Genomic DNA, 54,531 nt, shown 5'->3' with positions numbered 1-54,531 from the left:
TGTCGCGTTCGACGCCGAGCGGGCCCGTCGGCCGTAGCACGTCGCCCAGGCTGTCGCTGCGGCTTTTCCGGAAGCTGACCGTGCCCTCGGCCATGCGGCCCAGTTCCAGGCGGCCGTCGCCGTTGAAATCCGAACCGAAGCGGCCGTCGTACTGGCTGGAGGGCTCGGTATTGGCCGAGAACTCCGTCACCGTCCCGCCGGACGCGTTCGCCTGCAGCACCACGACGCGGTCGTCATAGGCGCCCTTTCCCCCGTTGACGTTGACGGCGGTGTCGGTGCGCAGGCCCAGGATCACTTGCCGGCCGGCGGCCAGGTCGGCCTTGGCTTCCGCGCTGCCGTAGGCGTTCACGTAGCCGGCGTAGAGTTCGTACGTCTGGCTGGCGCTGAGGCCCGCCGTCGAGGGCAGGACGCCCGTGGGGCGGTTTGCGGCCTGGGTCTGGACGAAGGTGGCGGGAGAGGCGGCCGTCGTCTCCGTCCGCACGGGGGCCGCGCCGCCGCCCGGGACGCGCAGTTCCTGGCCCACATGGATCAGGTTCGGATTGGCCAGGTGGTTGGCCTGGGCGATCGCCTGCCAGGAGACGCCGAGCGTCTCGCCGATCTTCGACAGGGTGTCGCCGTCGGCCACGCGATACGAGCGGGGCTCGCCGCCGCCGGCTGGAAGGGCGAGGACCTGGCCGGGGCGGATCAGGTTGGGATTGACGATCTGCGGGTTGGCGCGGATCAGGGCGTCCAGCGACACGCCGCGCTCCGCCGCGATGCCCGACAGGGTCTCGCCCGGCTTGACCAGGTGCTCGTCCCCCGAGGCTCCGGAGCGCCCGCCGCCGGCCGCTGAGGCCTGGGTGTTCAGGGACACGCTGGTCATGGGGACGCTCCTCGCACGGACAACCGTCCCGAACGCTACGCCCCGCGACCGCGCCGCATAACTAGGGAAGACCCTAGCCTAGGGAAGACCCTAGCTAGGCGTTCGACGTTCCGCCCTTCAGCATCTGACCGTCCCATAGCCCCTGCCGGTCCAAGGAGGCGTCATGCGCATCGAGAGCGGATCAACGACGGCGATCGGCGCGGCGCGAGAGTCGCAGGTCGCCGCGACCTCCGTCGACGCGTCCGTCGCCGCCGACTGGGCGGCGCCGACCGCCCGAGCGCCGGTCAGCGTCGCGCCGGCGGCCCGGGTCCAGGCTGACGCCACGGTGGCGGCGAGCGCCGGTGGCCAGGCCCAGGAGCTGGCCCGGGCCAAGGTCCACCTGGCGCTGGCCGACGACGTCTACAACGACACGCCCAATCCACCGGCCGGCTGGCATGTGGCGGGCGAGGACGACCTGGCGCGGCTGGGCCTGGACGCCACCGACCTGGAGGAGTCCGGCTCCAGCTTCCGGGCCCGGGTCTACGCCAATACGGACGGCGGCTATGTGGTCGCCTTCCGGGGCTCGGCCACCGCCGAGGATTGGCGCAACAATTTCCAGCAGGGGCTGGGCCTGGACTCCGGCCACTACGACAAGGCCCTGGTCATCGGCGAGCGCCTGCGTACGGCCGGCGAAGACGTCACCTTGACCGGCCATTCCCTGGGCGGCGGCCTGGCCTCGGCCGCGGCGGTGGCGTCCGGCCTGGAGGCCGACACCTTCAACGCCGCCGGCCTCAGCGACGACACCCTGGAGGCGGCGCGGGCGAACGGCGCGGCCGCTCCGCACGTCGACGCCTACTATCTGGACGGGGACCCGCTGAGCCGGGTCCAGGACGGCGGCGACCGCTGGATCGGCGCGGGGCTGGGCGGACTGTTCGGCGGCCTGGGCGGCGGGATCCTTGGCGCGCTGCTGGCCGACGCGCCGGCCGCCTACGGCGACCGCCATCAGCTGCGGCCGGTCGGGCCGGAGGGGCAGCCGGGCGACGACGCCTCGCTGGGCGACCTGCATGGCCGCGCCTGGCTGATCTCCAGCCTTGACGCGGCCTATCGCGCGGCGGTCCACTAGGCCGATGAGGCCTTTCTCATGCTCTTGAGGCTCGCCGTCCTGATGGCGACGATGGTGATGGCGGACCAGGCTGGGGCGGCGTGTTTCGTGAGCGGCACGGCTCTGCCCGATCCCCGCCAGGCGCTGGCGGCGGCCGACCACGGCCAGGCCGGGCGCGAGGTGATGTCCGCCGTGCTGGACGGCGATGTCGCCGGCGTCGAACGCCGCCTGGCCGTCGACAAGACACTGGCCGCCACGCGCGGTGGTCCGAACGGCGACCTGCTGAGCCTGGCGATCGCGCGCTGCGACAAGCCGATGGTGGAGCGCCTGCTGGCCTTTGGCGCGTCGCCGGACGGCGCGCCGGGCGCCATCCCGCTCAGCCTGGCCCTGCGGGCGACCGACCCCTGGTTCGCAGACCGTCTGCTGAAGGCCGGGGCCGACCCCGGCCGACGGGTTGACGGCGCCTATTGGCCGCTGAAGGCGGCGGTCGGCCTGAACTCCCTGGGGGCGGTGCGGCTGCTGGTCGCCCACGGCGCGCCGGTCGAGGAGCATGACGCCGGCGGCGCGACGCCGCTGCGTCTCGCGGTCGAGCAGCAGAACTTCCGCATCGCCGAATTCCTGCTGCAGCAGGGCGCCAATCCCTGGAGCGTCGGCGCTAACGGCGAGACGGTCGGAGCGGTGGTCGACGGGCCCATGCGCCCAGGCGAGCCGGAGGAGCAGGCGGCGCGCCAGCGCGTCGTGCCGATCCTGGAGAAGGCCGGTTGGCGCTTCCCGGGCGTCCTGGACGCCCGCGAGATCCGCCGCCTGGTCCTGGCCGGCGCCTGGCCGCCGGCGGCGGCGCGCGCCGCCGGCTGGACCTCGCCGCCGCCGGCGACGGTCAAGGCCCGCATGGCTCGCTACTGGGCGGCTGACGGCGAAAAGCGCCCACGCTAGTTCGCGGCTGGACCCGCCGCCGACCTCCCGTGGAGGTCATCCTTCGAGACCCCGGCGGCCGGCATCCAGGCGAAACTCGCCTGCGACGATCCGCCTGCAACCAAGCCGCAACCTTGGCTTTATAATGGGCGACAGTGGCGCTTGTCTGGAGGCTTTGGCGTCAGGAGTTTTAGGGAAGGTGAAGACCATGCAAGTCACGTCCGTTTCCGAGCCGCATCATGTGGACAGGCACGTCGGGGCCCTTATCCGCGCCAAGCGCAAGGCCATGGGCATGTCGCAGACCGAACTGGCCGAGGCGCTGGGCATCACCTTCCAGCAGATCCAAAAATACGAGCGGGGCGCCAACCGCGTCAGCTCGTCCAAGCTCTACGAGATCGCCCTGAAGCTGAACACGCCGCTGGCCGACTTCTTCGAGGGTCTGGATCATCCTGGAATCAGCGGCGACACGCCCGCCGGCGGCCTGATCGACTTTCTCGGCGAAAGCGGCTCGCAGGATTTGGTCGTCGCGTTCAAGGCGATGAACCCCAACCTGCGCCGTCGCCTGGTGGCGCTGGCCAAGGCCATGGCCAATACCGACGACGAAGCCTGAGCGCCCTGCGCCGCTCCGACCATCCTTGAGGGCGGGACCCAGGGTCCCGCCCGACCGGCGGCCTGTTATCAACCTCGCCGCAGTCGCCGCGTGACGCACACGCTTCGCGACAGTTTGCCGCTCCCCCTGAAGTTGTCCGGTTTACGCTAATTTAAGGCGCGCACCACAAGTTATGATAAGTAGTGGTGCCAGATAACGCTGGTACCTGCGCGCGGCGGGGGCCGACGTTATTGTTGAGTGCAGGTAAAAATACGATTTCGTTCGCCGGAGAGGTGACGATCTCAAATATCGGCGCGGCTCGTGACGATCTTGACGCGGCTCTGCGTGAAGATGGTCCGGTTTTCGTCGATATCGCCGCGGTCGAAGAGACCGACCTGACGTTCATCCAACTCATCGAATCCGCGCGCCGCAAGGCCGCTGCGACTGGCCGTGACTTCAGGTTGCGTTATCCGGCGGGCGGCGCGGTGCTGGAAGTTCTGCGCCGTGGCGGCTTCCTCGACGCCGACGAAACCTCCGAGCGCGCCAAGTTCTGGCTTCAAGGGACCGCCCAATGACCTCGATCCTCACCGTGGACGATTCCGCCAGCATCCGGCAGGCGATCAGGATCGCCCTGAGCGGCGAAGGCTACACCGTCACCGAGGCGGTCAATGGCCAGGATGGGCTGGACAAGGGCTCGGCTGGCGGCTTCGACCTGATCGTCACCGACCTGAACATGCCGGTCATGGACGGCCTGGCGATGATCCGTGCGCTGCGCCAGCGCCCGGCCGGCGCCGGCGTGCCGATCCTGTTCCTGACCACCGAGTCCGACGCCGAGATCAAGGCCCAGGCCAAGGCCGCCGGCGCGACCGGCTGGCTGACCAAACCGTTCGACCCCGAGCAGTTGATCCGCGTGGTCAAGAAGGTCCTGGCCAAGTGAGCGGCCTCGATCCCATCGAGACCTTCCGCCAGGAAGCCCAGGACCTGCTGGAGGAGATCGAGCAGGGCCTGCTCGACCTGGCGCATCGTCCGGGGGATCGCGATCTGGTGGACGCGGTGTTCCGCGGCCTCCACACCCTGAAGGGCTCGGGGGCCATGTTCGGCTTCGACGCCCTGGCCGCCTTCACCCATCACTGCGAAACCGCCTTCGACCGCGTCCGCAAGGGCGAGGTTGCGGCCACGCCCGAACTGGTCGGCGCGGTGCTCGCCGCCCAGGACCACATGCGGGCCCTGGCCGAGGGCCGCCCTGCGTCCGAGGCGGACGGCGACTTGCTGCTGGCCGATCTGCATCGCGTGGTCGAGGCCGCCGGGCGCCCGGCGTCCGCCGAGATCGTTTCGGAACCCGGCCTGAACCGTTGGCGGGTCCGCTTCAGCCTGCCGGCCGATGCGCTGCTCAACGGAACCCGGCCGCTGCCCTTGCTGGACGAGCTGCGTGAGCTGGGCGACTGCACGGTGGTCGCCATCACCGACGCGACGCCCGACTTCGACGTGCTGGTCCCGACCGAATGCCACCTGGCCTGGGACGTGACCCTGGTCACCAAGCACGGCCGCGACGCCATCGAGGACGTCTTCATCTTCGTGATCGACAACATGACCCTGGACATCCAGGACATGAACGCCGCCGCCGCCGAGCCCGAAACCGTCGCGGACGTCGCCGAGGTTCGTGGCGCGCCCCAGGCCGTCGCGACCCAGGCGGAGGTCCTCAACGAAGCCCGGGGGACCAAGGCCGGCGGCGACACCGTGCGCGTCCCCGCCGAACGCCTGGACGAGATGATGGACCGGGTGGGCGAGCTCGTCATCGCCCAGTCCCGTCTCAAGCAACTGGCGGCCTCCAGCAGCGACATCGCCCTGCGCGCCGTGGCCGAGGAGATCGAGCGCCTGGCTTCGGAGATGCGCGACACCATGATGGTCGTGCGCATGGTGCCGATCGCCCAGCTGTTCGGCCGCTTCCGCCGGCTGATCCACGACCTGGCCCGCGACACCGGCAAGGCGATCGAGCTGTCGACCGAGGGCGAGGCCACAGAGCTGGACAAGACGGTGATCGAGCGCCTGGCCGATCCGCTGATCCACCTGATCCGCAACGCCGCCGACCACGGCCTGGAGACCCCCGAACAGCGCCTGGCCGCCGGCAAGCCGGAGTCGGGCCAGGTCGTGCTGGCCGCCCGCCAGTCCGGCGCCGAGGTGGTGATCACCATCACCGACGACGGCCGCGGCGTCGATCGCGCCCGGGTTCGCGCCAAGGCCGAGGAGAACGGCCTGATCCAGCCCGGCCAGGTGCTGAGCGACAACGAGCTGCTGCAACTGATCTTCGCGCCGGGCTTCTCGACCGCGGCGGCGATCACCAACCTGTCGGGGCGCGGCGTCGGCATGGACGTGGTCAAGCGCACGATCGAGGGCCTGCGCGGCTCGATCGACCTGACCAGCACGCCGGGCCAGGGCTCGGTGGTTTCGCTGCGCATCCCGCTGACCCTGGCGATCATCGACGGCCTGCTGGTGCGGGTCGGGACGGGTCGCTACGTCATTCCGCTGGCCTCGGTCGAGGAGTGCGTGGAGCTGTCGGTCGAGCAGGATGTCCGCTCCACCGGCCGCAACCTGATCACCCTGCGCGATCAGCTGGTGCCGTTCATCCGCCTGCGCCAGATGTTCGCCACCGGCCTGGAGCCGGATCCCCACCAGAAGATCGTCGTGGTCTCCACGGGACAGGACCGCGTTGGCCTGGTCGTCGACCAGATCCTCGGCGACCACCAGACCGTCATCAAGGCCCTGTCGGCCTTCCATGCCGAGGTTGGGGCCTTCTCGGGGGCGACCATCCTGGGCGACGGCGGCGTCGCCCTGATCTTCGATATCGCCCACCTGGTGGCCGCCGGCCAGGGCCAGGACGCGCCGCTGCGCGCCGCTAGCTGATGAAGGGCCCGGACATGACCGCCGAACCGTCGACCCAAGCCATCGAGGCCCTGACCTTCGACCTGCGCGGCGAAACCTTCGCCCTCGAGGCCAGCCTGGTCCGGGAAGTCTTGGACCTGTTGCCCGAGACCGGCGTGCCGGGGGCGCCGCCGTTCGTCGGCGCCGTCATCAACTTCCGCGGCCGGGTGATCCCGCTGGTCGACCTGCGCCTGGCCTTCGACATGGACGCGGCCGAACCCACGATCGACAGCCGGATCGTGGTCATCGAACACGAACTGGACGGCGAGCCGGCCCTGATCGGTCTGCGGGCCGACAAGGTTCACGAGGTGACCACGATCGACCGCGCCGTCACCGAAGAGGTTCCGCGCGTCGGCCTTCGTTGGCGATCCGACTTCATCCGCCTGCTGGCGCGGCGCGACGGCGATGTGATCGTCATTCCCGACCTCGAGCAGATTTTCGCCGCGCGTGGCCGATCCGGCGCGTCGGTCACCACCCTTCACACCATTCAGTCTTGAGCGAACAGGGGCTTCCAGTGCGTTTCACCATCAAAGCCAAGCTGATCTCGGCGTTCGGACTGCTGATCGTCCTGATGACGGGCGCGGCCCTGCTCGGGGTCAGCGAGCTGAACAAGCTGAACACCGCCCAGAGCGCCATGATCGCCGGGCCCATGGCCCAGCTGCAGCGCGCCCAGTCGCTGAGCATCGACCTCCTGCAGATCAGCCGCGCCGAGAAGAACATGGCGCTGGCCGACGACGATGAGGAGGTTGAGGGCCAGAACGCCAAGGCCGAGACCCAGCGGCAGGCCGTCCAGGAACTGGTGGCTGCCGGGGTTTCCGCGGCGACCAACCCCGAGGCGAAGGCCAAATGGACGGCGCTCCAGGCCGACTGGGAGGTCTATGCCGCTTCGGACACGGCGATGCGCCGCGAGATCCTCGCCCACCAGCGCGCCGACGCGATCCGCCGGATGCAGACCTCGCATCGGACGATCACCAACAGCGTCACCGAAAAGGTCGACGGCTTGGTCGTGCTCAATCAGGGGCTCTTGAAGACGACCGAGGAAAAGGCCGACGCGGCCTATGTCAACGCTCGCAACCTGATGATCGGCCTGGTGGCCGTCTCGCTGCTGATCGCGGTCGCGGCGGCGGCCTGGATCGCCCTGTCGATCAGCCGGGGCCTGTCGAAGATCGCGGCCCTGGCCGACGCCGTGGCGCTGGGCGACCTGGACCAGAAGGTCCAGGTGACGACCAACGACGAGATCAAGGACTTGGTCGAGACCGTCAACCGGATGACCGAGAACCTGCGGGCCACCGCCGCCATCGCTGACAAGGTGGCCGACGGCGACCTGACGGTCGAGACCAAGCCGCTGTCCGACAAGGACATCCTGGGTGTTGCTTTGCAGCGGATGGTTGAGCGTCTGCGCGGCGTGGTTTCCGACGCCATCTCGGCCTCGGACAATGTCTCCGCGGGCAGCCAGGAGCTGTCGGCGGCCTCGGAGCAGGTGTCGCAAGGCGCCACTGAGCAGGCCTCGTCGGCCGAGGAGGCCTCGGCCTCGATGGAAGAGATGGCCGCCAACATCAAGCAGAACGCCGACAACGCCGCCCAGACCGAGAAGATCGCCCGCCAGTCGGCTCAGGACGCCGAGGTGTCGGGCGAAGCCGTCAATCGCGCCGTCGAGGCCATGCGGACGATCGCCGAGAAGATCGCCATCGTGCAGGAGATCGCCCGCCAGACCGACCTGCTGGCCCTGAATGCGGCGGTGGAAGCCGCCCGGGCCGGCGAGCATGGCCGAGGGTTCGCCGTGGTGGCCTCGGAAGTGCGCAAGCTGGCCGAGCGTTCGCAGACCGCCGCTACCGAGATCGGCGCGGTGTCTTCTGACACGGTGAAAGCCGCCCAGTCGGCGGGCGAGATGCTGACGACCCTGGTGCCCAACATCCGCAAGACCGCCGAACTGGTTTCCGAGATCAGCGCCGCCTGCCGCGAGCAGGACATCGGCGCCTCGCAAATCAACGAGGCCATCCAGCAGCTGGACAAGGTGACCCAGCAGAACGCCAGCGCCTCCGAGCAGATGTCGGCCACCTCCGAGGAGCTGGCGGCTCAGGCCGAGGAGCTGCAGGCCTCGATCGCCTACTTCCGTCTGTCGAACGTCGCCCAGGCACAGCGCAAGCCGGCGCCGGTCGTGCGCCTGCCGGCCCGCGGCGGCAAGACCGCGCCGCGCAAGGCCCCGGCCCGCGCCGTCGCGGTGCAGCAGGCCCGCGCCCACGGCTTCGCCCTCGACCTGAGCCAGGGCGGCCCCGACTCCGACGACCGCGACTTCACCGAATACTGATCCGTCCCAAGGACAAGACCATGCGCTTTACGATCAAATTGCAGCTCGGCCTCGCCTTTGGCCTGATCATCGCCCTGCTGCTGGCCGCGACCCTGTTCGGGATCAACAGCCTGTCGACCACCAATCGCGACATGAACGCGATGGTCGACGGGCCCGCCGTGCGCCTGCAGGCCGCCCAGCAGTTGAACATCCACATGCTCAATGTGGTGCGGGCTGAAAAGAACATGGTCCTGGTCGACAGTCCCGAAGAGGTGAAGACCTTCGAGGCCTCGATTGAGAAAGAGAAGCGCGCCTTCGAGGCCCTGCTGACCAAGGCCGAGGGCCTGGCGACCGCCGAGGGCAGGCCGAAGTGGCAGGCGCTGGGCGACGCCTGGGAGCGACTGATCACCGCCCACGACCGCGTCTACGCCCTGGCCCTCGCCGACAACGACGCGGCGGCCGCCGCCGTTTCGATGGGCGACGGGCGCAAGGCGGTCACCGAAGCCGCGGACCAGGTGCAGGAACTGGTCGAACTCTCCCAAGCCCAGCTGCAGGCGGCCACCGACAAGGCCGACGAGGACTTCGCCTCGGTGCGCAACAGTCTGGTCGCCCTGACGGTGGTCTCGCTGCTGATCGCGGCCGGCGCGGCGCTCTACATTTCGATGGCGGTCGGCAAGGGCCTTAACCGGGCCTCGGAAGCGGTGCGCGCGGTGGCTGACGGCGACCTGACCAAGACCGTCGACATCACCACCAAGGACGAGATCGGCGATCTGCTGGGCCATGTGAACGTCATGATCGAACGCTTGCGCGGCGTGGTCTCCGACGCGATCTCGGCCTCGGAAAACGTCTCGGCCGGCAGCCAGGAGCTGTCAGCGGCTTCGGAGCAGGTGTCGCAAGGCGCCACCGAGCAGGCCTCGTCGGCCGAGGAGGCCTCGGCCTCGATGGAGGAGATGGCGTCCAACATCAAGCAGAACGCCGACAACGCCGCCCAGACCGAGAAGATCGCCCGCCAATCGGCCAAGGATGCGGAAGTCAGCGGCGAGGCGGTCAGCCGGGCCGTCGAGGCCATGCGCACGATCGCCGAAAAGATCACCATCGTGCAGGAGATCGCCCGCCAGACCGACCTGCTGGCCCTGAACGCGGCGGTGGAAGCCGCCCGGGCCGGCGAACATGGCCGCGGCTTCGCCGTGGTGGCTTCGGAAGTGCGAAAGCTGGCCGAGCGTAGCCAGGCGGCGGCGACGGAGATCGGCGCGGTGTCTTCGGACACGGTGAAGGCCGCCCAGTCGGCGGGAGAGATGCTGACGACCCTGGTGCCCAACATCCGCAAGACCGCCGAGCTGGTCGCCGAGATCAGCGCCGCCTGCCGCGAGCAGGACATCGGCGCCTCTCAGATCAACGAGGCCATCCAGCAGCTGGACAAGGTGACCCAGCAGAACGCGAGCGCCTCCGAGCAGATGTCGGCCACGTCCGAGGAACTGGCCGCCCAGGCCGAGGAACTGCAGGCCTCGATCGCCTATTTCCGCACCAGCGCCGGCGGCGCCGCGACGCGTCGTCCGACCGCCCGTTCCGCCGTCAAGCGCCCCGCGGCGTCCGCGGCTCGCAAGCCCGCCGTTTCGACGCCGCGCCAGACGGTCGCCGCCCAGCAGGCGCGGGCCGGCGGCTTCGCCCTCGACCTGACCAGCGGCGGTCCCGACGCCGACGACGCCGACTTCCGGGAATACGCCTGATGGCCGGTCCCGCCGATCGTCAGTTCGTCACGCTGGGCCTGGGCGCCGAAGTCTTCGCGGTGTCGGTGAGCCACGTACGCGAAATCCTGGACTACCAGCCGCCGTTCGCGATCCCTGAGGGGCCCGATTACCTGATGGGCCTGACCGACGTGCGGGGGCGCGGCACTCCAACCCTCGACCTGCGCCTGAAGCTGGGCTTGCCCCGCGTCGAGCCGACCGGCGCCACCCGCATCCTGGTGCTGGACGTGCCGGTCGACGACCGTGTGCTGTCGCTGGGCCTGGTCGCCGACCGGGTGATCGAGGTCGTCGCCTTTTCGGAGAGCCAGATTGAAGGCGCGCCGGATATCGGCGTGCCGTGGCGCTCGGACTATATCCAGGGCGTGGTGCGTCGCGAGACCGGGTCCGGCGGCAGCGGCTTCGTGGTGATCTTCGACCTGGGGCGCCTGCTGACCAGCCAGGACGCGGCCGCCCTCAGCCAGGCCGCCTAGGATTGCGCCCGGTGGCCCAAGCAGCCGCCCGAACACGAGCGGCGCGAGCGCCGCGAACGGAGACGCCCGTGTCGAGACAAGCCGCCGCCGTGCTGCAAGCCCCGGAGATCGAACAGCTGAGCGCCCGCAATTTCCAGCGCCTGGCGACGTTCATCCACGACTACAGCGGCATCAAGATGCCGGCCAACAAGCGCACCATGCTGGAAGGCCGCCTGCGGCGCCGGATGCGCGCCACGCGGATCGACGACGTGAACGCCTACTGCCGCTACCTGTTCGACGAGAATGGAATGGAGGCCGAGGTCATCCACCTGATCGACGCGGTGACCACCAACAAGACCGAGTTCTTCCGGGAGCCCGCCCACTTCGACTTCCTGGTGGCCAAGGGGCTGCCCGCCCTGGCCGCCAAGGGCAAGACGGAGATCAAGATCTGGAGTTCGGCCTGCTCGACCGGCGCCGAGCCCTACACCCTGGCCATGATCCTGGACGAGTTCTGCCAAAAGCAGCGGGGGACGGACTATTCGATCCTTTGCACCGACATCTGCACCGAGGTGCTGGGCCAGGCGATCGCCGGTCGCTTTTCCGAGCAGATGATCGAGCCGGTCTCGATGGCCCGCCGCCAGCGCTACCTGATGCGGGCCCGCGATGCGTCGCGCAACGAGGTGCGGATCAAGCCGCACCTGCGGTCCAAGTTGGCCTTCGGTCGCCTGAACCTGATGGACGAGGCCTATCCGATCGAGACCGGTCTCGACATCATCTTCTGCCGCAACATCCTGATCTATTTCGACAAGGCCACCCAGGCCAAGGTGCTGAGCCGGCTGTGCAACCATCTGGCGCCTGGCGGGTATCTGTTCCTGGGCCACTCGGAGTCGATCGTCGGCATCGACCTGCCCGTTGTCCAGATCGCCAATACGGTCTTCCAGAAGCGATAGCTCATGTCCGTGGTCCGCAAGATCCGTGTCCTGATCATCGACGACTCGGCCACGGTGCGTCAGACCCTGACCTCGATCCTGGAATCCGATCCGCAGATCGAGGTGCTGGGCGTCGCGTCCGATCCCTTCGTGGCCGCCAAGCGCATCGCCGAGGAGATCCCCGACGTCATCACCCTGGACGTCGAGATGCCGCGCATGGACGGCATCACCTTCCTGCGCAAGCTGATGGCCCAGAAGCCGATCCCGGTGGTGATGTGCTCGTCCCTGACCGAGGCGGGCTCGGAGACCCTGCTGCAGGCGCTGGAAGCGGGGGCGGTCGACATCATCCTGAAGCCCAAGGTCGGGGTCGCCGACCATCTGCTGGAATCGAAGATCCGCGTCTGCGACGCGGTCAAGGCCGCGGCCGGCGCCAGGCTGGCCGGCGTCAAGCGCCTGGTTCCGCAGTTCACCCGGCCGGGCCACGAGCCGGAGAAGAAGCTGACGGCCGACGCCATGCTGCCGCCGCCGACCGGGGTGCGGGCCATGGCCCGCACGACGGAGAGCGTGGTCTGCGTCGGGGCCTCGACCGGCGGCACCGAGGCGCTGCGCGTCCTGCTGGAAGGCCTGCCGCCGGACTCGCCCGGCATGGTCATCGTCCAGCACATGCCCGAGAAGTTCACCGCCTCGTTCGCCCGGCGGCTGGACAGCCTGTGCGCCGTCGAGGTCAAGGAGGCCGAGGACGGCGACACCGTGCGGCGCGGCCGGGTGCTGATCGCGCCGGGCAACAGGCACACCCTGCTGGAGCGCAGCGGCGCCCGTTACTACGTCTCGGTCAAGGACGGTCCGCTGGTGTCGCGCCATCGGCCGTCCGTGGACGTCCTGTTCCGCTCGGCGACGCGCGCGGCCGGGTCGAACGCTGTGGGCGTGATCATGACCGGCATGGGCGACGACGGCGCGCGCGGCCTGGCCGAGATGAAGCAGGCCGGGGCCTTCACCCTGGCCCAGGACGAGGCCACCTCGGTGGTGTTCGGCATGCCCAAGGAAGCCATCGCCCTGGGCTGCGTCGACCGCGTTGTTCCGCTGCGGGGCCTGGCGGGCGAGGTGCTGCGCGCGGCCAGCCGGTAGGCGTGCACCTGGGATCGATAGGCGAGGGACCTCACCCGCGTGAAGCGCCTTGGTCCAGTTGGCGCGCCTTGCGGATTGCACCTGTACGTTGTGAGGATTTATCCTGCGGTTTTTGCGGCAGGCCTTTGCGCGCCCGCCTCCATCCTCCTGTGAACGTGTGGCCATGCGAAACACGACCCTCCGCCTGATGATCGTCTTGGCCTCCGCCTCATGCGGCTCCGCGGGCGCCGCGGGCGTGAAGCCAGGACCGGTCGTGTCGTGGGGGAAGCCCGACGTCTCGTTCGACGACTACCGAAAGGACTCGATCGCGTGCGGCGAGCGGGGCGCGACAACCTCGATGAAGGGCCGTGGCGAGTTCGACGCGGTGGTGTTGGGGCTGGACCGCCAGGATACCGATATCGACATCGGACGATCCCTGCCGCCGTCCCTGACCCGGGAAGACCCGACGCAAAAACTGGCGCGCGACTATGCGCTCAACGGCCTGAAGAGCCGGCCCGAGCCGAAGGTGAAGGCTCTGCAGCGGTTCCTCGTCGACCATGTCGAGGCTTGCCTGTCGGAAAAGGGCTATGTCAGGTTCACGCTGACCCCCGCCCAGGCGGCGGAGCTGGGCGGATACAGGAAGGGCTCGCAGGCGCGTTTCAGATATCTGCATGCCCTGGCCAGCCGCGAAGCGGTCATTCAGCAGCAGCGCTACGAGCCCTAGCTCGGCCGACCGGGCGCGCGGCCGCGGTCCGCGCCCCTGGCCTAGAACAGCACGTCGTCCTCATCCTCGACCACCGGGGCGGCCGGTGCGGACGCCTCGACCGTCGCCAGCCCCCCGGTGAGCGACCGATGGACCTCGCGCTCCTGCGCCATGGTGTACTGCCGGGCCAGGCGATCCAGCAGCGGGCGCAGGGCGTGGGCGATGTCGTCGGTGGGGATCTCGTCCTCGCCCGCCATGTCCAGAAGCTGGTTGGCGGCGTCGTCGAGCACCGAGCCGATTTGCTTGTGGAAGTCGAAACGCTCGGCGGCCCGCCGCAGCATGTCGACCACGTCGGCGCCCTGGCGGGCCGCGGCGGTCAGCGCGCTGTCGACGCCGTCGCCGGCCTTGCCGATCCGGGCGACCGCGCCGCTCAGCACCGCCGCGGCGGCCGCCGCCCTGCCGAGGCCCTGGGTCTCGCCCTGACCCAGGGCCTCGGCGGCGTCGAACAGACCTTCCAGCGAACTGGTGGTCTGGGCCGCGGACTTCTCCAGGTGGATGGCGTGCTGGCGCAGTTCGACGGCGATGACGCCCAGCGGCTTGCCGGTCTCGCCGATGCGGCTGCATTTGAGGGTGGTGTTCAGCGCCATCATCTGCACGTCGGCGCGGATGTTCTGGATGCCGGCGATGCGTTCGGTCAGTTCGCGGGCCGAAACGGCCGCCGAACGGCTGAGCGTTTCCGCGGCCCGCTCACCGGCGGTCATGTCGCCGACCAGATCCAGGGCCTGGCCGACATGGCCTTCCAGATCGCGCAGGAAGTTGGTCTCGGACTGGCCGGTCTGGCCCGGGGCCTGGCCCGAAGCCAGGTCGCGCAGGCGCAGCAATTCGGTGGCGTCGGCGGCCATGCCGACCACGTTGTGCCCGATGCGCGCGACCTCGCGATGGAAGTCCTCGGCCATGGCGGCCAACTGGGCGCCGAGCAGGCGGTGAACGAAGGCCTGGGCGCGCTGGCGCGGTTCCGGAGCGAGGGTGGCGATCTCGCCCGCCCCGTTCAGGAAGCCCAGACCGGCTTGGACGTGTTCGATCCGCTGGCGGGTGATGTCGCCGATCTGCAGGGCGGCCAGGCCGCCGCCGACCTTCTTCTGGACGTCGCGGGCCAGGACGGCGACGCTGACGGCGACGCTGGCGATCCGCCCGTGATGGCCGGCGATGGCGGTGGCGCTGGCCGTCAGGGCGTCGGGCACCGCGGGCAGCAGGTTGGCGCAGCTCCTGGCCAGGTTCTGCTCGTGAGCCAGGGCGCCGCGCAGGGTCTGGTCCAGGCCGGTCAGGTCGTTGTTGAGGGCGTCCAACTGGGCGCCGCCCATCTCGATGCAGTCGTAGATCTCCTGGGCGAAGATCGCGAACTCGGGACCCGCCGCGGCGATGCCGCCGGACGTGATCTTGATGTTGATCGCGAAGACCCGGAGATAGGCCAGGTGCTGGCGCATCTCGGCGATGCGGCCGGCCAGGCCGTCGCTGAACTTGACCAGCTCGCCGACGCGCTGGCGGCGGGCGTCCAGGCTGTCGGGCAGCGACTTCAGCGTCGCGGCGGCCTGGGCCAGTTCGCCGGTGGTCGCCGTCACGGTCTCGGCGTCGAGATTGGTGCGGATCGCGTCCAGGCCGGCGATCAGCGCGCCGACCCCGTCGACGGCCCGCGACAAGACGTCGCCGGCTTCGAGGAAGCGGGCCTCCACCACCTGGCGGGCCGATTCCAGGCGCGCGCCGATCCGAGCGCCTCCATCGGCCTCGGCCGAGGCCTGGAAAGTCGTTGCGAAAACCGCCGAGGAAGACGCCAAGCCCATGAAATCGCCGGATGATTACTGTTGCCGCATCATGCCGGAAGATGTGCGAAGGGCGGGTAAAGATCGCACGCCTTGGCGTTGATCAGGCTTGCGCGACCAGCGCCTCCGGTGCGCCGTGGGCCGCCTCGAAGGCCCGGTCGATCGCCGAGAACAGCATGGCGCTGGTGATCGGTTTCTCCAGGTGCAGGTCGGCCCCCGCCTGGCGGCTGGCGTGGACGTGCTCGGGGCGGGCGTTGGCGGTCAGCATGATGATCGGCGTCCGCGTCGCGCCGGCCGCCGCCTCGCGCGCCCGGATCTCGCGAACGGCGTCCAGGCCGTCCATCACCGGCATCTGCATGTCCATCAGGATCAGGCTGGGCGCGACGGCGGCGCACAGGTCGACCGCGTCGCGTCCGTTCTCGGCGCTGAAGATCTCGGCCACCTCGGCCAGCATCAGCTCGACGATCTTGCGGTTGGTCGGGTGGTCGTCGGCCACGAGGACCCGCGGCATGGCGGGCGGTTCCAGCACGGGGTCGGCCATTTCCTCGTCAAGCGCCCGCTGATGGACGGGAAGGGGCAGGCTGAACCAGAAGGTCGATCCCTCGCCCGGAGCGCTGTCGCAGCAGAGGACGCCGCCCATCAGCTGGACCAGCTCGCGCGAGATGGCCAGGCCCAGGCCCGTGCCGCCGAAGCGGCGGGTGAACGAGGCGTCGGCCTGCTGGAAGCGCTCGAAGATGCGGCTCTTCTCGGCGGCGTCGAAGCCGATGCCGGTGTCGCGGACGGAGAAGCGCGCACGCTCGTCCGCCTCCACGGCGACGTCCAGCGTCACCCGGCCACGATCGGTGAACTTGACCGCGTTGCTCACCAGGTTGGTCAGCACCTGACGCAGCCGGGCGTCGTCGCCGATCACCGTCCGCTGGGCGGCCGGATCGACGCGGATCTCCAGCAGCACGCCCTTCTCCTCGGCGCGAAGGGCGCACAGGGCGCCGACCGATCGGGTCAGCTCGCCCAGGTCGAAGGGTTGGTTCTCGACCGTCACCTGCCGCGCCTCGATACGCACCAGGTCGAGGATGTCGGACAGCAGGCGTTCCAGGCTGCGGCCTGAATGGCCGATGATCTCGACCAGTTCCCGCGCCCTGGGCGACAGCTCGCCCCGGGCCAGCAGGTCGGCGCCGGCGACGATGCCGTTCAGCGGCGTGCGGATCTCGTGGCTCATATTGGCCAGGAACGCGGTCTTGGCCTGGCTGGCCTGTTCGGCCTGGTCCAGGGCGGCGCGCAACGAGGCCTTGGCCAGCTTGCTGGCGGTGATGTCGTCGCCCAGGGTGATCAGGTGGGGTGCGCCGATGTCGTCATAGGTGGCCAGGGTCTTGGTCAGCAGGTAGCGGGGCGCGGCGCCGGGCTCGCCGCCGACCTGTTCCTCGCAGATCCGCATCTCGCCGGTCTCGAGCACCCGGCTTTCGATCTGGGTCAGGGTCCGGGCGAGGGCGGTGGGCAGCACGTCCTCGGCCGTCCTGCCCACCGCCTCCTCGGCGACCAGGCCGAAGGCGTCCTCGGCGGCCCGGTTGATCAGCACATAGCGGCCGTCCTCGGCGTTCTTGACCGTCAGGGGCGAGGGGAGAAGCTGGATGACCGTCTTCAGGAAGCCCAGGGTTTCGACCTCCTCGGTGACGTCGCGGGCGCAGGCCAGCAGGCGGATCACCGCGCCGCTCCGGTCGCACATCGGCGAGATCGTCGTGTCGCAATAGGCCCGGCGCCGGGCGTCGCCCAGGAACGCGCGGAAGTGGGCGACCTGGCCGCCGCGGGCGATGTCGAGGGCGCGATCCAGCGAGAAACGACTTTCCTCCGGCCAGATCGAGCGCCAGGCGGCTGAGTTGTCCTGCCTGGCCGCGAACAGCGCCTGGGCGCGGCGGTTGGCATGCTCGACCACGCCGTCCAGCCGCAGGATCCAGGCGCATTCCTGGCTGGCGTCCAGGACGTCGAGCGCGCCATAGCCCCCGTCCTGGTCGCTGGAAGCCTGGTCCTGCACGCGGATACCCTTACGAGGTTACGAGCGACGCCCTGGGAAACAGCTTCGCTGTCGCCATATGCGCAGCTCGTATTGAAAGGACCGTTAAATCCGGGTCTTTCGGCGGAAAGGAGCGCCTCGGCATGGGATATCGACCCCTCGTCCGCTCGGAGCTGCCGGTCGACACGGTCGCCCTGGCGCGCTTCCTGATCGGCAAGGTGGTGGTGCGCGAGACGCCGGAAGGCGTTCTCAGCGGCGCCATCGTCGAAACCGAGGCCTATGGGGTGGGCGACGCCGCCGGCCATGCCTATCGCGGCATGACGCCGCGCACCCGCTCGCTGTTTCTCGAGTCCGGCCATGCCTACATCTATCTCAGCTACGGCAGCGCCTACATGCTGAACGTCTCCAGCGAGGCGGCCGGGGTCGGGGCCGGGGTCCTGATCCGGGCCCTGGAACCGCGGGATGGGGTGGCGATCATGCAGCGCAACCGGCGGACAGAGCGACTGCGGGACCTGACGCGAGGGCCTGGACGCCTGGCCCAGGCGCTGGAGATCGGTCCCTGGGCCGACGGACTGGATCTTTGCCAGGAAGGCCCTCTATGGTTGGCCCAGGACGACCCCGAGAGCGATGGCGATTTCGGCGAAATCGGGCGGGGCGTGAGGATCGGCCTTTCGCGCGAGGCGGACCGTCCGCTGCGCTTCTATGTTCGAGGCAATCGGTTCGTCAGCGGCCCCAGGCCGCTCAACCTGTAGGCCCGCACCCATGGAAAAACCGCTCCCCGACATCGTCGCGCCGGGCCTGGGTCTCACCTTCCGCGGGCTGAACCCCGGACTTTCCGCGGCTGCGGCGGGCCATCACTTCGTGGGCCGCGGCAAGCGGTTCTGGCGGGTCCTGCACCTGGCGGGATCACGCCGCGGTCGCAGAGCCGATCGTGCGCTGGAAGGCTGCCGAGCGAGGCGAGGCTCGGATCCAGCCGTCGATCGGTCGGTGATGTTAGTTACGGGCGCTCGGTCAGTCCTGGACCTCGGCGGTGAACACCTTCTGAACGATCTGCCAGCCAGCGCCGAAGTTGAAGCAGGATAGCAGGTCTGTGACGTTACGCGACGGCATCCGCAAACGGAGCTTGAGCAACGCCATGTCGTGCGTGGTCACGATGGCGAGGATCTCGTCAGCGCGCGCGACGCCGGCGTCCCGGGGCGAGGTCAGGCTCCTGACCGCATCGAGCCAGGCGGGCAGGGGGGTGACCAGCACGCTATCGTCGTCGCCCCGCCGGGTTATGGACGCGGCCGGACTGAAGAGGGGCGCGAACTTGCCGGCGTCCATTTCGTAGGCGGCGTCGAAGTAGGTTTGCGCCAGGGCGATCAGCCCGGCTAGATTTTGCTTCGGTGGTGTGTTCAACGGCGTCATGGCGGCATTCCTTCAAATCCAGCGGCTCGCTTGGTTTAAAGAAGGGCTTGTCGATGTTTAGCCTGCGCGCGCTAACCAGCCTTGTAAGCTGACCTAACCAATTACGGGCGACCATGAATACGCCTCTTCCGTCTGCCGGTGACTTCAACCAGCTCCGCGCCTTCGTGGCGGTCGCCGGTTCGCTGAGCTTCAGTCGCGCGGCCGAGAGCCTTGGCGTGTCCTCCTCGGCGCTGAGCCAGATGGTCCGCGCGCTCGAGGAGCAGGTCGGGGTCAGCCTGTTCAACCGGACGACCCGTAGCGTCTCCCTCACGGACGCGGGCGCCCAACTGTTCGATCGGGTTCGGCCCAACGTCGAGGCGTTGGCGCAGGCGCTGGGCGAAACCCGAGAGCGCCGAGCCGAGCCGGCCGGCGTCGTGCGCCTGCACTGCTTCCGGGCGGCGGCGGGACTCTATCTGACGCCGATCCTGCGCGCCTTCAGCGACGCTTTTCCGCACGTAATCCTGGATGTCACCCTCGACGACGCCGTGGTGGACATCGTCGCCAACGGCTATGACGTCGCTATTCGGCTCGGCGAGGTCATCGACAAGGACCTCGTCGCGGTGAAACTCGGCCCGGATCTGCGCCAGACGGCCGTGGCTTCTCCCGACTATCTCGCCCGTCACGGCACGCCGGCGCATCCACGCGACCTGCTGGCCCATCGCTGCATCGGTTGGCGCTGGCCCGGACACAAGTCGCCCTACAAGTGGGAGTTCATGGAGAACGGCAAGTGGTTCGAGGTCGCCGTCGACGGTCCCTTGATCTCCAACCTCAAGGACTTTGGGGTGCAAGCTGCGCTCGAAGGGGTCGGCGTCGCCTTCGCCAGCCAACAGCTGATCGCGCCCCATGTCCTTCAGGGGACGCTCGTTCCGCTGCTCGAAGCCTGGTCCGCGCCCTTTCCGGGTTATTGCCTCTGCTATCCGGCGCAACGGAGAATGGCGCCGCCGCTCCGCGCCCTGATCGACACCATCCGGAGCGGTCCTCCCGTCATGAAGGCGGCGCGCCGCGTCGGCAGCACGCCGGCGGTGGCCGAGTAGGCGCCGAAAGACCGAGAGAGGGGCAGGTGCCGACTCGCTCGCACGCGCCATCGGATCGACGTCCTTACAGGCGCTGATAGACCGTCCTGGTAATCCCGCTTTCGAACGGTTCGACGTCCACGCACCCAGGACTGGTGCGCAGGCCTTCTTCTTCGAACAGCCGCGTACCGTCGCCGGGTATCACCGGATGAACGAGAAGGTGGTGTTCGTCGATCAAGCTAAGCGTGGGGCTGGCATTGAGCATCGAAAAACCAAGGCCGGCCCCAGCGTCGGGGTCACCTTGACACCACGTTAAGCGGAGGAATATACTCCGTTTAATGTCTGCATCAACTCGATCGTCAGGAATGGGACGGGAGGCGGCGATGCGGGCCGATGCGCGAAAGAACCGGGAACGGCTTATCGAGGTCGCCGTCGAGCTCGTTCTTGAAGTCGGCGGCGAGCCCGCCCGAGACGCCGTCGCCGCACGGGCCGGCGTCGGGATTGGAACCCTCTACAGGCACTTCCCGGACCGGCAGTCCCTTCTTCACGCCGCCGTCCGTCACGTGCTGGAAAGGAGCATCAGTGCTGGAGAGGACCTGGTCGAGACGGTTCCAGACGGCGTCGATGCGCTCCGCCGATACATGCACGTGGCGCTCGATAACGGGATCGGGGCGGTGAACATCATTCATCCGCTTTTGGAGAGGCGAGACTGGCCCGATCTTCACGCCCGCGCCGTGAAGCTCATGCAGACCCTCGTCAGCGGGGCCGTCCGGGACGGTCCGCTCCGTTCCGATTTCTCCGAGCGCGACATCGTCTTCGCCTTGATCCGCTTCGCGCGGCCCCTGGCGGTGGGATTGCCGCCGGGCGAGGAGCGCGCGCTCGCCCATAGGCACCTCGATTTCTACATCGACGGGCTCTGCGTCCGCCAACCCCGCGCCACCGCCTAACCTCCCCGGACAGACCAGGAGCCGACAAGCCCATGTACGCCAAGGATGTCCCCGCCGGAACGGTCTTCTACCATGGAACGAAAGCGAGCTTGCGCGTCGGAGATCTGCTCAGCCCCGGGTTCCAGAGCAATTTCGTCGAGCGCGAGCTGAAGCACATCTACTTCAGCGCGACGCTTGAGGCCGCGACCTGGGGCGCCGAGCTTGCGAAAGGCGAGGGGCGAGGCCGGATCTATACGGTCGAGCCGACCGGTCCCTTCGAGGACGACCCCAATCTCACCGACAAGCGATTTCCCGGTAATGTCACGGCGTCCTACAGATCAGCGCATCCGCTGCGCGTGACCGGCGAGATCAAGGACTGGGCGGGCCATTCTCCCGAACAGCTGGCTCAGATGAAAGACAATCTTGAGCGACTGAACCAGGAAGGCTCCGCCACGATCATCGAGGACTGAAATCTCAACAGTCGATCAACTCGGGGACGGCTCGGCGACCCGGCTGTTCCGGGGCGGAGGCGATCTCAAACCGAACCAGGAGAACGTCGTGTCAAGGTTCGCCGGAAAACGCATTGTCATCACGGGCGCCACGAGCGGGATCGGCCGAGCCGGCGCCGTCAGGATCGCCGCCGAGGGCGGCATGGTCATCGCGACGGGACGGGACGCGTCGCGGCTCGCGGCGTTGCGGGAGGCGCTTCCATCGCACTGTCTGGTGCTGGCCAACGACGCGGCGCGGCCCGAGGACGCGGCCGAACTGCGCCGCGTCGTGGCTGACGACGGTCCGATCCACGGCCTGTGGCTGAACGCTGGCTATGCCGAGGTCGGTCCGATCGATGATATCGACGCCGCCTTCTTCGATCGGATGATGGCCGCGAATGTACGGGGACCTGTGCTCGAGATGGCGCAGCTCTCGGATCTGCTCGCCGACAGCGCGGCGGTCGTCGTAACCGCGTCGACGGCTGTCTACGAAGGCTCGGCCATGGCAAGCGTCTACGCCGCGACAAAGGGGGCGCTGCTCGCCCTGGTTCGATGCTGGGCGTCCGCGCTGGGCGGGCGCGGCGTTCGCGTCAACAGCCTCGTGCCGGGTCCGATCGACACGGAATTTCGCGCGTTCATGGCCGACGAATTCCGTCACCGGTTCGAGGCCGACGTGATTGCCCGGCTGGCCTTGCCGCGCATTGGAACCGCCGACGAGGCGGCCGCCGTGGCCCTGTTCCTTCTTTCCGACGACGCCACGTTCGTCACCGGAGCGCAGTACGCCGTCGATGGCGGCCTGGTGATGCAATAGCCGTCGCATGCGGGCGTCCAGGCGCCAGCGCTGACCGGCGAAGGGTTCTCCGTTTCCCGTTTCACGACCAAGGGCGATGCGATGGATAGGCGCAGCTTTCTGACCGCGGCGATCGCCGCAGCCTCCGGTGACGGTTTCGGCCCGTTGCCGTCGGCGGCGTCTCGGGACGTGCTCAGGTTCAGGGCCAAGCTCAGGCGCCTGAACTTGCCGCAAGGCCGGATCGCCTATGCGGACCGGGGCGTGGGGCCCGTGGCGCTCTTCATCCACGGCTTCCCGCTCAATGGGTATCAGTGGCGAGGCGCGCTGGATCGGCTCTCGGATCAACGCCGATGCCTGGCGCCCGACCTCATGGGGCTGGGCTACACCGAGGTCTCGAACACGCAGGACCTGTCGCCGCAAGCCCAGAGCGACATGCTGGTCGCCTTGCTCGACGGGCTTTCCGTTGGCGCCGTCGATCTGATCGCCAACGACAGCGGAGGCACGATCGCGCAGCTTTTCGCCACGCAGCATCCCGCGCGAGTGCGAACCCTGCTTCTCACCAACTGCGATGTGCACGAGAACAGTCCTCCGCCGCAGATGGCCGGCTCGATCGCCAAGGCCAGGGCCGGGGTCTACGACCAGAAGATCGCGCTGCATCTGGACGATCGGGTCTACGCCCGGTCCGCCAACGGCATCGGCGGCGGCGCCTATGTCGATCCCGCGAGTTTCTCCGACGATGCGCTGGAGTACTACTTCAGGCCGCTCGTGGCGTCGCCCGAGCGCCGATCCCAGCTCAACCGCTACCTGGCGGCGTTCGAGCCCAACCCGTTGCTCGCCATCGAACCGGCGCTGCGTCGGTCCGCCATTCCCGCCCGTATGGTCTGGGGAACCGCAGACCCTCTTTTCCCGGTTCAGTGGGCGGAGTGGCTGGACCGGACCCTGCCCAAGTCCCGCGGTATCCGCCTCGTCGAGGGCGGCAAGCTGTTCTGGCCGGAAGAGCGTCCCGACATCCTGGCCAGCGAGGCGAAGACGCTCTGGGCGGGCCAGCTTGGATGACGCCGTCCGGCACCAGTGGTCCGGCATGGCGCCAGGGCTCAATCGGCTCCGGATTGCTCCAAGACAAGCCGCTTCGTCATCAGCGCGCGGGCCACACGCTGCGAGTTCTTCGCCACAGCGCCCAGTTCGGGGTCGGCGGCGCGATAGCGGTTCCCCCGATCACACTGGAACGCTGGGCCGAAGACATCTTCGGCGCGTCATGGCGCGCCCCCTGAACGGGCGACCGATTATAGACCTGGAGGATTCGGAAAATGAGAAAGCTCGTTCTTCAGATGCAGATGTCGGTCGACGGCTTCGTCGGCGCCGACGGTGACCGCGATTGGCTGGTTTGGAACTGGGGTGACGACAACCGTTGGGACGAGGCGTTGAAACGAGATTTCAACGCCCACTTCCAGTCCGTCGACACCATATTGCTGAGCCGCAAGATGGCGGAGGAGGGCTATCTGTCCCATTGGGGCAATGCGGCGAACAGATACCCGCAGGACCCGTTCTATGCGTTCGCCCAGCGCATCGTCGACGTGCGGAAGGTCGTACCGAGCGACAGGCTGGCGACGTCCCGATGGGAGCGTACGGAGGTCAGAAGCGGAAACCTGCCGAAGGAGGTCGGCGCGTTGAAGGCCCAGGACGGCGGCGACATCGCCGTCTTCGGCGGCGCCGGTTTCGCCTCGGCGTTGATCGCGGACGGACTGGTGGACGAGTTCCAACTCTACATCAATCCGGCTGTCCTTGGCGGTGGAACCCGCATCTTCGACCAGGCTGGCTTCGGCGGGCTCCGCCTGCTCGGCTCAAGGGCCTATGAATGCGGCGTCGTGGTGAGCCGTTACGCTCCGGCTGCTTAAGCGGGTTCAAAATCGCCTGCTGAAGGGACCAGCCGTCCGCGATGCCCTCCTTGTCAGGCGGACGGCGCGTCGCCCTGGATTTCGCGCTTTTTTCCGAAGACGGGGAAGGCGCCGGCCGCCCCATAGTCCGTGTCGCCCTTGGCGTTCTTCAGGGCCTCGAGGTCGGCGTCGGAAATTTCGAAGTCCACGGCCGCGTTGCTGCGCATGTGCGCTGCGTTGGCGGTCTTGGGGAGCGGCAAAAGACCGAGCTGGAGGCAATAGCGAATGCAAAGTTGCGGGACGCTGACGCCGTATTTCCCGGCGAGGGCGCCAAGTTCGGCGTTGTCGACCAGGGCGCCATGGGCGACGGGCGAGTAGGCTTCGACCAGGACGCCTTTGGAGCGCGCATAGTCGATCAGATCGAACGGCGTGGCGCCGACATGGGCCAGAACCTGATTGACCATCGGCTTGACGCCGCCGTTGTCGAGCAGGTTGTCGAGGTCCGCGCGCTCGAAGTTGGATACGCCGATCGCGCGGAGCTTGCCCGCGCTGTAGGCCTCTTCCAGCGCACGCCAGGCTTCCAGATTGCCTTCGAAGAAGTGCTCGCCCTCCCTGAACTCCGCCCACGGCTGAGGGCTGTGGATCAGCATCAGGTCGATGTGGTCCAGATCCAGAGTCGCCAGCGAACGGTCGATGCGGTCCTTGGCCTCCGAATAGCGCTTGCACTCGGCGACCAGCTTGGTGGTCACGAAGACCTCGTCGCGGGGAACACCGCTGGCGCGAAGCCCTTCTCCGACGCCGCGCTCATTGGCGTAGGCCTGGGCGGTGTCGATGTGGCGATAGCCGATGTCGATGGCCTCGCGCACGACGCGTGCGACCTCGTCGTCGGCGATCCGCCAGGTGCCGAGGCCAAGCTTTGGAATCCTCACCCCGTTGGCGAGGCCGAACGTTTCTTGCAGGATCATCGTGTCATCCTCTGGAGCGGATCGGTGGTCATATCGCGCGAGCCTCCGCGGACGTGAACTCGCCGCGTGGGCTGCGGTAGATGAGGGCGGCTGAAGGACAGGGACGCCGCGCCGAGGACGGTGAGGCTGGCTCCGGGGAACTGCAGCAGAGTACGGCGGCCGAATTGCGGCTCGTCAGGTCGCATGGGCGCCTCGTGGCGTAGGGGGAGACCGGGGCGCGCTGAAGGCTCCGGCGATGGTGGCGGCGGCCAGCAGGATCGCGCTGGCCGCGAAGGTGGCGCGATAGCCGCCGGCGTCGAACAGCAGGCCGCCGCCGGCCGCGCCCAGGGTGATGGCCAGTTGGATCACCGCCACCATCAGGCCGCCGCCGGCGTCCGTGTCTTCAGGCAGCGTGCGGGCCAGCCAGGTCCACCAGGCGACCGGCACGGCGGTCCCTACCAAGCCCCAGCCCATCAGCAGGATCGCTGTCGCCGGAGGCGAGGCGCCGGCGACGAGCAGGGCCAGGGCCGTGGCCGCCATCAGCAGCGGCGCGGCGATCAGCACGCGGCGCAGGCCCTTGCCGATCACGCGGCCGATCAGCGCCGTGCCGGCCAGGCCCGCCACGCCCATCGCCAGCAGGACGAACGACAGGGCCGAGGCGTTCAGGTGGACGACCTGTTCGAGGAACGGCCGCAGATAGGTGAACAGCGAGAACTGGNAGGCCCGCCACGCCCATCGCCAGCAGGACGAACGACAGGGCCGAGGCGTTCAGGTGGACGACCTGTTCGAGGAACGGCCGCAGATAGGTGAACAGCGAGAACTGGCCGGCGAACAGCAGSGCCATGCCCAGCAGGCCGGCCTTGGCGCGCGGCCGCYTCAKCACGCCCAGCACGCTGGACGACGCACCGGCCGGGACGCGCATCGTCGGCATCGACAGCCACTGCCAGGCGAAGGTSGCCAGGGCCAGCGGRACGACCAGGAAGAAGGCCCCGCGCCAGCCGATGAACTGGCCAAGATAGCTGCCCAGCGGCGCGGCGATCATCGTCGCCAGGGCGTTGCCGCCGTTCAGCACCGCCAGGGCGCGCGGGACATCCTTGCCGGGAACCAGCCGCATGACGGTCGCCGCCGACAGCGACCAGAAGCCGCCGATGACCACGCCGATCAGCGCGCGCCCGACCATGAACAGCGGCGCGTTGGGAGCCAGCGCCACCAGCAGGCCGGAGACGCCCATCAGCCCGGTCAGGCCCAGCAGCAGGGCGCGGCGGTCGACGTGCGCGACCCGGCCGACGGCCAGGCTGGTGATGACGGCGAAAAGGCCGGAGATCGAGATCGCCTGGCCGGCCAGGCCCTCGCTGAGGCGCAGGTCCGCGGCGATCGGCGTCAGCAGGCTGACCGGCATGAATTCCGACGCGATCAAGGTCGCGACGCACAGCGTCAGGGCGAAGACGGCGCTCCAGCCGCCTCCGGCTTGGGCGTCCTCGTCGGGCAGCGGAGCGGTGGCGGCGTGTGTCGTCATGGTGCGGAAAATAGGTCTTTGGCCTGGAGGGTCGATCCGCCGCGACCTAATCGGGGCGGTGAGTTCTGCTCATCATGGCTGGGACGGTGGCGTCGTGGCCAAGTCGCGANGGCGTGTGTCGTCATGGTGCGGAAAATAGGTCTTTGGCCTGGAGGGTCGATCCGCCGCGACCTAATCGGGGCGGTGAGTTCTGCTCATCATGGCTGGGACGGTGGCGTCGTGGCCAAGTCGCGAGCCTCTGGCTTCCAAGCCTTGTCGAAGCGGCGTTCGGGCCGGCCCGACAAGGCTTGGGAGGGGCGCCAACCCTGCTTGTCGGCGGTGATTAGGTGCGCTGGCGTTTACGACCTGATGAAGCAAATTCGCCGCCGCCGACGCCGTCGCGCGATGTTCGCGCGTGATCACCGTCGCACCTGTTGAGCGCCAGCCCCGGCTCTGAAGGCCCGTACCAGCCTAAAGCCCAAGGGGGCGCATTTCGCGGATCAGCTCGATCAGCAGCCGCAGGCCCACGGGAACATGTCGGCGACTCGAATAATAGATATGGAAGCCGGGTCCGGGTGTCGTCCAATCCTTGAGCACAAGCCTGGCCTTGCCTTGCTCCACCAACGGCGCGACCACGGCTTGCGGCGCGTACATGAGGCCGGCCCCGCCCGCCATCAGCGACAGGATGAAGCCCGTCTCATCAAGGACGAGGCTTCCTGGTGAAGTGATCAGGATCTCCTCGCCATCGCGTTCGAATTCCCAGCGATACATGCGATCGTCGCCCAGCCGAAACCGCAGGCAACGATGCTGATGGAGGTCATCGGGATGCTCGGGCGCGCCGAACCGATCAAGATAGCTCGGCGAGCCTGCCACGACCCAACGCAGGTCGGCCGAAAGGCGCTGGGCGATCATGTCCTCCGGCACGGTGCCGCCATAGCGAATGCCCGCGTCGAAGCCGCTGTCGATCACGTCGATCATGTGGTTGCTAACGGCGATGTCGACCTCGATATCGGGATAAAGATCAACGAAGGCGGGCAGGACGGGGGCAAGCAACAACGTGGCCGCGTCAGTCGGCACGTTCAGCCTGATGCGACCGGAGGGGCCGTCCCGGAACCGGTTGAGGTCCTCCACGGCCTGTCCGATCTCATCGAACGGCGAACTGATCGCCGACTGCAATTGCTCGCCGGCGGCGGTCAAGGTCACGCTGCGGTTGGTGCGATTGAGCAAGCGCACGCCTAGGCGGGACTCCAGACCCTTGATGGCGTGGCTGAGCGCCGATGCGCTGATCCCCAGCTCCAGCGCCGCGCGGCGAAAGCTCCGGTGCTTGGCGGTCACCAGAAAATACGAAAAGTCCGCCAGGTCCGAACGGCCAAACAGCATGGGGTTTTTTGACCTTTGTGTGAGGGCCTGAAGATCGGTCCGATGGCGGACGATCCAATTCCGGGGGCGGTTGCCGTCCTATCGGTGCTTCGAAGACGGGCGAATGCGAAAGCCTCATTGCTGTATCGCGCCCTGTCAATATTACCCACTTCCACGGCCTTAGGCCTTTTCGATCAGGCGGATTGGTGATCAGGGCATGGTGGGATCGGTCAAGGAGGCTCGGTTGAGCGCTTATCTCGCTTGGCCGTCGGTTTGGCCCCAATAGGACCACGGGGCGCCGGCCGTCAGCGCCATCTCGAACCAGACCTCTCCGCCGTCGAACTCGCGGACGTGTCAGGCGAGACGAAGGTCACCCGGCTGCACGAGGCGTTCTCATCGACCAACGGGGGGCAATCGAGCGGAACGCGAAACGGGGACCGGTCCTGGCGCACCTGTGGCTGGCCGGGGAAACGGCTCTGGTGCTATGCGGGCGAGATGGAGGAGCCGGTTCTGGATCTGGAAGCGATGGCCGCGGCGCTGAGGGCGAGCGGCGAGTACCGGGTGCTGCGTCGGCTCGTTCCTCGGCCGGCGGTGGCGATCCCCGACGGCGTCGTCGTCCGCACGGGCTTGTTCGTCGATGTCGAGACCACGGGCCTGGACTGGCGTCAGGACGAGATCATCGAGCTGGCCATGGTCCCGTTCCGCTATGGGGCCGACGGTCGGATTTATGAGGTGGGCGAGGCTTTCCACGGCTTTCGCCAGCCGGCGAGGCCGATTCCGCCGGAGATCACCGCCCTGACCGGCATCGACGACGCCATGGTTGCGGGCCAGACCCTCGACCTGGACGACGTAACGGCGGCCGCGGCGCCGGCCGCTCTGGTCATCGCCCACAACGCCGCCTTCGACCGTCGCTTCCTCGAGCGGTTCTGCGAAGTGTTCCGCACCAAACCCTGGGCCTGTTCGATGAGCCAGGTCGATTGGGCCGCCGAGGGGCACGAGGGCGTCAAGCTGGCCTGGCTCGCCGCCGGGGCGGGGTTCTTCTACGACCGTCACCGGGCGGTCAACGATTGCGCCGCGGCCATCGAACTGCTGGCGACCGACTTGCCCAGGAGCGGGGTTCCGGCCTTGGCCGCCCTGCTGGAGCGGGCGCGGGCGCCCACCTGGCGGATCTGGGCCGAGAACTCGCCGTTCGCCATGAAGGACAGGCTCAAGGCGCGCGGTTATCGCTGGAACGGCGACGACGTCGTGCCCGCGCGCTGCTGGTATGTCGACGTCGGCGAGGCCGACAAGGACGCCGAGCTCCTGTTCCTGCGCCAGGAGATCTATGGCGGCGAGATCGACCTGCTGGCCCGGCGCATCGACGCCTATGACCGGTTCTCCGAGCGTGGCTAGGGGCATGGCATGAGAGTTTCCAGGCGCTCGACCTTGGCTGCGGGCTTGGCGCTGGCGGCGGTCGGCGGGGCAGGCGAGGCCGCGCCGTCGTCACGCCGTCTGAGCAATCCTCGCGCGTCGGACGAAGCGCGGGCCCTCTACGGTTTCCTCTGGAGCCTCTATGGCCGCAAGACCCTGACCGGACAGCAGGAGCTGGGCGTGGCCCGCGCCGGTCCCCGCGTCGAGCTGGACTACCTGGCGCGAGTGACCGGCCGCCAGCCGGCCATCCTCGGTCTCGACTATATTGACCCGCGCGACAACGCCGCGGTCAACGAACGGGCCACGGCTTGGCATCGTTCGGGCGGGATCGTCACCTTGTGCTGGCACTGGGGCGCGCCGGACGTCGGGACCGGCTACGAGAATTCCAAGAAGGACTTCGACCTGGTCGCGGCCCTGAAGCCGGGCACGCCGCAGAATCGGGCTTTGCATCGCGACATGGACGCGATCGCCGACCTGCTCACCGTGCTGCGCGACCGGCGCGTGCCGGTGCTGTGGCGACCGCTGCACGAGTTCAGCGGCGACTGGTTCTGGTGGGGCAAGCATGGCCCGGCGGCCTTCAAGGCGTTGTGGGCGCTGATGCATGACGCGTTCACCCGCCGCCGGGGCCTGGACAACCTGATCTGGGTGCTGGGCTGGGCCGGGCAGAACGTCGATCCGGCTTGGTATCCGGGGCGCGAGCGCGTCGATATCGCCGGCGCCGACATCTATGTCGAGGACCATGGCGCGCTCGAGCCGATGTTCGGAGCGGTCAAGGCGATCGTCGGCGACAGCGTGCCGATCTGCCTGCACGAGAACGGGCCCATCCCCGATCCGGCCCTGCTCGGACCGAGCGCCGACTGGCTGTGGTTCATGACCTGGCACACGCGCTGGCTGATGGATCCCGGTCAGAACGATCCGGCCCGCCTGAAGGCCTATTATGGTTCGGGGCGGTACGTGACCAAGGACGAACTGCTGGCCGCGGGTCTGCCCAAGCCCGGTTGACGCGTCGCTCGGGGCGGCCTGTCTATGGCCTGGCCGGGACCGCGCCGTCGGCCCATTGCCCGCGACCGGCCGCCTTGGCCTCAGCTTCGGCCCTGGCGTAGGCGCCCTTGCTGTAGCGACGATATTCGGTGGTGAGCCCCGAGCGGATGAGCGCGGCGTTGACGTCCGGACTGGCGCTGGACCAGCACTTGCCGACGAACCGGCCATAGCGGTCGCGCGCGACGAACCGGCAGGCCACGCGGCCTCGGGTCAGGCGGAGCAGCTCATCCCGGGCCTCATAGGCGAAGGGCTCGGCTGGCGTCTGGCCGCGTCGCACCTCGGGCGCGTCGACGCCGAAGAGCCGCACGCGTTCCGAACCGCAGCGCAGGGTGTCGCCGTCGTGAACGGTCGGGGCGGTGCAGGCGATGAGGGCGGCGGCCAAGGGGGCGGGGAGGGGCATGGAGCGGCTCTAATCCGCTTCGGCCCCCAGAGGTAGGCGTCGAAACGCATTCTAGAGCCGGTCGAACATGGAGGTTTTCGTACCGCCTCGGCGCAGGCCTGACGGCGCGGCGATGACGGCCCCGTCGGACGCAAGCTTCAGAAGAATAGCAGCCGCTGTCGCGAAACCCCGCCCAACAAGGCCGTGCGCCCGCAGGGGCGGCGCGATGGGTCCGAAGTGCGTGATTTCGATTGTCGTGTGATCGTTATTGATCAATTATGAGCGTAATGAATCGACAATAGATCGAAATTGATTGTGCCTGGAAAAGCGAACGCTCCTGTCCCGTGCCGCCCTTGGGGGAAAATGACCAAGAGGCCTGTCAGAATGGCGCGTTCGTCATGAAGGCGGCGGTTTTCCGCGGCCTTGGCCAGGGCCTGGGTATCGAGAGCGTGGCCGATCCGACACCGGGGTTTGGCGAGGTCGTGATCAAGGTTGGCCGCTGCGGTATCTGCGGTTCGGACCTGCACATGACCGAGGACCCGATGTTCGAGGTCCCGCCGGGCATGATCCTGGGCCACGAATTCGCCGGCGAGATCGCCTCAGTAGGAAAGGGCGTGGTCGGGCTGAGCGTCGGCGATCGCGTCGCCGTCCCGCCGGTCAGGGGCTGCGGGACCTGCCCGAGCTGCCTGGCCGGGGAGCCGGCCTGGTGCGACCAGATGCAGCTCATCGGCGGCGGCTACGGCGAATATGCGCTGGCGTCGCAGCGCCAGATCGTGCGCCTGCCCAGCTCGGCGACCATCGCCGATGGCGCGCTTGTCGAGCCTCTGGCCGTGGCCTTGCATGGGGTCGTGCGCTCCGGACTGCGGCCCGGCGACAAGGCCGTGGTCCTCGGCGCCGGGCCGATCGGCTTGGCGACGGCGTACTGGGCGCGGCGCATGGGCGCCGCCGCGGTCGTGGTGACCGACCTCCATCGTTTTCAGGAGGAGCGCGCGATGACCATGGGCGCGACGGCCTTCGTGGCGGGCGAGGAAGACCCTGTGGCCCAAGCCGACCGCATCCTCGGCGGCAAGGCCGACGTGGTGTTCGAATGCGTCGGGGCTCCGGGCCTGATCGCCCAGGCCGTGGAGCACGTCGGCGCAAAGGGCGTGATCCTGGTGCAAGGCCTCTGCACGCGGCCCGACAGCTTCATTCCGTTCAAGGCGCTGTCGAAGGAGTGCCGCATCCAGTTCGCCAACTTCTTCAAGACGCAGGAATACGAGGCCGCGCTCGATGCGCTGAGCGCCGGCGCCGTCGAGCCGCGCGCCCTGATCACGGAGACCATCTCCCTCGAGCAACTGCCCGACACCTTCGAGGCGCTCCGCCGGCGAACCCACCAATGCAAGGTGCAAGTCGCGCCCTGACCCAAGATCAAAAGAGGCGGCTCAAGACCGTCGTTCCGGGAGGAAGTGAAGCCATGCAGAAAACGAGCGCCCGCTACCAAGTCATGCTGGTGGCGCTTCTCAGCATCAACTTCGGTGTGCTGTTCTTCGACCGCAACGCGCTCAACTTCCTGATGCCGTTCATCCAACCCGACCTGAAGCTCAGCTTCACCCAGGTGGGGTTGCTGTCCTCGGCCCTGTCGCTGACTTGGGCGATCTCCGGCATCCTCGTGGGCGCCTGGTCGGATCGGGCCGGCCGAAAGAAGGTGTTCGTCGTCGGCGCGGGGATCGCCTTTTCCCTGTGCTCCTTCATCTCGGGAGCGGCGACGAGCTTTCTGATGCTGCTGGGCGCGCGGCTTTTGATGGGGGCGGCCGAAGGCGTGGTCATGCCGGTCTCCCATGCCCTGGTCGTCGCGGAGGTCTCGCCGGAGCGGCGCGGCCTGGCCATGGGCGTGAGCCAGAACTTCGGCTCGAACTTTCTCGGCTCCTTCGTGGCGGCGGTGGTGCTGCCGCTGTTCGCCGCCGCCCTGGGTTGGCGCCACGCGTTCTACCTCGCCGCGGCGCCTGGCCTGCTGTTCGCCGTGCTGATCTGGTTCCTGGTCCGGGAGCCGGAGGCGAGCGCCTACAAGGCCGACGATCGCCTGACCATGACCGAGGCGTTCAAGCACAAGAACATGGTCCTGTGCGTGCTGATCGCGATCCTGCTGGTGTCCTACATGGTCATCACCCTGACCTTCATGCCGCTGTATCTCACCGCCATGAGGGGGATGTCGGCCCAGGCCGCGGGGTGGTTGATCGGGGTCCTGGGCCTGTCGGCCAGTGTCGGAAGCTTCATCGTACCGGCGATCTCCGACCGGATCGGGCGGCGGCCGGTGATGATCCTCACACCTTTCCTGGGATTGCTGATCCCGTTCGGGGCGCTGCTCCTGCCCGGCCCCGCGTGGCTGTTCGCGCTGCTGTTTTTCTTCGGCTGGGCGCTGATCGGGCTTTTTCCCTTGTTCATGGCCACTGTGCCTTCGGAGACCCTGCCGGCCCGCTACGCGGCCACGGCGATCGGCATCTCCATGGGTCTGGGGGAGGTGATCGGCGGGGTCGCCAGCCCCTTCGTCGCCGGCTGGGCTTCGGATGTGGCCGGGCTGGACGCGGTGATGTGGATGCTCGCCGCTCTGGCGGTGGCGGCCGGTCTCGTGGCGCTCGGTCTCGAGGAGACCGCGCCGCGCAAACGACGCCAACCCCTGGCCGACGTGGCCGAGGCGCAGCCCGCGATCGCTTGAGCGCGGCCCCAAACACCTTCCAAGGAGCAAGACATGCCCGAAACGGCCACCACCGAATTTTGGCGCGACCTCAAGCCGATCGAGAACTGCTTCAAGCCGGGCGTCCCCCCCGAAATCTACATGAAAGACCCGGCCAATAGCGACGAGCGCTACTTCATCCCGTTGAGCGAAACGGTTCTGTCGCGGCCGATGTGGATTTCGCCCCAGCGCAACATGTGGGCCGACATCCTGTGGGCCAAGAAGGCGGGCCTAGTGAACCGGCACTACCATCCCCACCAGATCTTCGCCTACACGATCCAGGGCAAGTGGGGCTATCTCGAGCACGACTGGACCGCGTCCAAAGGCGACTTCGTCTATGAGACCCCCGGGGAAGGCCACACGCTCGTGGCCTACGAATCCGACGAGCCGATGAAGGCCTTCTTCGTCGTCTCCGGTCCGCTGATCTGGCTCGACGAGACGGGCGCCAGCGTCGGTCATTTCGACGTCCACGACTACATCGCGCTGGCGCGCGGCCATTACGCCGCCAACGGTGTCGGAGCCGACTATGTCGACACCCTCTTGCGCTGAGCGCCCGGCCGCGGGGCCATCGGCGGCTTTCGCGCCCGACCTGTTCGCCGGCTCGACGGTCTTCGTCACGGGGGGCACTTCGGGGATCGGCGCGGCGACGGCCCAGCTCTTTCACCGGCTCGGGGCCAACGTCGTCGCCGCCGGCCTTGAGGCCGACCACGCGCCGCTGGCGGCCCAGGCGGGCCTGTCGATTGTCCAACTCGATGTCACCGACGAGGCGCGATTGGGCCAAGCGATCACCGCGCTTCCGCGGTTGGATCACTTGGTGCTCTGCGCCGGCATCTCATTGAACGCCCAGGAACTTGACTTGGAGGGCTTCCGGCGGGTCCTGGAGGTGAACCTCGTCGCCGGAATGGCCGCGGCCATGGCGGCGGCGCCCCTGATCGAGCGGCAGGGCGGGACGATCACCACGGTCGCGTCGATGTACGCCTATTTCGGCGCGGCCGCGCGGCCTGGCTATGCGGCCAGCAAAGGCGCGATCGTACAGCTCACCAAATCGCTCGCCCAACTCCTGGCGGGGCGAGGCGTACGGGTCAATTCCGTCGCCCCTGGCTGGATCGAGACCCCGCTGGCGCGCAATCTCGACCCCCGTGACAAGGCGCGCATTCTCGAACGCATCCCCGCCGAACGCTGGGGAGCGGCCGAGGAGGTGGCCGCCGCCATCGCCTTTCTGAGTTCGCCAGCGGCCTCCTACGTCACTGGAGCCGTGATCCCGGTGGACGGCGGATATCTCATCGCCTGAGGCGCAGCGGTCCCAAGCGTGATCACTGGTCGGGTGTCGCCACAAGGATGGTCCGCCGGCAGGTTCTCTCCTGTAGCCGTTGTTTTCTCGGCCGATTTGCCTGTTGAGACTGGCGCCAACGCGGTCTTCTTACTCGTCCCCGTAAACAACGGGGACCCGCCGTGGAGCCTTCCGACCCTGATCTGGAGATATCGCGCAGCCATCGCATGCTGCGCACGGCCCTGGGTCCCTTGCTGCTGGCCCAACTGGAAGATCCCGGCGTCGCCGAGGTCATGCTCAATCCCGACGGCGCGGTGTGGATCGACCGGTTAGATATCGGGCTAAGGTCCGCGGGCCTGTCGCTGAGCGCGGCCGACGGCGAGCGGATCATCCGCCTGGCCGCCCATCACGTCGGGGTCGAGGTCCACGCGGGCCGGCCGCGCCTGGCCGCCGAGTTGCCGGGCGGCGGCGAACGGTTCGAGGGCCTGCTGCCGCCCCTGGTCTCGGGGCCGACCTTCTCTCTGCGCAAGCCCGCCAGCATGGTCTTTCCGCTCGGCGCCTATGTCGGGCAGGGCGTGATGAGCGCGCAGGAGGCCAGGACGCTTGCCGACGCCGTGCTTGAGCGTCGCAACATCCTGGTCGCCGGCCCGACGTCCAGCGGCAAGACAACCCTGGTCAACGCCTTGTTGGACGAGGTCGCCGCCTTGGACGAGCGCGTCATCCTGATCGAGGATGTTCGCGAGTTGCAGTGCCCGGCCCGCAACCTGGTGGCGCTGCGAACCCGGGACGGCGTGGCGAGCCTCGCCGATCTGGTCCGCTCGTCCCTGCGCCTGCGTCCCGATCGGATCATCATCGGCGAGGTCCGCGGGGCCGAGGCGCTCGACCTGATCAAGGCCTGGGGCACCGGCCATCCAGGCGGGGTGGCCACCCTGCACGCCGGCTCGGCCGTAGGCGCGCTGCTGCGCCTGGAGCAACTGATCCAGGAGGCGGTGGTCACCGTGCCACGCGCCCTGATCGCCGAAACCATCGACCTTGTCGCCGTCATCGCCGGCCGCGGCGCTCAGCGCCGCCTGATCGACCTAGCCCGCCTCGGCGGCCTTGGCCCGGACGGCGCCTACCAGCTCACCCCCGCCTGCCCACCGAACAAGGAGACTGCCTGATGCCCGCCAATCCCGAGCGCTCCCTGCGCACGCGCCTGCTGTCCGGATCGATGCTCGATCCGCTGGGCCATGTCGCCCGGTTGGCGCCGCTCACCCTCGCGGCGTTGCTGACCAGTCGCTCGGCCCAGGCCGCCGGCTCGTCCATGCCGTGGGAAGAGCCGCTGCAGCGGATCCTGGAGTCGATCGAGGGCCCGGTCGCCAAGATCATCGCGGTGATCATCATCATCGTGACCGGCCTGACCCTGGCCTTTGGCGACACCTCCGGCGGCTCGCGCAAGATGATCCAGATCGTCTTTGGCCTGTCGATCGCGTTCGCCGCCTCCAGCTTCTTCCTGTCGTTCTTCTCGTTCGGCGGCGGAGCGCTGGTCTGATGACGGGCGATCGCGACCACGGCTTCGCCGCGCCTGTTCATCGGGCCCTGACCCAACCGATGCTTCTGGCGGGCGCGCCCCGCGCGATCGCCCTGGTCAACGGCACCCTGGCCGCCGCCCTGGGTCTGGGATTGCGGCTGTGGCTGGTCGGCCTGGGTGTCTGGTTGGTCGGTCACGGCCTGGCCGTCTGGGCCGCGCGCCACGACCCGCTGGTCTTCGAGGTCGGCCGCCGCCACGTGCGGATCCCGGCTCGACTGGAGGTCTGACCGATGCTGGACCTTCGCGAATACGCCCGCCGGCCAAGGCTCTTGTGCGACTATCTCCCGTGGGCGGCCCTGGTCGCCTCCGGCGTGGTGCTCAACAAGGATGGAGCGTTCCAGCGCACCGCCAGCTTTCGGGGACCGGACCTGGACTCGGTGGGCGAGGCCGAGGTCGCCGCCGTCGCCGCGCGGCTGAACAACGCCCTGCGTCGGCTGGGTTCGGGCTGGGCGATCTTCATCGAGGCCCGCCGCGATCCGGCCATGGCCTATCCGGACAGCGTCTTTCCCGATCCGGTCTCGGCCCTGGTCGACATCGAGCGGCGCCAGGCCTTCCTCAAGGAAGGGGCGCACTTCGAGAGCCGCTATTTCCTGACCCTGATCTTCTTGCCGCCGACCGAACGGACCGGGCGGCTGGAGGGTCTGTTCGTCGAGGGACGCGAGCGGGGCGGGATCGATTGGCGCGCCCAGTTGGCCGATTTCATGGACCGCTCCGACCGCCTGCTGGCCCTGATCCAAGGCCTGACCCGCGAGGCCGACTGGCTGGACGATGCGCAGACCTTGGGTTTCCTGCACGGGGCGGTGACCACGAGCCGCCAGGGCGTCCGCGTCCCAGAAACCCCGATGCAGTTGGATGCGCTGCTGGCCACCCAGCCCTTGGACGGGGGGCTGGAGCCAAGGTTGGGCGAGGCCCACCTACGGATCCTGACCATCGTCGGCTTTCCGAGCCACACCCTGCCGGGGCTGCTGGATGAGCTCAATCGCCTGGGGTTCGCCTACCGGTGGTCAACCCGGGCCCTATGCCTGGATAAGGCCGACGCCAGCCGCCTGATCGGCAAGATCCGGCGCCAGTGGTTCGCCAAGCGCAAGTCGATCGGCGTCCTCTTGCAAGAGGCCCTGACCCAGCAGCCCTCGGCCCTGGTCGACAACGACGCGGCCAACAAGTCCGGCGAGGCCGACCTGGCTCTGCAGGACCTCGGCGCCGACGCGGTCGCCTATGCCTTCGTCACCGCCAGCCTGGTGGTCTGGGACATTGACCCCGACCGGGCCGACGCCAAGCTGGCCCTGGCCGAGAAGGTCATCACCGGCCGAGACTTTTCGATCATCAAGGAACGGATCAACGCGGTCGAGGCCTGGCTGGGGACCTTGCCGGGCCAGACCTACGCCAATGTCCGCCAGCCGCCGCTGTCGACCCTGAACCTGGCGCACATCGCCCCGCTGTCGGCGGTGTGGGCCGGACCTCGGTCCAATCCGCATCTGGGCGGCCCGCCGTTGTTGATGGCCAGAACCGAGGGCTCCACGCCTTTTCGGCTGTCGCTGCATGTCGGCGATGTCGGTCACACCCTGGTGGTCGGGCCCACGGGCGCGGGCAAGAGCGTGCTTCTGGCGATGTTGGCCTTGCAGTTTCGGCGCTACGCCGGCGCGCGGATCGTCGCCTTCGATTTTGGCGGCTCGATCCGAGCCGCGACGCTTGGCATGGGCGGCGTCTTCCACGACCTGGGCGGGGTGTTGCTCGACGCCGAGCGGCCCGCCGTGGCGTTGCAGCCCCTGGCCAGTGTCGATGATCCCGCCGAGCGAGTCTGGGCCATCGATTGGGTCGCCGCCCTGCTGTCGGGGCAAGGCGTGGTCGTGACCCCGACCGTGCGTGACCACCTCTGGTCGGCCCTGGCAAGCCTGGCTTCGGCCCCGCGTGAGGAACGGACCCTGACGGGTCTGGCCGCGTTGCTGCCGACCCTGGAGCTGAAGAACGCCCTGACCCCCTATACCCTGGCCGGTCCGTGGGGACGGTTGCTCGACGCCGACCACGAGGCCTTGGCCGCCGCCGCGATCCAGGCCTTCGAGACCGAGGGGCTGCTGGGCACGCCCGCCGCGCCTGCTGTGTTGGCCTATCTCTTCCACCGTCTGGCCCGGGATCTCGACGGCCGACCGACCCTGATCCTGGTGGACGAAGCCTGGCTTGCTCTGGTGGACCCCATTTTTGGGCCACAGCTCGAGGCCTGGCTGGCTCTGATCCGCAAGAAGAATGGATCCGTCGTCCTCACGACCCTGTCGTTGTCACAGATCGAGAAAAGCCCGATCGCCTCGGCCGTCGCCGAACTGTGCCTGACGCGGATCTTCCTGCCGAACGGGTGGGCGCGCGACCCGCAGGGCGCGGCGGCCTACCGCCGGTTCGGCTTCAACGACCGGCAGATCGACATCGTGGCCAGCGCCACGCCCAAGCGGGACTATTACGTCCAGTCCCGGGCCGGCGAGCGATTGTTCGACCTTGGCCTTGGCCCCATCGCCCAGGCGTTTTGCGCGGCCTCTTCCAAGACCGACCAGGCCGACATCGCCCAGGTCCTCGCCGCTCACGGAGCCGACGGCTTCGCCGCCGCCTGGCTTCGCCATCGTCGCCTGCCGTGGGCCGCCGATCTCCTGACCTCCATCCGCCTACCGGAGTCCTCCCGATGAGCCTTTCCCGACGCCATCTGGCCGCGCTGCTCTGTGGCGCGGCGGCGATTCCCATGACGGTCGCCTTGCCGTCGCCCGCCAGGGCCCAGGTCGCGGTCTATGACCCCAGCAACTATGCTCAGAACGTGCTGCAGGCCGCCCGAGCCCTGCAGCAGATCAACAACCAGATCACCAGCCTGCAGAACCAGACCCAGATGCTGATCGGCCAGGCCAGGAACCTGGCCAGCCTGCCGTACTCGTCCCTGTCGGCCCTTCAGGCGCAAGTCGCCGCGACCCAAGCCTTGCTCGGGCAGGCTCGCGCCCTGGCCTATAATGTCCAGGATATCCAGGAGGCCTTTCATCAGCGCTATAGCGTGGCGGACCTGCTGGCCAGCGACGCGGATCTCACCGCCCGCGCCGAGGCGCGCTGGACGACCTCGGTGGCGGGCTTCCAGGACGCGCTGACGGTGCAGGCCGGCGTGGTCGAAGGCCTGGAGACCAGTCGCGGGCAGATGCAGAGCCTGGTGTCGGCCAGCCAGGACGCCAGCGGCGCGCTCCAGGCCGCCCAGGCCGGCAATCAGCTTCTGGCCTTGCAGGCGCAGCAACTGTCCGCCCTCACCGCGGTGGTGGTCGCCAACGGCCGGGCCCAGGCGCTGGAGGCGGCCGACCGGGCGGCGGCGCGAGCCGACGCCAAGGCGCGCTTCGCCCGCTTCATGGGGGCAACGCCGCAGCCATGAACCGGTCCCTCGTCTGGGGGATCGCACTGATCATCTTGCTTGGCGGCGCTGCCTTGGCGGGCAGAGCGTCCCAGGCCCCACAGCCGGCGAGGGGCGCCAGCGTCGCCGCGGTCGACGCCGAGCTGGCGCGGTGCAGGACGGCCGACCAGGGTGACCTGGCCTGCCGGGCCGCCTGGGCCGCGGCGCGAGACCGGTTCTTCGGACGGCCCGCGTCATGAGCGACACCGGCGTCATCGACCGGATGCTGGACGTCTACACCCAGCATATCGACAGCGGGTTTGGTCTGCTGGGCGGCGAGGTTGGTTACCTCTCGACCACCCTGGTGGCCATCGACATGACCCTGGCGGCGCTGTTCTGGGCCTGGGCCCAGGACGATGTGACCGCCCGCCTGGTCAAGAAGACCCTCTATGTCGGGTTCTTCGCCTTTTTGATCGGCAACTTCCACGCCCTGACCCTTATTGTCCTCAAGAGCTTTTCGGGTCTGGGCCTGAAGGCGTCAGGGGCGGGGGTATCGAGCGAGGACTTCCTGCGGCCGGGCAAGCTGGCGGCGCTGGGCGTGTCGTCCTGCAAGCCGATCCTTGAAGCGGCCAGCGAACTGGGCGGCTTTCCTGGCTTCTTCGAGAACATCGTCCAGATCGTCATCCTGCTGGCTGTGGCCCTGCTGGTGATCGTCGCCTTCTTCGTGATCGCCGTGCAGATCTTCGTGGTGCTGATCGAGTTCAAGCTGACCACCCTGGCCGGCTTCGTGCTCGTGCCCTTCGCTCTGTTTGGCCGCACCGCCTTCCTGGCCGAGCGCGTGCTGGGCAATGTCATCGCCTCGGGCGTCAAGGTCATGGTCCTGGCGGTGATCGTCGGGATCGGCTCGAGCCTGTTTTCGGAGTTCACCAGCGCGGCCTCCGGTCAACCGACCTTGGAAGAGGTCCTGGCCATGGCCCTGGCCGCCCTGACCCTGCTGGGCCTGTCGATCTTTGGTCCTGGCATCGCCTCGGGCCTGGTGTCGGGCGCGCCGCAACTGGGCCTGGGCGCGGCGGTCGGGACCGGCCTGACCGTCGCTGGCATGGCGATGGTTGGAGCCGGCGCGGCCCAGATGGCGGCCGGCGGCGGCGCGAGCCTGGCTTCGGCCGCCGCGGGCGCGGGCGGTCCCGGCGGCCCTCGGCCCAGCCCTGGTGGCGCGACGCCCGAGGGACCGAGCGGCGGCCCTTCCGGACCTAGGTCCGGCGGGGGAGCGGTCCCAGGCGGCATGCAGGCCAAGTCCGCGCCCGGTGCGGGCGGCGGCGAGCCCGGTTCGGGAACGCCATCGGACGGACCAGGCGAGGCCGCCGAGGCGCCGTCCTGGGCGCGCGAGCTCAGGCAACAACAGGCTCTGGCCCATGGCGCGAGCCTGGCCGCCCACGGCCTGGCCAGCGGCGACGACCATAGCGGCGGCGCCAGTCCCTCACTCTCGGAGCAAAGCTGATGAACCCGTTCAAGGGGGCCTCGCGCCTGGGCGCGACCCCCGTCCCCGAAACCCCGTACCAGCGGGCCGGCCAGGCTTGGGACGAGCGCATCGGCAGCGCCCGTGTCCAGGCCGCCAACTGGCGGCTGATCGCCCTGGGCCTGCTGGCCAGCAACATCGTCCAGTCGGGCGGCATGATCTGGCAGGCCGCCCGCGGGTCGGTCACCCCCTGGGTGGTGGAGGTCGATCGCCTGGGCCAGACCCTGGCGGTCGGTCCAGCCCAGCGTGGCTACCGGCCGCCCGATGCGGTGATCGCCTGGACGCTGTCGCGCTTCATCGAAAACACTCGCGCCGTGCCGGCCGACGCGGTGGTGCTGGGGCAAAACTGGCGGCGCGCCTACGACTTTACCGACGCCGCCGGCGCGGCGGCGCTGTCGGAGTACGCGCGGGTCGCCGATCCCTTCGCCCAGGTCGGTAGGGCGCAAATCTCGGTCGAGGTCACCAACGTCGTGCGCGCTTCGCCCGAGAGCTTTCGCCTGGCCTGGATCGAGCGGCGCTATGTCGACGGGCAGTTGGTCTCAACCCAGCGCTGGAGCGCGATCCTGACCCTGGTCATCGTCACGCCGACCTCGCCCGAGGCTTTCGTCAAGAACCCGTTCGGGATCTTCGTGCGGGCGGTGTCCTGGTCACGGGAGTACGGCGCATGATCCGGTTGCTGTCGATCGCGGCGCTGGCGAGTGTCCTCGGCGCGGCCCAGGCCTTGGCGGCGGCCACCGCCGAGACGCCCCAAGGCGTGGTCTTCACGGAATTCCAATTCGCCGAGCGCGGCGTCGATGACCTGGTGGCCGCGCCGGGGCGGATCACCGACATCGTGCTGGAGCCCGGCGAGACCCTGGTCCAATCCCACCCGATCGCGGCCGGCGACACCGTGCGCTGGGTGATCGGCGACACCACGAGCGGGGAGGGCGCCAACCGGCGCGTCCACGTCCTGGTCAAGCCTGTCCAAGCCGACCTGGCGACCAACCTGATCATCAACACCAACCGCCGCACCTACCATCTGCAACTTCGGGCCTCCAGCCGCGCCTTCCTGTCCCAGATCGCTTGGCGGTACCCGGCGGCGGCCACACCGCCGACGGCCGTCTTTCCTCCGCCTGGGCCAGCGCCGGTCATCGTCGTCCCGCCGCCGGCCCCCGATCCGGCGCGTCTGAACTTCGGCTATCGGCTGAAAGGGGCGGCTCCCTGGCGGCCCGAGCGGGTCTTCGATGACGGGGCGCGGACCTATGTCGAGTTCGGGCCGACTGTCGCTCTCAACGACCTGCCGCCGTTGTTCATCGCCGGGCCGGACGGCAGGACCTCCGAACTGGTCAACTACCGCGTGGTCGGTCGCCGGCTGGTCGTCGATCGCCTGTTCGACCACGCCCAGTTGCGGTTCGGGCTCAAGCGATGGGAGCGCCGCATTCGGATCGACCGGCAGCAGAGCGATCGGGAGGTCGGCCAGTGAGTGAGACGATCGAACAGGAGCAGAAGGCCATCGCCAAGGACCTGCGACTGCGAGGGACCGCCAAGCCGGTAGCCCGGGTCTCTCGCAAGGCGCTGATCCTGACCGGCGGGGTACTGGCGATCGGCGTTTCGGCCGCCCTGGCTTGGTCGCTTAGAGAGCGTGACCGCGCCGCGTCCCAACCCGTCTTCCAGCCTGCCGCGCCGCCACCTGAACAGATCTCGGGCTTGCCCAGGGACTATCTGGATCGTGGTCCGGCGCCGGTCCTCGGGCCGCCGCTGCCCGGAGACCTCGGGCGGCCGATCCTCAGCGCCGAGCGGTCGCGCGCCGCCAACCCGTCCGCGGGCACCTTGCCGCCGGCAGAGACCATGTCGTCGCCGTCAGAGTCGCTTCCAGCTGGGTCCGATCCTCGTATCCAGGCCGGGCAGGCGGCGCGCGCCAGCGGCCTGTTCACGCTGGACGAGCCTAGCCGTCCGGATGGGGAAGCGGTCGTGGCCAGCGGTCCGCGGACGTCCGGCCCCGATCAGCGAACCACCAGTCCAGAGCGCTTGCAGGCTCCGGCCTCGCCCTACGTCCTGCAGGCTGGATCGATCATTCCCGCCGCCTTGGTCACGGGCTTACGGTCCGACGCAGCGGGCCTGGCCGTCGCCCAGGTCTCCCAGGATGTCTATGACAGCCTGGGCGGACATCATCGCCTGATCCCGGCCGGGGCGCGGCTGATTGGGGACTACGAGACCACCACCCGTGCTGGCCAGAGCCGGCTGTCGGTGGCTTGGACCCGGCTGATCCTGCCTTCGGGGCGTTCGATCGTTCTGGACAAACTGCCGGCCGCGGATGCGCAAGGCATGGCGGGACTGCAGGACAGCGTGGACCGACACGGCAAGGCGGTGCTGGCCGCCGCGGCCTTGAGCACGGTTCTGGCGATCGGCGCCGAAGCCGGGCAATCGAGCCAGGGAAGCGATCTGGAGCGGGCGATCCGCCGAGGCGCCAGTCAGTCGGTCAGTGACGTAGGCCAGCAGGCGGTGGGCCGCGGCCTTTCGTTGACGCCGACCCTGACCATCCGGCCCGGCGCGCCTCTGCGGGTGCTGTTGACGCGCGATCTTGTCCTGGAGCCCTACGGCGTGGAGACCGGCCAATGAACAGGTTGAAGCTGGGTCCCATCGAGGACGACACCCCGGTGAAGATCACGGTCGAGCTGCCTGCGGCCATGCACCGCGACCTGCTCGAATACGGCAAGCAACTGGCGGCCGAGACCAATTCCAAGGTCGCGGACCCCGGAAAGCTGATCGTGCCCATGGTCGGGCGATTCATGGACTCCGATCGCGGCTTCACCCGTGGCCGCAAGTCGCGCAAAGCCTGACGAGCGGGTCGCCCTGGTCTGCAATGGACGGCGAGCGGACATGCGGAGCTTGAAGAACGTCAGTGGCGCGGCTTTGGTCGTTGCCGCCTAAGATTTTGGTTCCAGCTCCATGTACGGCTCGCCGGCTCCGCCGTCCTCGGCCCGGTTCAGAACCTTGTCTTCGCGCCGGCTGCTGATCAGCACCTGGACGCCGCGATAGCGGATCCCGATCGTCGTGTTGACGCATGTGGTCGGCAGATCAGCCGACGATCTCTTCACCCAAGTGCTGGAGTTGAAGGTAATGGCCCCAGGCCGGAGAGATTCGTCGCCTTTCTCGGCCGCCTCGACGGCCATGATGTCGAGGAGGTGGTCGATGTCTTCACGCTTCATGGGCGCGGCCTAGCCGATTCCCAATCCGCTCAAACGGAACGCCTTGAAAGCGTCACAGGAACCGCACGATCATCCCCAGGGATTTTTCCTGGAGGGAACCATGCGCAAGATCGTCACGCTCGCCGCCACCCTGGCGTTCGCCCTGTCGGCCGCCGGCGCCAGCCTTGCCGCCGCGCCTTGCCGCGATGCCAAGGGCAAGTTCATCAAGTGCCCGGCCTCCGCGCCGGCCAAGCCCGTGAAGTGCAAAGACGCCAAGGGCAAATTCGCCAAGTGCAGCGCGCCAGGCGCCAAGCCCGTTTAACGCCGAGCCTTTATCGCGCCTGGGCCTCTGCCGCCCAGGCGCCGCGCGGGTCTGCCGCTCGGTCCTGACGTTTCGGCTCCGTGCGACTCGTGGTTTCGTCGCGCCCGGTCGCGACGAAGCGGGAAACCTTGGCATGACCCCAGACGCCTTCATCGCTATGGCCTCAGGTTTGGCCATGGTCAAAGCCAAGACGGTGATGGGGGCGGTTCGCCTCGCCGTCCATGGCAGGACCTTCGCGACGGTGGGGTGGCCCGAAGCAGGCTGGGCCATCGTCAAGCTGCCGCCGGACGAGCAGGCTGATTTCATCGCGCTCAGCAACGCTATAGCGCCAGAACCCGGGCGGCGTGGGCGCAGGGGCGTCACCTTGGTGCGACTGAGAGCCGTCAGCGAGGCTGTGGCGATGCGGCTCTTGATCGCCGCTTGGCAAGCGGCATCCGCCTCGACGACATCTCTGGCCAAGACGGGTTGAACTGGAGGCCGTGAAACGGCCCCTGCGCGCCAACAATAGACTTGGAAAGTTGGCGGCGTCCGCGCGTGAGCGCCGGGCCGTCGACGGCGGTTTTGTCTCCGAAAAACGGTCGTTTCTGGGGAATATCTGGGGAGCAAGCGCTGCCTTAGGCAGTCATGCGGCGCGCCGATTTCTGTAACGCAATGATTTTGCTTGGGAAATTCTGGTGGATGCGACAGGGATTGAACCTGTGACCCCCTCGGTGTGAACGAGGTGCTCTCCCGCTGAGCTAAGCATCCGCCGTGTCGGTGAAGTCCGAAGACCCCGCCGCGAGAGGGACGGGCCTATAGCCCGGCGTTTCGGCGACCGCAAGAGGCCAAAAGCGTGATGCAGGCCGATGGCGCGTCGGAGAAGGCATCTATCAACAGATCTCCGCCCAGGGTCTCGACCGGCGCCTCGGTGTAGCCGAACGTGACCAGCAGGGTCGGCACGTTGGCGGCCTTGGCGGCCAGGGCGTCGTTGATGCTGTCGCCGACCATCACCGCGCGGGTCGGGTCGCCGCCCACGGCCGCGATCGTGGCCAGCAGGTGCCGCGGATCCGGCTTGGCCGCGGGGGCGCTGTCGGCCCCGACCACGGCGTCGAAATACTGGGTCAGGTCCAGGGCGTCGAGCAGGGCGACCGACAGGTGGGTCAGCTTGTTGGTGCAGACCGCCAGCTTGGCGCCGGCCGCGCGAAGGGAGACCAGGGCGTCGACCACGCCGGGGAACGGGGCGCTCTCGTGGGCGATGCGGCCCAGGTACAGGGCGACGAAACGCTCGACCAGGACCGGAGCTTGGTCGGCGTCCAGCGGGGCGCCGGCGGCGGCGAAGCCGCGCTCCAGCAGGGCCTTGGCGCCACGGCCGACCATCTTGCGCACGTCGTCGAACGGCAGCGGCGGCAAGCCTTCCTCGGCCAGGATGAGGTTCAGCGAAGCCACCAGGTCCGGGGCGGTGTCGACCAGGGTGCCGTCGAGATCGAAGGCGATCGTCGCGCCCTTCAGAATCTCGGCCTTGGGAATGTCGTTCTGGGCATGCATGGCTCTGGCCTTTCGGCTAAACGCGCGGCTAATGCAACTTTGGTCCGCGCTTCGGGAGTCGCTTCGCCCATGACCAACGCCGTCTCTTCGCCGGCCCGCGCCAACTCGACCCGGCCAAGGGCCGCCGTCATCCTGGCCGCCGGCCAGGGCACGCGGATGAAGTCGCCGACGCCCAAGGTGCTGCACCGGATCGGCGGCCGGACCCTGCTGGACCACGCCATCGACACCGCCCAGGCCCTGGACTGCGAACGCATCGTGGTGGTGGTCGGGGCCCACAGCCCGCAGGTCGGCGAGCATGCCAGGAAGCGCCTGGGCGAAGGCGCGACGGTGCTGCAGGATCCGCCCCAGGGCACCGGCCACGCCGTGCTGGCCGCCCGCGAGGCCTTGGCCGACTTCGACGGCGACGTGGTGGTGACCTTCGCCGACTGCCCCCTGCTGAGCGCCCCGGTGATCGAGCCGTTGTTCGACCTGCGGGCCGGTTCTTCGCGTGGGGGGGGCGCCGACGTGGCGGTGCTGGGCTTCGAGGCGGCCAATCCCGGCGCTTATGGCCGGTTGATCCTGGCCCCAGGCCACGTGCTGCTGCGCATCGTCGAGGCCAAGGACGCCGACGACACGGTCAAGCAGGTCAAGCACTGCAATTCGGGCGTGCTGGCCGCCGACCGCGCCCTGCTGTTCGACCTGCTGGCCAATGTCGGCAACGACAACGCCAACAAGGAATATTACCTGACCGACGTGGTCGGCCTGGCCCACGACCGGTCGCTGTCGACTCGCGCGGCCTTCGCGCCGGAAGCCTCGGTGCAGGGCGTCAATTCCCAGGCCGAGCTGGCCGCCGCCGAGGCGGTCTGGCAGGCCGCGCGCCGCTCCGCCTTCCTGGTCGAGGGCGTGACCATGCCGGCGCCGGACACCGTGCACCTGAGCTGGGACACCCGGCTGGCCGCTGGGGTCACGGTCGAACCGTTCGTGGTGTTCGGCCCCGGCGTCAGCGTCGCCACGGGGGCGGTGATCAAGGCCTTCAGCCATCTGGAGGGCGCGGCGGTCGACGAGGGCGCCCTGATCGGCCCCTACGCCCGCCTGCGGCCGGGGGCCGAGATCGGGCCGGACGCCCACATCGGCAACTTCGTCGAGGTCAAGAAGGTCAAGGTCGGAGCCGGCGCCAAGGCCAATCACCTGTCCTACCTGGGCGACGGCTCGGTCGGCCCGAAGGCCAATATCGGGGCCGGGACGATCTTCTGTAACTATGACGGCTTCGACAAGTTCGAGACCCATGTCGGCGCGGGCGCCTTCATCGGCTCCAACACCGCCCTGGTGGCCCCGGTGCGGGTGGGGGACGGGGCGATGACCGGCTCGGGGTCGGTGATCACCCGCGACGTCGCGGACGGCGCGCTGGCGCTGGGGCGTGGCGTGCAGAGCGACAAGCCAGGCTGGGCGACCAGGTTCCGGGCCATGAAGGCGGCCAAGACGGCCAGGAAGGATACGAAATGAGCGCCGACGATCAGAAGCGGATTTCGGGCGAGGCGGCCGCCGAGCTGGTGGAGGCCGGCATGGTCGTGGGCCTGGGCACCGGCTCGACCGCGGCCTGGTTCGTCAAGGCCCTGGCGGCGCGCAAGCTGGACATCCGCGGAGTGCCGACCTCGGAGGCGACCGCCAACCTCGCCCGCGAGCTGGGCATCCCGCTGGCGACCCTGGACGACGTCAAGTCGATCGACCTGACCGTCGACGGCGCCGACGAGGTCGGTCCGGGCCTGTCCCTGATCAAGGGCGGCGGCGCGGCCCTGTTGCGCGAGAAGCTGGTCTGGGAGGCCTCCAAGCGCTGCGTGGTGATCGCCGACGCCGCCAAGAAGGTCGATCACCTGGGCAAGTTCCCGCTGCCGATCGAGGTGGTGCGCTTCGGCCACGTCCACACCGGCCATCGCCTGGCCGACATCGCCGCCGAATTCGAGCTACTGCCGCCGCGCCTGCGCATGGCCGAGCGGGGCGTCGTGGTCACCGACGGCGGCAACGTGATCTACGACCTGCCGTCCGGCGTGATCGCCGAGCCGGCCGCCCTGGGCTCCGCGCTCAAGACCGTCACCGGCGTGGTCGACCACGGCCTGTTCCTCGACCTGGCGGACGAAGCCTTGCTGGGAACCGACCAGGGGGTGGTCAAGCTGGTCCCCTAGGCCCATATCCGCACTCTTTCGGGTTCATGGCCAAGCCGGACCCGACCCAATCCCAGTGAGCCTGGAGCGTCCGCGATGGCTGAGTACGACTTCGACCTCTTCGTGATCGGCGCCGGTTCGGGCGGGGTGCGCGCCGCGCGTGTGGCCGCCATGAGCGGCGCCAGGGTCGCCGTGGCGGAGGAGTACCGCGTGGGCGGCACCTGCGTGATCCGCGGCTGCGTGCCCAAGAAGTTCATGGTCTACGCCAGCGAGGTGAAGGCGCAGCTGAAGACCGCCAAGGGCTATGGCTGGACGATCGGCGAGGCCAGCTTCGACTGGAAGAGCTTTCTGCACGACAAGGACGTCGAGATCGCCCGCCTGTCGGGGATCTACGTCACCAACCTGCAGAAGGCCGGCGCCCACCTGCTGCATGGCCGGGCCGAGATCGTCGACGCCCATACCGTCGAGGTGCTGCCCAAGGCCGGGAGCAAGGACGCGGGCCGCTACACGGCGCGCAAGATCCTGATCGCCGCCGGCGGCCGGCCCTGGCGTCCGGACTTTCCGGGCGCGGAACTGGGCATCACCTCGGACGAGGCCTTCCACCTGCCGGAGCTGCCCAAGCGGGTGATGGTGGTCGGCGGCGGCTATATCGCCGTCGAGTTCGCCAGCATCTTCAACGGCTTGGGCGTGCAGACCACGCTTTGTTACCGCGGCGCCAACATCCTGCGCGGCTTCGACGACGACGTGCGCGCGCACCTGGCCGACGAACTGGAAAAGCGTGGGATCAAGGTGGTGCTGGGCTGTTCGCACGAGAAACTGGAAAAGACCGAGACCGGCCTGCTCAGCACCTTCAACAACGACCTGACCTTCGAGACCGACGCGGTGATGTTCGCCACCGGCCGCGACCCCTACGTGGCGGGCCTGGGCCTGGAGAAGGTGGGCGTGAAGCTGAACGATCGCGGCGCGATCATGGTCGACGATTATTCCCGGACCACCGCCGACAACATCTGGGCGGTGGGCGACGTCACCGACCGCATCAACCTGACGCCCGTGGCGATCCGCGAGGGCGCGGCCTTCGCCCAGACCGAGTTCCACGACAATCCCACCACCTTCGACCACGACATGGTCGCCTCGGCCGTGTTCTCCCAACCGCCGGTCGGCGCGGTGGGCATGAGCGAGGCGCAGGCCCGGCAGGCGTTCGGCAAGGTCGACATCTATCGGGCGGTCTTCCGGCCCATGAAGAGCACCTTCTACGGCGGCCAGGATCGCTGCCTGATGAAGCTGGTGGTCAAGCCGGACGACCAGCGGGTGGTCGGCGTGCACGTGGTCGGACCCGACTCGCCGGAAATCATCCAGATGGCGGCCATTGCGGTGAAAATGGGCGTGACCAAGCCGCAGTGGGATTCCACCTGCGCGGTCCACCCGACCCTGGCCGAGGAACTGGTGACGATGCGTGAGAAGTACATGCCGTCGGAGATGGGGACCGTATGACCGCGGCGTCCTTGTCCGAGTCGAGCGAAGGGGCGACGCGCCGCACGCCCTGGCTGAGCGGCGTGGCGATCTTCGTCGCGGTGATGACGCCGCTGCTGGCCTATCTGGCGCCGTTGGGCTTCGCGCCGCTGCTGGCCTTGGCCGGACTGCTGGCCTTGCCGGGCCTGAGGCTGACGCGCGCCGCCGCGCCGCCCCTGCTGATCCTGGTGGCCATCGCCCTGTGGGCGGCGGCCAGCATGAGCTGGAGCCCCTTGGCGATCGACGTTTCGAAGCTCAAGGGCTACGGCGACATCGAGAGCCTGACGGCCCTGAAGCTGTTCTTGCAGCTGGCGACCTACGGCGCGGCGGTGGTGGCCTTGCGCGGCGTGTCCGACGCCGGCGCCCGGCGGGCGGCGACGGTGCTGGCCTATGGCGCGGTGGCGCTGGCCGGCGTCGCCGCGCTGGACTCGCTGACCGGCGCGGCGATCTACCAGACCCTCCATCAGGTGACTGGCGAGGCGATCCGGCCGGACCTGGCGATGGTCAAGGTCTCGCTGTCGACCTACGCCTTGGCGCTGCTGTTCTGGCCGGCCGCGCTGATCCTATCGCGACTGTGGCGTCGTGGACTGATCTGGTTGATGGCCGTGGGGACGATCGTGACCTCGGTGATCTGCAGCTCGGACGCCTGCCTGGGCGCCCTGGCGGCGGGCGGGGTGGTCTGGCTGCTCGTGTACTTCGCCAGGCAGACCGGGGCCAAGGTATTGGTCGGGCTGGTGGCCGCGCCGTTCGTGCTGGCGCCCCTGGTCGTGCTGGTGGCCGTCCAGACCGGGACCATCGCCTGGCTGCACCGGATGGTTCCAGCCTCATGGGACGCCAGGCTCAACATCTGGACCTTCGCCGCGGACCATATCCAGCGCCACCCGTTCCGGGGCTGGGGATTGGACGCCAGCCGCACCTTCGGCCCGGCCATCCCGCTGCACACCCACAACGCCCAACTTCAGCTGTGGCTGGAGCTGGGCGCGATCGGCGCGGCCTTGGCCGGCGTATTCTTCTGCTGGCTGGCCTATGGCGTCGTGCGCTTGAGCCAGCGGTCTCGGGCCGAGGCGGCGATGGCCGCCGCCGCCCTGGTCAGCTATCTGGTGATCGGTGGGCTGAGTTTCGGGGTCTGGCAGGAATGGTGGCTGGGCCTGGGCGCCATGACGCTGATCGCCTGCGGCCTGGCCCGCGCGGTCGCCCAACCGCAATGGACCGGCTTGGATGAACTTACCCCATTGGCGTGATTTCTCTGTTTTTGTCGCAACGATTTTGCCTTTGGATCGCGGTTGGGATAAAAGCCGCTCCCTTTTGAGAAGTTCGAGACCGTCATGACCAGCCGCTGGACCCCGTCGTCGTGGAGAGCCCTGCCCGCGAAACACGTCCCGACCGACTATCCGGACATGGGGGCGGTCGAACGGGTCGAGCAGACTCTTCGCCAGATGCCGCCGCTGGTTTTCGCGGGCGAAGCGCGCCGCCTGAAGTCGGCCCTGGGCGAGGTGGCGGAGGGCCGGGCCTTCCTGCTGCAAGGGGGCGACTGCGCCGAGAGCTTCAAGGAATTCCACGCGGACAACATCCGCGACACGTTCCGCCTGATCCTGCAGATGGCCGTGGTGCTGACCTTCGCCGGCGGCAAGCCCGTGGTGAAGGTGGGCCGCATCGCCGGCCAGTTCGCCAAGCCGCGCTCCGAACCGATCGAGACGATCGGCGACGTGACCTTGCCGTCCTACCGGGGCGACAACATCAACGGCATGGAGTTCACGCCCGAGGATCGCATCCCCGATCCGGACCGGCTGCTGCGCGCCTATGGCCAGTCGGCCGCGACCCTGAACCTGCTGCGCGCCTTCGCCAGCGGCGGCTATGCCGACCTCTACAACATCCATCGCTGGACGCTGGGCTTCGTCGGCGACAGCCCGCAGGGCGCGCGCTATCGCGAACTGTCGGAGAAGATCAGCGAGGCCCTGACCTTCATGGCGGCGGTCGGCGTCACGCCCGAAACCCAGCCCGACCTGCGCCGGGTCGAGTTCTTCACCAGCCACGAGGCCCTGCTGCTGGGCTTCGAGGAAGCCATGACCCGCGTCGACAGCACCTCGGGCGATTGGTACGACACCAGCGCCCACCTGCTATGGATCGGCGAGCGCACCCGTCAGCTGGACGGCGCCCACATCGAGTTCATGCGCGGCGTCAAGAACCCGATCGGCCTGAAGTGCGGCCCGACCATGGAAGGCGACGACCTGCTGCGCCTGATCGACGTCTTGAACCCGAACAACGAGCCCGGCCGCCTGACTCTGTACGGCCGCTTCGGCTCGGACAAGATCGCCGACCGTCTGCCGCGCCTGATGAAGGCGACCAAGGCGGCCGGCCGCTCGGTGGTCTGGGCCACCGACCCGATGCACGGCAATACGCTGAAGGCCTCGACCGGCTACAAGACCCGGCCGTTCGACCGCATCCTCTCGGAGGTGAAGACCTTCGTCGAGGTGGCCCACGCCGAAGGCGTCCACCCCGGCGGCGTCCACCTGGAGATGACCGGCCAGAACGTCACCGAGTGCCTGGGCGGCGCGCGGGCGGTGTCGGAAGGTGATCTGGCCGATCGCTACCACACCCATTGCGACCCGCGCCTGAACGGCGAACAGGCCTTGGAGCTGGCGTTCCTGGTGGCCGAAAAGCTGAAGTCGGCGCGCGACGACCAGCGTCGCCTTGCGACCGGATAACGCAGGTCTCCGATTTTCTGGCGAGCGCTTCGCCACGGGTGTAGCCTTCTTCCTGGAAGGAGGCTGCTCCCGTGGACAGTCCCATACTTCGCCGGCGGACCTTGGCCGGCATGCTCGCCCTGGTCGCCTCGCCGGCTTTGTCGCGTTCGCTTCCCGAGTCGCGTTCGCTTCCCGATCGTCCGCAAACGGAAAAGACGACACCCCTGGGCTATGTCCGTCGTATGACGGTGCAGGTCAGGATCAATGATCACGGACCCTATGCCTTCCTGGTCGACACCGGCGCCAACGCGTCGGTGATCTCCAGCGAGTTGGCGGCTCTGCTCGGCTTGCCCGCCGGCCGGCCCGTCAATCTGCATGGCATAGCCGGGCCCGAGATGGTCAACACCGTCACCGCCGCCTCGGTCGCGGTGGGACGGCGCGCCCGTAAGGATCTGGTGCTTTCGGTGCTACCGGGCCGCTACATCCAGGCGCCAGGCATCCTGGGGCTGGATTGGCTGGGCGCTCAGGGCCTGGTGCTCGACTTTTCCCGCGACGAGATGAGGCTGGGCTCGATCGCGCCGCGAACGGACGATCAGACGGTGTCGGTGCCGGTCAAGGCGACGCGCAGCGGCCTGCACCTGATCGAGGCCTCGGTGTCGGGCGCGGCGACCCTGGCCTTCCTCGATACGGGCTCCACCACCACGGTGGGCAACATGGCCCTGATGCAGCGGGCGATCCATCAGAAGGCGGTCAGCACCGACTGGGCCGACATCGAGCTGCAGAGTCTGACCGGCCAATCGATGACGGGCCGCCTGGCCGCCCTCAAGAGCGTCAGCCTGGGCAAGGTCAATCTGCGCAACCTGCCGGTTGTGTTCGGGCCGGTGCATACGTTCGACTATTGGGGGCTGTCCGACCGACCGGCGATCCTGATCGGAATCGACGTGCTCAACGCCTTCGAATCAGTGGCTCTGGATTTCACCCGCGGCCAGGTGCATTTCCGATTGTCGTCGACTGCGGCAAATGGAGCCGCGGCCATGTCTTGACCGGTCGCTCGCCGCTCTCCAATGGTTGTTTGAACGGAGTGCGTCGATGAGTTTGCCGGCCAGGTTGAAACGCGAGTTGAAGTTCCTGAAGGGGCTCTCGCGCACGCTCAAGCGCGTGAAGTCCATCGCGCCCGACAGCTCCAACCTGATTTGCGACGATCTGGAAGCCGCCGTCGACCGGTGGCGCGACAGCCAGGCCATCGTGTTCGAAGGCAAGTCGGTGACCTATGGCGAGCTGGACGCCATCGCCAACCGCTACGCCCACTGGGCCAAGGGGCAGGGGCTAACCCGCGGCCAGACCGTAGCGCTGTTCATGCCCAATCGCCTGGAATACCTGGCGATCTGGTACGGCCTGTCGAAGGTGGGCGTGGCCACCGCCCTGATCAACAACCAGCTGACCGGGCCGGCCCTGGCCCACTGCCTGAATATCTCCCAGGCCCTGCACTGCATCGTCGACCCCGAGACCTCGCCCTGCTTCGAGCAGGTGAAGGGCGGGCTGGAGCGCCATGTCCAGCAGTGGGTGCTGGGCCCGGCGCACGGCGAGCAGCGCGACCTGGCCAATGCGCTCAAGAGCTGCAGCCAACTGCGTCCGGATCGCCTGACGGCCCGCAACGGCCTGGTGGCCAAGGACACCGCGCTCTACATCTTCACCAGCGGCACCACCGGCCTGCCGAAGGCCGCGCGCATCACCCACATGCGGGCCCAGCTCTACATGCGCGGCTTCGCCGGCTCGACCGACGCCAAGGCGACGGACCGCATCTACGTGACCCTGCCGCTCTACCACGCCACCGGCGGTCTGTGCGCCATGGGCGCGGCCCTGCTGAACGGCGGGGCGGTGGTGCTGCGCAAGAAGTTCTCGGCCAGCGCCTTCTGGGACGACGTGGTCGCCGAGAACTGCACGATGTTCGTCTATATCGGCGAGCTGTGCCGCTATCTGGCCAACCATCCCGAAACGCCGAACGAGCGCGCCCACAAGATCCGGTTGATCTTCGGCAACGGCCTGCGCCCGGATGTGTGGGACGTGATGCTTGACCGCTTCAAGGTCGGCGGGGTGCTGGAGTTCTATGGCGCCACCGAGGGCAACGTCTCTCTGTTCAACTTCGACGGCCGGCGCGGGGCCATCGGCCGGGTGCCGCGCTATCTGCGCAAGAAGTTCAACATCCGGATC

58 protein-coding genes and 1 tRNA gene (2 of these 59 running past the window's edge) are annotated in these 54,531 nt (G+C 68.5%); 47 read left to right on the top strand and 12 right to left on the bottom strand.

Annotation, left to right across the window (positions count from 1 at the left end):
* Positions 1-862: the beginning of a LysM domain-containing protein gene (locus ASD47_RS12375; RefSeq protein WP_056756622.1), read on the bottom strand. Its footprint begins 884 nt before the window's first position; only the first 862 of its 1,746 coding nucleotides appear in the window; the start codon lies at positions 860-862; its stop codon lies beyond the left edge, outside the window.
* 163 nt (positions 863-1,025) lie between these two features.
* Here ASD47_RS12375 and ASD47_RS12370 point away from each other — a divergent pair, with 163 nt between their 5' ends.
* The 13 genes from ASD47_RS12370 (at position 1,026) to ASD47_RS12310 (ending at position 13,601) form a co-directional block, all read left to right on the top strand.
* A complete protein-coding gene (locus tag ASD47_RS12370; RefSeq protein WP_056756618.1) occupies positions 1,026-1,964 on the top strand; it encodes an Mbeg1-like protein in 939 nt (312 codons plus the stop codon).
* A gap of 18 nt (positions 1,965-1,982) precedes the next feature.
* The gene (locus tag ASD47_RS12365; protein ID WP_056756615.1) at positions 1,983-2,876 is read left to right on the top strand and encodes an ankyrin repeat domain-containing protein; all 894 of its coding nucleotides are present in this window, start codon (positions 1,983-1,985) and stop codon (positions 2,874-2,876) included.
* Between the two features lie 187 nt (positions 2,877-3,063).
* Complete coding sequence (locus tag ASD47_RS12360; protein WP_056756779.1) at positions 3,064-3,465, top strand: helix-turn-helix domain-containing protein; 402 nt, start codon at positions 3,064-3,066, stop codon at positions 3,463-3,465.
* 185 nt (positions 3,466-3,650) lie between these two features.
* A complete protein-coding gene (locus ASD47_RS12355; protein WP_162251638.1) occupies positions 3,651-4,019 on the top strand; it encodes a lipid asymmetry maintenance protein MlaB in 369 nt (122 codons plus the stop codon).
* Positions 4,016-4,381 (top strand): response regulator, encoded by a 366-nt coding sequence (locus ASD47_RS12350; RefSeq protein ID WP_056756608.1) that lies wholly within the window; start codon positions 4,016-4,018, stop codon positions 4,379-4,381. Before ASD47_RS12355 ends, ASD47_RS12350 begins: the two co-directional genes overlap by 4 nt.
* Complete coding sequence (locus ASD47_RS12345; RefSeq protein ID WP_056756605.1) at positions 4,378-6,345, top strand: chemotaxis protein CheA; 1,968 nt, start codon at positions 4,378-4,380, stop codon at positions 6,343-6,345. The genes ASD47_RS12350 and ASD47_RS12345 overlap by 4 nt, the downstream gene beginning before the upstream one ends.
* Before the next feature lie 14 nt (positions 6,346-6,359).
* Positions 6,360-6,860 carry a chemotaxis protein CheW gene (locus ASD47_RS12340; RefSeq protein WP_082564599.1) on the top strand — a complete coding sequence of 167 codons (501 nt, stop codon included), beginning with the start codon at positions 6,360-6,362 and terminating at the stop codon, positions 6,858-6,860.
* Between the two features lie 17 nt (positions 6,861-6,877).
* Complete coding sequence (locus ASD47_RS12335) at positions 6,878-8,671, top strand: methyl-accepting chemotaxis protein (protein WP_056756597.1); 1,794 nt, start codon at positions 6,878-6,880, stop codon at positions 8,669-8,671.
* A gap of 20 nt (positions 8,672-8,691) precedes the next feature.
* Complete coding sequence (locus ASD47_RS12330) at positions 8,692-10,377, top strand: methyl-accepting chemotaxis protein (protein WP_056756592.1); 1,686 nt, start codon at positions 8,692-8,694, stop codon at positions 10,375-10,377.
* The gene (locus tag ASD47_RS12325) at positions 10,377-10,865 is read left to right on the top strand and encodes a chemotaxis protein CheW (RefSeq protein ID WP_056756590.1); all 489 of its coding nucleotides are present in this window, start codon (positions 10,377-10,379) and stop codon (positions 10,863-10,865) included. The genes ASD47_RS12330 and ASD47_RS12325 overlap by 1 nt, the downstream gene beginning before the upstream one ends.
* A gap of 68 nt (positions 10,866-10,933) precedes the next feature.
* The gene (locus ASD47_RS12320) at positions 10,934-11,794 is read left to right on the top strand and encodes a protein-glutamate O-methyltransferase CheR (protein WP_056756585.1); all 861 of its coding nucleotides are present in this window, start codon (positions 10,934-10,936) and stop codon (positions 11,792-11,794) included.
* A gap of 3 nt (positions 11,795-11,797) precedes the next feature.
* Positions 11,798-12,898 (top strand): chemotaxis response regulator protein-glutamate methylesterase, encoded by a 1,101-nt coding sequence (locus ASD47_RS12315; RefSeq protein WP_200945257.1) that lies wholly within the window; start codon positions 11,798-11,800, stop codon positions 12,896-12,898.
* A gap of 253 nt (positions 12,899-13,151) precedes the next feature.
* The gene (locus ASD47_RS12310; protein ID WP_156402223.1) at positions 13,152-13,601 is read left to right on the top strand and encodes a hypothetical protein; all 450 of its coding nucleotides are present in this window, start codon (positions 13,152-13,154) and stop codon (positions 13,599-13,601) included.
* Positions 13,602-13,642: 41 nt separating this feature from the next.
* Here ASD47_RS12310 and ASD47_RS12305 read toward each other — a convergent pair whose 3' ends face one another.
* Together ASD47_RS12305 and ASD47_RS12300 are read right to left on the bottom strand one after the other, a co-directional pair.
* Entirely contained in the window at positions 13,643-15,418 is a 1,776-nt protein-coding gene (locus ASD47_RS12305; RefSeq protein WP_056756578.1) for a hypothetical protein, read from the bottom strand.
* A gap of 82 nt (positions 15,419-15,500) precedes the next feature.
* The gene (locus ASD47_RS12300) at positions 15,501-17,423 is read right to left on the bottom strand and encodes an ATP-binding protein (RefSeq protein ID WP_056756575.1); all 1,923 of its coding nucleotides are present in this window, start codon (positions 17,421-17,423) and stop codon (positions 15,501-15,503) included.
* Between the two features lie 122 nt (positions 17,424-17,545).
* On the opposite strand from ASD47_RS12300, the gene ASD47_RS12295 reads away from it, so the two are divergent.
* Positions 17,546-18,154: a DNA-3-methyladenine glycosylase gene (locus tag ASD47_RS12295; RefSeq protein ID WP_056756570.1), complete on the top strand. Its 609-nt coding sequence runs from the start codon at positions 17,546-17,548 to the stop codon at positions 18,152-18,154.
* Positions 18,105-18,485, top strand: coding sequence for a uracil-DNA glycosylase family protein (locus tag ASD47_RS28230; protein ID WP_369800293.1), 381 nt, complete (start codon positions 18,105-18,107; stop codon positions 18,483-18,485). The genes ASD47_RS12295 and ASD47_RS28230 overlap by 50 nt, the downstream gene beginning before the upstream one ends.
* Here the strand turns inward: ASD47_RS28230 and ASD47_RS12290 are convergent.
* Positions 18,414-18,809 (bottom strand): nuclear transport factor 2 family protein, encoded by a 396-nt coding sequence (locus tag ASD47_RS12290; RefSeq protein ID WP_056756565.1) that lies wholly within the window; start codon positions 18,807-18,809, stop codon positions 18,414-18,416. The two genes, ASD47_RS28230 and ASD47_RS12290, sit on opposite strands and share 72 nt — an antisense overlap.
* 113 nt (positions 18,810-18,922) lie before the next feature.
* On the opposite strand from ASD47_RS12290, the gene ASD47_RS12285 reads away from it, so the two are divergent.
* From ASD47_RS12285 to ASD47_RS12255, 6 genes are all read left to right on the top strand, one after another.
* Positions 18,923-19,882: a LysR family transcriptional regulator gene (locus ASD47_RS12285; RefSeq protein WP_056756561.1), complete on the top strand. Its 960-nt coding sequence runs from the start codon at positions 18,923-18,925 to the stop codon at positions 19,880-19,882.
* 362 nt (positions 19,883-20,244) lie between these two features.
* A complete protein-coding gene (locus ASD47_RS12275; protein WP_162251637.1) occupies positions 20,245-20,808 on the top strand; it encodes a TetR/AcrR family transcriptional regulator in 564 nt (187 codons plus the stop codon).
* Positions 20,809-20,840: 32 nt separating this feature from the next.
* Positions 20,841-21,257: an NAD(+)--rifampin ADP-ribosyltransferase gene (gene arr, locus ASD47_RS12270; RefSeq protein ID WP_056756554.1), complete on the top strand. Its 417-nt coding sequence runs from the start codon at positions 20,841-20,843 to the stop codon at positions 21,255-21,257.
* Between the two features lie 88 nt (positions 21,258-21,345).
* The gene (locus ASD47_RS12265) at positions 21,346-22,086 is read left to right on the top strand and encodes an SDR family NAD(P)-dependent oxidoreductase (RefSeq protein WP_056756551.1); all 741 of its coding nucleotides are present in this window, start codon (positions 21,346-21,348) and stop codon (positions 22,084-22,086) included.
* 81 nt (positions 22,087-22,167) lie between these two features.
* Entirely contained in the window at positions 22,168-23,121 is a 954-nt protein-coding gene (locus tag ASD47_RS12260; protein WP_056756544.1) for an alpha/beta fold hydrolase, read from the top strand.
* Positions 23,122-23,372: 251 nt separating this feature from the next.
* Positions 23,373-23,960, top strand: coding sequence for a dihydrofolate reductase family protein (locus ASD47_RS12255; RefSeq protein WP_056756541.1), 588 nt, complete (start codon positions 23,373-23,375; stop codon positions 23,958-23,960).
* A 53-nt stretch (positions 23,961-24,013) separates the two neighbouring features.
* Here ASD47_RS12255 and ASD47_RS12250 read toward each other — a convergent pair whose 3' ends face one another.
* The 4 genes from ASD47_RS12250 to ASD47_RS12235 form a co-directional block, all read right to left on the bottom strand.
* A complete protein-coding gene (locus ASD47_RS12250) occupies positions 24,014-24,904 on the bottom strand; it encodes an aldo/keto reductase (RefSeq protein ID WP_056756538.1) in 891 nt (296 codons plus the stop codon).
* Between the two features lie 174 nt (positions 24,905-25,078).
* Complete coding sequence (locus ASD47_RS28225) at positions 25,079-25,549, bottom strand: MFS transporter (protein WP_369800299.1); 471 nt, start codon at positions 25,547-25,549, stop codon at positions 25,079-25,081.
* A gap of 53 nt (positions 25,550-25,602) precedes the next feature.
* Positions 25,603-26,282 (bottom strand): MFS transporter (locus ASD47_RS28220; RefSeq protein ID WP_369800298.1); only part of this gene is annotated, 680 nt, incomplete at its 3' end.
* A gap of 567 nt (positions 26,283-26,849) precedes the next feature.
* Complete coding sequence (locus ASD47_RS12235; RefSeq protein WP_056756533.1) at positions 26,850-27,758, bottom strand: LysR family transcriptional regulator; 909 nt, start codon at positions 27,756-27,758, stop codon at positions 26,850-26,852.
* 474 nt (positions 27,759-28,232) lie between these two features.
* On the opposite strand from ASD47_RS12235, the gene ASD47_RS12230 reads away from it, so the two are divergent.
* Complete coding sequence (locus ASD47_RS12230; protein WP_056756530.1) at positions 28,233-29,129, top strand: 3'-5' exonuclease; 897 nt, start codon at positions 28,233-28,235, stop codon at positions 29,127-29,129.
* A gap of 9 nt (positions 29,130-29,138) precedes the next feature.
* A complete protein-coding gene (locus ASD47_RS12225; RefSeq protein WP_235525866.1) occupies positions 29,139-30,149 on the top strand; it encodes a glycosyl hydrolase in 1,011 nt (336 codons plus the stop codon).
* A gap of 22 nt (positions 30,150-30,171) precedes the next feature.
* Here the strand turns inward: ASD47_RS12225 and ASD47_RS12220 are convergent, their stop codons facing one another.
* On the bottom strand, positions 30,172-30,588 hold the full coding sequence (locus ASD47_RS12220) for a thermonuclease family protein (RefSeq protein WP_056756527.1): 417 nt from the start codon (positions 30,586-30,588) through the stop codon (positions 30,172-30,174).
* Positions 30,589-30,965: 377 nt separating this feature from the next.
* On the opposite strand from ASD47_RS12220, the gene ASD47_RS12215 reads away from it, so the two are divergent.
* The 15 genes from ASD47_RS12215 to ASD47_RS12145 all read left to right on the top strand — a co-directional run bounded on the left by ASD47_RS12215 (position 30,966) and on the right by ASD47_RS12145 (position 43,795).
* Positions 30,966-31,967 carry a zinc-binding dehydrogenase gene (locus ASD47_RS12215; protein WP_056756770.1) on the top strand — a complete coding sequence of 334 codons (1,002 nt, stop codon included), beginning with the start codon at positions 30,966-30,968 and terminating at the stop codon, positions 31,965-31,967.
* A gap of 53 nt (positions 31,968-32,020) precedes the next feature.
* The gene (locus tag ASD47_RS12210; protein ID WP_056756524.1) at positions 32,021-33,259 is read left to right on the top strand and encodes an MFS transporter; all 1,239 of its coding nucleotides are present in this window, start codon (positions 32,021-32,023) and stop codon (positions 33,257-33,259) included.
* A 33-nt stretch (positions 33,260-33,292) separates the two neighbouring features.
* On the top strand, positions 33,293-33,826 hold the full coding sequence (locus ASD47_RS12205; RefSeq protein ID WP_056756521.1) for a 2,4'-dihydroxyacetophenone dioxygenase family protein: 534 nt from the start codon (positions 33,293-33,295) through the stop codon (positions 33,824-33,826).
* Positions 33,804-34,568 carry an SDR family NAD(P)-dependent oxidoreductase gene (locus ASD47_RS12200; RefSeq protein ID WP_056756517.1) on the top strand — a complete coding sequence of 255 codons (765 nt, stop codon included), beginning with the start codon at positions 33,804-33,806 and terminating at the stop codon, positions 34,566-34,568. Before ASD47_RS12205 ends, ASD47_RS12200 begins: the two co-directional genes overlap by 23 nt.
* 206 nt (positions 34,569-34,774) lie before the next feature.
* The gene (gene trbB, locus ASD47_RS12195) at positions 34,775-35,707 is read left to right on the top strand and encodes a P-type conjugative transfer ATPase TrbB (RefSeq protein WP_056756514.1); all 933 of its coding nucleotides are present in this window, start codon (positions 34,775-34,777) and stop codon (positions 35,705-35,707) included.
* A gap of 50 nt (positions 35,708-35,757) precedes the next feature.
* Positions 35,758-36,078, top strand: a complete 321-nt coding sequence (locus tag ASD47_RS12190; RefSeq protein WP_056756766.1) for a TrbC/VirB2 family protein — start codon at positions 35,758-35,760, stop codon at positions 36,076-36,078.
* Positions 36,078-36,344 (top strand): VirB3 family type IV secretion system protein, encoded by a 267-nt coding sequence (locus ASD47_RS12185; RefSeq protein WP_056756509.1) that lies wholly within the window; start codon positions 36,078-36,080, stop codon positions 36,342-36,344. The genes ASD47_RS12190 and ASD47_RS12185 overlap by 1 nt, the downstream gene beginning before the upstream one ends.
* A gap of 3 nt (positions 36,345-36,347) precedes the next feature.
* Positions 36,348-38,786, top strand: coding sequence for a conjugal transfer protein TrbE (trbE, locus tag ASD47_RS12180; protein ID WP_056756506.1), 2,439 nt, complete (start codon positions 36,348-36,350; stop codon positions 38,784-38,786).
* Positions 38,783-39,502, top strand: coding sequence for a P-type conjugative transfer protein TrbJ (gene trbJ / locus ASD47_RS12175; RefSeq protein ID WP_056756503.1), 720 nt, complete (start codon positions 38,783-38,785; stop codon positions 39,500-39,502). The genes trbE and trbJ overlap by 4 nt, the downstream gene beginning before the upstream one ends.
* A complete protein-coding gene (gene trbK-alt / locus ASD47_RS12170) occupies positions 39,499-39,720 on the top strand; it encodes a putative entry exclusion protein TrbK-alt (RefSeq protein ID WP_056756500.1) in 222 nt (73 codons plus the stop codon). Before trbJ ends, trbK-alt begins: the two co-directional genes overlap by 4 nt.
* The gene (gene trbL, locus ASD47_RS12165) at positions 39,717-40,958 is read left to right on the top strand and encodes a P-type conjugative transfer protein TrbL (protein WP_056756497.1); all 1,242 of its coding nucleotides are present in this window, start codon (positions 39,717-39,719) and stop codon (positions 40,956-40,958) included. Before trbK-alt ends, trbL begins: the two co-directional genes overlap by 4 nt.
* A complete protein-coding gene (gene trbF / locus ASD47_RS12160; protein WP_056756492.1) occupies positions 40,958-41,644 on the top strand; it encodes a conjugal transfer protein TrbF in 687 nt (228 codons plus the stop codon). The genes trbL and trbF overlap by 1 nt, the downstream gene beginning before the upstream one ends.
* Positions 41,641-42,438, top strand: a complete 798-nt coding sequence (trbG, locus tag ASD47_RS12155) for a P-type conjugative transfer protein TrbG (RefSeq protein WP_056756489.1) — start codon at positions 41,641-41,643, stop codon at positions 42,436-42,438. Before trbF ends, trbG begins: the two co-directional genes overlap by 4 nt.
* Positions 42,435-43,574: a TrbI/VirB10 family protein gene (locus ASD47_RS12150; protein WP_056756486.1), complete on the top strand. Its 1,140-nt coding sequence runs from the start codon at positions 42,435-42,437 to the stop codon at positions 43,572-43,574. Before trbG ends, ASD47_RS12150 begins: the two co-directional genes overlap by 4 nt.
* On the top strand, positions 43,571-43,795 hold the full coding sequence (locus ASD47_RS12145) for a DUF2274 domain-containing protein (RefSeq protein WP_056756482.1): 225 nt from the start codon (positions 43,571-43,573) through the stop codon (positions 43,793-43,795). Before ASD47_RS12150 ends, ASD47_RS12145 begins: the two co-directional genes overlap by 4 nt.
* Positions 43,796-43,882: 87 nt before the next feature.
* Here the strand turns inward: ASD47_RS12145 and ASD47_RS12140 are convergent, their stop codons facing one another.
* A complete protein-coding gene (locus tag ASD47_RS12140) occupies positions 43,883-44,164 on the bottom strand; it encodes a hypothetical protein (RefSeq protein ID WP_056756479.1) in 282 nt (93 codons plus the stop codon).
* A gap of 100 nt (positions 44,165-44,264) precedes the next feature.
* On the opposite strand from ASD47_RS12140, the gene ASD47_RS12135 reads away from it, so the two are divergent.
* Together ASD47_RS12135 and ASD47_RS12130 are read left to right on the top strand one after the other, a co-directional pair.
* Complete coding sequence (locus ASD47_RS12135; RefSeq protein WP_056756475.1) at positions 44,265-44,465, top strand: hypothetical protein; 201 nt, start codon at positions 44,265-44,267, stop codon at positions 44,463-44,465.
* Positions 44,466-44,598: 133 nt separating this feature from the next.
* Positions 44,599-44,934, top strand: coding sequence for an MmcQ/YjbR family DNA-binding protein (locus ASD47_RS12130; protein ID WP_056756472.1), 336 nt, complete (start codon positions 44,599-44,601; stop codon positions 44,932-44,934).
* A gap of 203 nt (positions 44,935-45,137) precedes the next feature.
* Here ASD47_RS12130 and ASD47_RS12125 read toward each other — a convergent pair.
* Positions 45,138-45,212: transfer RNA gene (locus ASD47_RS12125), tRNA-Val, on the bottom strand.
* A gap of 45 nt (positions 45,213-45,257) precedes the next feature.
* Entirely contained in the window at positions 45,258-45,989 is a 732-nt protein-coding gene (gene gph / locus ASD47_RS12120) for a phosphoglycolate phosphatase (RefSeq protein ID WP_056756469.1), read from the bottom strand.
* Between the two features lie 69 nt (positions 45,990-46,058).
* On the opposite strand from gph, the gene glmU reads away from it, so the two are divergent.
* The 7 genes from glmU to ASD47_RS12085 form a co-directional block, all read left to right on the top strand.
* Positions 46,059-47,471, top strand: a complete 1,413-nt coding sequence (gene glmU / locus ASD47_RS12115; protein WP_056756466.1) for a bifunctional UDP-N-acetylglucosamine diphosphorylase/glucosamine-1-phosphate N-acetyltransferase GlmU — start codon at positions 46,059-46,061, stop codon at positions 47,469-47,471.
* Positions 47,468-48,148 (top strand): ribose-5-phosphate isomerase RpiA, encoded by a 681-nt coding sequence (rpiA, locus tag ASD47_RS12110; RefSeq protein WP_056756464.1) that lies wholly within the window; start codon positions 47,468-47,470, stop codon positions 48,146-48,148. Before glmU ends, rpiA begins: the two co-directional genes overlap by 4 nt.
* A 75-nt stretch (positions 48,149-48,223) precedes the next feature.
* Positions 48,224-49,618 carry a glutathione-disulfide reductase gene (gene gor, locus ASD47_RS12105; RefSeq protein WP_056756462.1) on the top strand — a complete coding sequence of 465 codons (1,395 nt, stop codon included), beginning with the start codon at positions 48,224-48,226 and terminating at the stop codon, positions 49,616-49,618.
* Entirely contained in the window at positions 49,615-50,877 is a 1,263-nt protein-coding gene (locus tag ASD47_RS12100) for an O-antigen ligase (RefSeq protein ID WP_056756461.1), read from the top strand. Before gor ends, ASD47_RS12100 begins: the two co-directional genes overlap by 4 nt.
* Before the next feature lie 84 nt (positions 50,878-50,961).
* Complete coding sequence (locus ASD47_RS12095) at positions 50,962-52,341, top strand: class II 3-deoxy-7-phosphoheptulonate synthase (RefSeq protein WP_056756459.1); 1,380 nt, start codon at positions 50,962-50,964, stop codon at positions 52,339-52,341.
* 71 nt (positions 52,342-52,412) lie between these two features.
* Complete coding sequence (locus tag ASD47_RS12090) at positions 52,413-53,363, top strand: retroviral-like aspartic protease family protein (RefSeq protein WP_056756457.1); 951 nt, start codon at positions 52,413-52,415, stop codon at positions 53,361-53,363.
* A 46-nt stretch (positions 53,364-53,409) separates the two neighbouring features.
* Positions 53,410-54,531: the 5' portion of a long-chain-acyl-CoA synthetase gene (locus tag ASD47_RS12085; RefSeq protein ID WP_056756455.1), read on the top strand. The gene runs 669 nt beyond the window's last position; 1,122 of the gene's 1,791 nt are visible here — the first part of the coding sequence; it begins with the start codon at positions 53,410-53,412; its stop codon lies off the right edge, out of view.

It is taken from the genome of Caulobacter sp. Root1472 (genome assembly GCF_001426985.1).
Taxonomy (GTDB): domain Bacteria; phylum Pseudomonadota; class Alphaproteobacteria; order Caulobacterales; family Caulobacteraceae; genus Caulobacter; species Caulobacter rhizosphaerae.
The sequence above is the reverse complement of the archived record's forward strand: the minus strand, read 5'-3'. Positions and strand labels throughout refer to the sequence as shown.

Excerpts from the sequence above, each read along its gene's own strand:
- ASD47_RS12100 (WP_056756461.1), top strand. The coding sequence starts at position 49,615 with ATGACCGCGGCGTCCTTGTCCGAGTCGAGCGAAGGGGCGACGCGCCGC.
- trbL (WP_056756497.1), top strand. The coding sequence starts at position 39,717 with ATGAGCGACACCGGCGTCATCGACCGGATGCTGGACGTCTACACCCAG.
- ASD47_RS12095 (WP_056756459.1), top strand. The coding sequence starts at position 50,962 with ATGACCAGCCGCTGGACCCCGTCGTCGTGGAGAGCCCTGCCCGCGAAA.
- ASD47_RS12315 (WP_200945257.1), top strand. The coding sequence starts at position 11,798 with ATGTCCGTGGTCCGCAAGATCCGTGTCCTGATCATCGACGACTCGGCC.
- ASD47_RS12215 (WP_056756770.1), top strand. The coding sequence starts at position 30,966 with ATGAAGGCGGCGGTTTTCCGCGGCCTTGGCCAGGGCCTGGGTATCGAG.
- ASD47_RS12360 (WP_056756779.1), top strand. The coding sequence starts at position 3,064 with ATGCAAGTCACGTCCGTTTCCGAGCCGCATCATGTGGACAGGCACGTC.
- ASD47_RS12365 (WP_056756615.1), top strand. The coding sequence starts at position 1,983 with ATGCTCTTGAGGCTCGCCGTCCTGATGGCGACGATGGTGATGGCGGAC.
- rpiA (WP_056756464.1), top strand. The coding sequence starts at position 47,468 with ATGAGCGCCGACGATCAGAAGCGGATTTCGGGCGAGGCGGCCGCCGAG.
- trbK-alt (WP_056756500.1), top strand. The coding sequence starts at position 39,499 with ATGAACCGGTCCCTCGTCTGGGGGATCGCACTGATCATCTTGCTTGGC.
- trbE (WP_056756506.1), top strand. The coding sequence starts at position 36,348 with ATGCTGGACCTTCGCGAATACGCCCGCCGGCCAAGGCTCTTGTGCGAC.
- ASD47_RS28230 (WP_369800293.1), top strand. The coding sequence starts at position 18,105 with ATGTTCGAGGCAATCGGTTCGTCAGCGGCCCCAGGCCGCTCAACCTGT.
- arr (WP_056756554.1), top strand. The coding sequence starts at position 20,841 with ATGTACGCCAAGGATGTCCCCGCCGGAACGGTCTTCTACCATGGAACG.
- ASD47_RS12185 (WP_056756509.1), top strand. The coding sequence starts at position 36,078 with ATGACGGGCGATCGCGACCACGGCTTCGCCGCGCCTGTTCATCGGGCC.
- ASD47_RS12135 (WP_056756475.1), top strand. The coding sequence starts at position 44,265 with ATGCGCAAGATCGTCACGCTCGCCGCCACCCTGGCGTTCGCCCTGTCG.
- ASD47_RS12325 (WP_056756590.1), top strand. The coding sequence starts at position 10,377 with ATGGCCGGTCCCGCCGATCGTCAGTTCGTCACGCTGGGCCTGGGCGCC.
- ASD47_RS12220 (WP_056756527.1), bottom strand. The coding sequence starts at position 30,588 with ATGCCCCTCCCCGCCCCCTTGGCCGCCGCCCTCATCGCCTGCACCGCC.
- ASD47_RS12230 (WP_056756530.1), top strand. The coding sequence starts at position 28,233 with ATGGAGGAGCCGGTTCTGGATCTGGAAGCGATGGCCGCGGCGCTGAGG.
- gor (WP_056756462.1), top strand. The coding sequence starts at position 48,224 with ATGGCTGAGTACGACTTCGACCTCTTCGTGATCGGCGCCGGTTCGGGC.
- ASD47_RS12130 (WP_056756472.1), top strand. The coding sequence starts at position 44,599 with ATGACCCCAGACGCCTTCATCGCTATGGCCTCAGGTTTGGCCATGGTC.
- trbF (WP_056756492.1), top strand. The coding sequence starts at position 40,958 with ATGAACCCGTTCAAGGGGGCCTCGCGCCTGGGCGCGACCCCCGTCCCC.
- ASD47_RS12205 (WP_056756521.1), top strand. The coding sequence starts at position 33,293 with ATGCCCGAAACGGCCACCACCGAATTTTGGCGCGACCTCAAGCCGATC.
- glmU (WP_056756466.1), top strand. The coding sequence starts at position 46,059 with ATGACCAACGCCGTCTCTTCGCCGGCCCGCGCCAACTCGACCCGGCCA.
- ASD47_RS12275 (WP_162251637.1), top strand. The coding sequence starts at position 20,245 with ATGCGGGCCGATGCGCGAAAGAACCGGGAACGGCTTATCGAGGTCGCC.
- ASD47_RS12235 (WP_056756533.1), bottom strand. The coding sequence starts at position 27,758 with ATGCTGTTTGGCCGTTCGGACCTGGCGGACTTTTCGTATTTTCTGGTG.
- ASD47_RS12295 (WP_056756570.1), top strand. The coding sequence starts at position 17,546 with ATGGGATATCGACCCCTCGTCCGCTCGGAGCTGCCGGTCGACACGGTC.
- ASD47_RS12200 (WP_056756517.1), top strand. The coding sequence starts at position 33,804 with ATGTCGACACCCTCTTGCGCTGAGCGCCCGGCCGCGGGGCCATCGGCG.
- ASD47_RS12290 (WP_056756565.1), bottom strand. The coding sequence starts at position 18,809 with ATGACGCCGTTGAACACACCACCGAAGCAAAATCTAGCCGGGCTGATC.
- ASD47_RS12255 (WP_056756541.1), top strand. The coding sequence starts at position 23,373 with ATGAGAAAGCTCGTTCTTCAGATGCAGATGTCGGTCGACGGCTTCGTC.
- ASD47_RS12250 (WP_056756538.1), bottom strand. The coding sequence starts at position 24,904 with ATGATCCTGCAAGAAACGTTCGGCCTCGCCAACGGGGTGAGGATTCCA.
- ASD47_RS12350 (WP_056756608.1), top strand. The coding sequence starts at position 4,016 with ATGACCTCGATCCTCACCGTGGACGATTCCGCCAGCATCCGGCAGGCG.
- ASD47_RS12190 (WP_056756766.1), top strand. The coding sequence starts at position 35,758 with ATGCTCGATCCGCTGGGCCATGTCGCCCGGTTGGCGCCGCTCACCCTC.
- ASD47_RS12225 (WP_235525866.1), top strand. The coding sequence starts at position 29,139 with ATGAGAGTTTCCAGGCGCTCGACCTTGGCTGCGGGCTTGGCGCTGGCG.
- ASD47_RS12305 (WP_056756578.1), bottom strand. The coding sequence starts at position 15,418 with ATGGGCTTGGCGTCTTCCTCGGCGGTTTTCGCAACGACTTTCCAGGCC.
- gph (WP_056756469.1), bottom strand. The coding sequence starts at position 45,989 with ATGCATGCCCAGAACGACATTCCCAAGGCCGAGATTCTGAAGGGCGCG.
- trbJ (WP_056756503.1), top strand. The coding sequence starts at position 38,783 with ATGAGCCTTTCCCGACGCCATCTGGCCGCGCTGCTCTGTGGCGCGGCG.
- ASD47_RS12330 (WP_056756592.1), top strand. The coding sequence starts at position 8,692 with ATGCGCTTTACGATCAAATTGCAGCTCGGCCTCGCCTTTGGCCTGATC.
- ASD47_RS12140 (WP_056756479.1), bottom strand. The coding sequence starts at position 44,164 with ATGAAGCGTGAAGACATCGACCACCTCCTCGACATCATGGCCGTCGAG.
- trbG (WP_056756489.1), top strand. The coding sequence starts at position 41,641 with ATGATCCGGTTGCTGTCGATCGCGGCGCTGGCGAGTGTCCTCGGCGCG.
- ASD47_RS12145 (WP_056756482.1), top strand. The coding sequence starts at position 43,571 with ATGAACAGGTTGAAGCTGGGTCCCATCGAGGACGACACCCCGGTGAAG.
- trbB (WP_056756514.1), top strand. The coding sequence starts at position 34,775 with ATGCTGCGCACGGCCCTGGGTCCCTTGCTGCTGGCCCAACTGGAAGAT.
- ASD47_RS12340 (WP_082564599.1), top strand. The coding sequence starts at position 6,360 with ATGACCGCCGAACCGTCGACCCAAGCCATCGAGGCCCTGACCTTCGAC.
- ASD47_RS12260 (WP_056756544.1), top strand. The coding sequence starts at position 22,168 with ATGGATAGGCGCAGCTTTCTGACCGCGGCGATCGCCGCAGCCTCCGGT.
- ASD47_RS12285 (WP_056756561.1), top strand. The coding sequence starts at position 18,923 with ATGAATACGCCTCTTCCGTCTGCCGGTGACTTCAACCAGCTCCGCGCC.
- ASD47_RS12370 (WP_056756618.1), top strand. The coding sequence starts at position 1,026 with ATGCGCATCGAGAGCGGATCAACGACGGCGATCGGCGCGGCGCGAGAG.
- ASD47_RS12210 (WP_056756524.1), top strand. The coding sequence starts at position 32,021 with ATGCAGAAAACGAGCGCCCGCTACCAAGTCATGCTGGTGGCGCTTCTC.